The organism is Citrobacter sp. KTE151 (assembly GCF_000398845.1).
Lineage (GTDB): Bacteria > Pseudomonadota > Gammaproteobacteria > Enterobacterales > Enterobacteriaceae > Citrobacter > Citrobacter braakii.
The window spans coordinates 115,344-173,014 of record NZ_KB976064.1 but is presented as its reverse complement, the minus strand read 5'-3'; the positions used below and the strand labels follow the sequence as shown (position 1 = coordinate 173,014).

Here is a 57,671-nt window from a genome sequence, read left to right as displayed (position 1 = left end):
TGTCCGGCCTTGGGCAAACTCTGCTACTGACGCTTATCGGTACGCTGTTGAGTATTATCATCGGTGGTCTGCTGGCGCTGGCACGGCTTTCATCTTCCTGGCTGCTGAACGGTCTGGCATGGGGATACATCTGGCTGTTTCGTTCGTTACCGCTGATTGTGGTGCTCATCGTTTTGTACAACTTCTCCTATTTGTACGACACGCTGGCGATTGGTATTCCGTTTACTCCCATTCAATGGGGCAGTTTTGAGACCATCAATGTGCTCGGCCAGTTTTCCACCGCAGTGGTTGGCCTGACGCTGGTGCAAAGCGCCTATACCGCTGAAATTATTCGTGGTGGATTTTTAGGAGTTGACCACGGCCAGTACGAGGCAGCGGCAGCGCTGGGCTTACCCGCATGGCGACGTACGCTGCGAATTATTCTGCCGCAGGCGCTGCGCACCATTTTGCCTGCTGGCTTCAATGAAATCATCAGTCTGGCGAAAGGGACGGCGATGGTATACGTGCTGGCAATGCCAGAGCTGTTCTACACCATCCAGATGATCTACAACCGCACGCAGGAAGTGATCCCGCTGCTGATGGTGGGTGCGGTGTGGTATCTGGTGATCACCAGCGTCCTGTCGTTAATTCAGCACCTGGTGGAACGCGCGCTGGCCCGCAGCGAGCGACGTTCAGCAATCAATACCGCCCGGGTGAGTCGTGCAGAAAAACGCAACCGTCAACGTCCGCAGCAGGAGGCCGTCCATGTCCCACTCGCCTGAAGGCCATATTTCCATTACCGGCGTCAGCAAATACTTCGGTCGCCACAAAGCGCTGGATAATGTGTCGCTGGAGATCCCTCCCGGAACGGTAACGGTTATTCTTGGCCCGTCCGGTTCAGGAAAATCCACACTCTTGCGGACGATCAACCATCTGGAGCGCGTCGATGAAGGGTTTATTCAAATCGATGGCGATTACATTGGTTATCGTCGGCAGGGAGACAAGCTGTATGAGCTGAAAGAGGCGGAAATTTTGCGCCAGCGCGTTAACGTCGGCTATGTATTCCAGAATTTTAATCTGTTTCCGCACTTAACGGTGCTGGAGAATTTGATTGAAGCGCCCATTGCGCACGGTCTGGCATCGCGTAAAGCCGCCACCGAGCGGGCATTAACTCTGCTTGATGCCGTTGGCTTGCGTAATAAAGCCGATGCCTGGTCGCGTCATCTCTCCGGCGGTCAGCAGCAGCGTATCGCTATAGCCCGTGCGCTGGCGCTAAATCCACGCGTTATGCTGTTTGATGAACCCACTTCAGCGCTGGATCCTGAACTGGTAGGCGAAGTTCTGGATGTCATCAAAGCACTGGCGCAGTCGGGAACCACGCTGGTTGTGGTCACGCACGAGATTGGGTTCGCCCGGGAAGTGGCGGATCAGGTGGTGTTTATGGTCGATGGCAAAATCGTCGAACAGGGCAGCAGCGAGCAGGTGCTGAATCATCCACGCCACACGCGCACCCAGCAGTTCTTGTCGAAAGTGCTGTGAACTTCAAGGGAAAGATAGGCAGGTCTGCATAGACTGACGAATGCTGCTCTACACTTAGGGTTTTAACTTTGGGGGTTGCAGCATGATTAAGGTCTATGGGGTGCCGGGCTGGGGATCGGCCATCAGTGAAGTGATGCTCACACTGGCGGAGATCCCTTACAGCTTTATTGATGTTGATGGTTTTGACCGCGATGGGCCTTCGCGGGAGTTGCTTAAAAAAATGAATCCGTTGTGCCAGGTGCCCACACTGATATTGGAAAATGGTAACGTGATGACGGAAACGGCGGCGATCGCCCTGATGATCCTCGATCGTTGTCCTGAACTTGCACCACCCGTTGGGCACGCTGAGCGCCAGCAGTTTCAGCGTCTGTTGATATGGCTGGTGGCAAATGTCTATCCAACGTTTACCTATGCCGATTATCCACAACGCTGGGTACCAGACGCCGCGGCGCAGTTAAAAAAGAACTGTATTGAGTACCGCAAATCGCTTTATATGTGGCTGAACGACCAGCTAAGCGCTGAGCCGTACGCGTTTGGCGATCAGCTAACACTGCTGGACGTTTATATTGCCGTTATGCGCACCTGGGGGCCAGGGCATGACTGGTTTCAGGACAACACGCCCAATATCAGCGCCATCGCTGACGCGGTTTGCCAGCACCCGCGACTGCGTACTGTACTGAAAAATAATAAGATTATTTGAAAAAAAAACGCTGTTCCGCAGGAGTGCAAATCCCGGAACAGCGGGCGAACTATCGCCATAAGCTTACATTACGCGACGGACGGGCTCAGCGTAATACGATCCAGTGGCCCCACGATAAACAGATAAGAAATCAGGCCAATCAGCCCCATCGAACCGACGTACAGAATGGCGTAATCGAAGGACTGGGTATTCGCCAGAATGACGCCGATCACCAGCGGCGTGATAATACTCGCCATATTGCCGCACATATTGAATACGCCGCCAGCAATGCCGAGCACTTCTTTTGGGGAAGTATCGCTAAGTACGCACCATCCCAGATTGCCAAAGCCTTTGGCGAAAAATGCCAGACTCATCGCCGCGATAACCACAAATTCTGACGAGGTGTAGTTAGCGATAACGATGACACAGGAAAGTAACATTCCGCAGATAACGGGTAGCTTACGAGCAACCGTCAGGCTGTAGCCGCGCTTTAATAGCCAGTCTGAAAAAACGCCCCCTAACAATCCACCGATAAACCCGGCAATAGCAGGAATACTGGCGACAAACCCCACTTTAAGGATCGACATTCCTTTAGCCTGATACAGATAGGTAGGAAACCAGGTCAGGAAGAACCAGGTGATTGACGTCACGCAGAACTGCCCGATGTAAACGCCAATCATCATGCGGTTGACGCAGACGCTTTTTATTTGCGCAAAGGTAATCTTCTGTGGCTCTTTTTTATTTCCCAGCGACGGTTCGCCACCGCCTTCCCGGATATAGTCAATTTCCTGCTGGTTTACCTTCGGATGATGCATAGGATCTCTGATTTTTACCAGCCAGAAGATGCCTAGAATAACGCCAATCGCCCCGATGTAATAAAAAACAAAGTGCCAGCTGAGATTATGCAAAATTATCGTCATTAACGGTGTAATTACCCCTAACGAGATATATTGCGCGGCCTGGTAAACTGAGGTGACAAAGCCACGTTCATTATTAGGAAACCACTGCACGCTTAATCGGCTGTTGGCAGGAAAGGCCGGAGCCTCAATGGCACCCATCAGTAAACGTAAGATTATCAATACCACAAGTGGACTGGCATACAGATAAATGGTGCCCTGAAACATGGTCACCAGTGACCAGCCAATCAGGGCGCAGCCGTATACCAGACGAGAACCGTAGCGATCAAGTAGCCAGCCGCCAGGCAATTGCATAATGACATAAGAAATACCGAAGGCAGAAAAGGCCAGCCCCATTGCTTCGGGATCAAAACCTAATTCTTTGCTCATAATCGGAGCCACGACGGATAACGTCGCGCGATCGGCGTAATTAAATACGGTGGCAAGAAACAGAAATATCAAAATACCGTAACGCACTTTTGTGCGCTTTATTATTGTGTTCATCACCCACTCCTTTCATAAGGTTGAGAGCGTTTCTGTAGGGAAGAGGGCGGGTATTACTTACCCGCCAAATAAATTAAGGACGTTTACCAAACTCGCAGGTTAATTGCGTCCAGCGGCGTGTCTGCTCGCTGATGCTGAACCCCAGACCGTGACGGTCGGAAACCCACATCCGACCATCGCGCAGCTCAAGCTGTTCATTAAATAACGGGTTCAGCCATTCGAAATGTTCCAACCATGGCTCAAGCGGGTAAGCGGCGGACAGATGCAGGTGAACTTCCATGGCAAAGTGCGGAGCCAGTTTGCGACCGTGTTTCGCCGCCAGGTCCATAATTTTCAGAAACGGTGAAATTCCCCCCACACGCGGTGCATCGGGCTGCACAAAATCACTGGCATTACCGAGGATCAGCTGTTCATGTTCGCGGAAGCTGGTCAGCATTTCACCGGTAGCAATCGGGGTATCAAGCGCGGCGGCCAGTTGGGCGTGACCTTCCACATCGTAGGCATCCAGCGGCTCTTCAATCCAGATCAGATTGAACTGCTCCATTTTTCGTCCCATACGAATGGCGGTTTCTCGATCCCACTGCTGATTGGCATCGACCATCAGCGGGAAGTCATCGCCCAGCGCTTCACGCACCGCGGTTAAGCGGCGAATATCCTCGGCGCAGTTTGGCTGACCAACCTTGAGTTTGATGCCGCCAATGCCGTTTTCACGGGAAATAACGACGTTTTTGAGCACCTGATCCAGCGGCGTATGCAGGAATCCGCCGGAGGTGTTGTAACACTGCACGGAGTCCCGGTGTGCACCCAATAGTTTTGCCAGCGGCAACCCTGCACGCTTGGCCTTCATATCCCACAAGGCGATATCGATAGGGGAGATAGCCTGAACCGCCATGCCGCTGCGCCCTACGGAAGCTCCAGCCCACAGCAGCTTGGTGTAGATCTTGTCGATATCGTTTGGATCTTCGCCTAACAGGTTATCGGCAATTTCTTTGGCATGAGCATAGATCCCCTGGCCGCCAGCCCGTTTGGAGTAACTAAATCCAACGCCTTCAAACCCGTCGCGACTGCGGATCTCCGCGATAATAATGGCGACTTCGGTTAGGGGTTTCTGGCGACCGGTCAGCACTTTGGCATCGCTCACGGGTGTTGCCAGAGGAAGGAAAGCCAGGGATAGCTTAACCCACTCGATACGGTCGCCGGTTTCAGCCGCGGTTTTTGCATTGGCTGATTTGGCATACGTTACGGCATCGGAATTCGCACTTAATGACATTTTAATCTCTCCTGGTGATAACAAATGATTGCGCTAACATTTTTAGTGTTAGCGCAATCATTGCGCCAGCGAATTGAATGCGTTTTGAACAATCGCTCACAAATACTGAGACAAAAGGGCAGTAACTTGTAAACAGCATCACATTCCAATACTTTATGGGTAAATGCACAAGTCATTATGATGGCGCTATCATTTCAGATGACGCTAATTAACTAAGCTGCTGTTTTCTCAGCGTTATCGTAGAGGGGCGCTGGCAATAGCCGAAATCATGATGAATAATGCCAGGATAAATCAGCGATTTTTGACAAGGGCATCGACAGTGAAAAATCCCAGACCTCCGCGCGCACCCACGCTGGAAGATGTTGCCCGTACCGCGGGATTGTCGCCCATGACGGTGAGCAGGGCGTTGAATACCCCGCAACTGGTGCGCCCGAGAACAGTAGAAAAAGTGATGCAGGCGGTACGCGCCACTGGCTATATTCCCAACGCGCTGGCCGGGGGGCTGGCGTCGCGTCGCAGTAAGCTTATCGCTGTGGTTGTCCCACAAATTAACAACAATATGTTTGTCGATACCATTCAGTCATTGAGCGATGAACTGGCTGAACGCGGATACCACATCTTGCTCTGCGTGTCGGGTTATACGCCGCAAACAGAGGCTGAGCTGGTGGCGACGCTGCTTTCTCGTCGCCCGGATGGTGTAGTGCTCACCGGTATCCATCATACCGCCGAGCTGAAAAAGGTGATTCTTAATGCGGCCATCCCGGTCGTGGAAATATGGGATTTAACGCCAACGCCCATCGATATGCTGGTGGGGTTTTCGCATGAAAAAGTCGGGCAGGCGGTAGCAGACTATTTGCTGGAAAAAGGGTATCGCCGTCCTGGTTTGCTATGGACCGCCGATCGCCGGGCAGGCCAGCGTAAACAAGGACTGTGCGATGCGCTGAGCCGTCATGGTATTGCGGCTGGTGCACAGGTGGATGTCCCGCTTCCTGCCTCTCTGGCATTGGGGCGTAGCGGGTTGGCACAGCTATTGGCTGAACGCGCGTTTGATGTCATCGTCTGTAGCTCAGATACGTTAGCCCAGGGGGCGATCATGGAAGCCGAAAGCCGTGGTCTACGCGTGCCGCAGGAATTAGCGGTAATCGGTTTTGGCGATCTCGACTTTGCCGCCAGTAACCGACCTGCCATCACCACCGTCAGCGTCGACAGACGGGCTATTGGACAACGCGCCGCCTCTCTGCTTGCCGATCGTATCGAACAAATTCCGCGTGAAGACGATATTATTGATGTTGGATTTCACCTGGTGGAACGAGAATCCGCATAAGTTACCTGCATCCCAAAACAATAAGGAATCTGCTATGCCGCACGTCGATATCAAATGTTTTCCTCGCGACCTGAACGACGAACAAAAATCCGCGCTGGCGGCGGATATTACCGACGTCATTATTCGTCATTTGCAAAGCAAAGACAGTTCAGTGAGTGTGGCGCTTAATGAAATTGAGCCCGAGGCGTGGCAGGGCGTGTGGGATGCGGAGATTGTGCCGCAGATGGCCAGGTTGATTAAAAAACCCGGCTACAGCATGTAAGAAAAAACGGGCGGATTTTCCGCCCGTTTTGTCGTGCCATTATTCAGCTGCTGTTATGAGTTTTCCGCTGGAGACAAACGTTCCGGCCCCAAGGTGATGCAGGGTATTGAGCTTGCCATCATCAAACTGCCAGCGTCCTTCCGCGAAGGCTCGCTCATCAGCGGCAGCCGAGACCACTTCACCAAACAGCGTGTCATATTTTTCCTGTGCCGCAGTGGCAGGCAACAGGCGACACTCCATCCAGGCCAGACATTTTTCTTCAATCAGCGGTAAACCCAGTACCGGTCCCTGCACCACGGGAATGCCGTAGCAGTTGAATTTATCTTCCACACGACCGGAAACGCTGCCTACGGCCCAGGTCCAGTTGGCGGCGGCAACGCCCGGAATAACGATGCCGAATTTGCCGCTACGTTCAATGAGCTCCCGTGACCAGGCGGTCTTGTCGACAACAATCGCGATCCGCGGTGGTTCAAACTCCACGGGCATTGACCACGCTGCAGCCATCACATTTCGCCGCTCGGTATGCTCATCCCGGCTGGTGATTAATATCGTTGGGCCGTGATTTAGCAACCGACTGGCATGTTTTAATTCGATCGGACGAAAATGGCTCATGGATGCTCCTTGGCTGAGAGATAACACACCACAATAAACATAGATATTAACGGTATTAGCGATTTTGTCGCCTCGTCTGGAGGAACAACGCACAAAATCGACGGCGCAAAATTAAAAATGCGTTATAAGTACTGCATTAATTGAACAGGAACTCCGTATGACGCCTTTTTTAACCGCTTATTTTGCCCGTATTGGCTGGTCAGATTTGGCCAGGGTCAACATTGAAACCTTACGGGCGCTGCATTTACTGCACAACGCCGCCATACCTTTTGAAAACCTGGATGTATTGCTTCCAAGAGAGATGCAGCTTGATGATTTGTCTTTGGAGGAGAAGCTGGTGACGGCGCGTCGCGGCGGCTATTGTTTTGAACAGAACGGAGTATTTGAGCGGGCGCTACGCGAAATCGGTTTTACCGTACGCAGTCTGCTCGGACGTGTGGTACTGGCGAACCCGTCAAGCCTGCCACCACGCACGCATCGTCTGTTGCTGGTTGAGTTGCAGGGGAAGCAGTGGATCGCCGACGTTGGTTTCGGCGGGCAGACGCTGACGGCGCCGATTCGTCTGCAGGCGAATGTTGAGCAGAAGACACCACACGGCGAGTATCGGTTGATTCAGGAAGGTGAAGACTGGATCCTACAGTTCTGTCATCACGAACACTGGCAATCAATGTACCGTTTCGACCTGGTCGTACAGCATCAGAGCGATTATCTGATAGGCAACTTCTGGTCCGCTCACTGGCCGCAATCACATTTTCGCCATCATTTGCTGATGTGTCGTCATCTGCCCGACGGCGGGAAATTAACGTTAACCAATTTTCATTTCACCCATTATCAGGATGGACACGCGGTAGAACAGATTAATCTGCCTGACGTCCCCAGCCTGTATGCTTTGTTGCAGGAGCGGTTTGGCCTGGGCGTGGATGACGTGAAGCATGGGTTTACCCAGGATGAGCTGGCGACGGTAATGGCGGCGTTTGATACGCATCCGGACGCGGGGAAATAGGGGCATCGGGATTAGTGCCGGATTGGCGTAATCGCCTTAACAGTGCCTTTGGCCCGTCAGGGCTTGTTGCGTTACCGCTCATGACATCTAACAACGGGATTCTTCCGGCGATTGCCGTTTATGGTGGTGGTGTTCTGATCTGTTACGTTTCAGGGTTTATCATCACTGCATTGTTTGGCTGCAAAAACGTAGACCTGGATTGAGGGTATAACATGAAACTTGATATAGCTGCTTATGGTTGGATTGTTGATCAGATATATGGTGCATTGAAATAAAGCTAGTAAAGGGACTCCAACGGAGCCCCTTTATTTATTCAAATATGCCATTATAACCGCTACAATAAAGGAGATTGCTATGGGTATGCTAAAATAAAAAGTTACCACATAAATTCTTGTTAATTTTTTCGGTAATGATTTTATAAACTCCACATCGCAATCATTTGAACTAGCAAGGCATTTTTTATTGAATATCAAGGGGGATATAATAAAACTCATTTTTATATCATAACCAGAAATAAAGAATGGTGATGATTTATAAAATAATTCAGTGTTAAAAGGCAAATATCCAAATCTTTCTTTATACAAAGAACATATTACATAAAAATTCTTATTTCCAATAAACATTAATATATATAAAATTATAGTGCCAAGAACAACTACTCCAGTTAAAATTAATATAATTAATTCATTGCTAGTCATATATTCCCTCATTGTTTAATCATAATAGCAGAAGCTAATTAATTGCTTCTGCTTATATATTAATTAGTCATATTATATATTGATTCACCTAACAACGCCCCCCCTTCTTCGCCAGCCTTACTAACTCCAAAAGTGGTCAATGCTGGTACAACAATTTGGCAAGCTATAGCTCCCGCGCCTCCTGCTGGAGCACTTAATGCAGCCAATACAATTGAACAGACTGCTGTCGATGTTGATTTAATGGCAATTTTAAATACTACCGGAGCAGCTAATCCACCAGAAAATTTGCCAATTTCAGTGTAAGCTGTTTTTTCACAGTCTCTACCAATTGTACAGGCATCATAAATAGAAGTAGCACCATTCAATGCTGACAAACCGATACTAACTTTATTGAATGTTTTCATCAGCTTTGCCAGTTTTGCCGATTTTTCTATATAAGTTGCGTAACCTTCAATATCGTTAACGCCAGTTTGATTCCATTTATGGACAATTGAAGACGAAGATAATCTTAGTGCTTTTTTCATATCATCATATTGAGCAAGGCCAATGTGCTCCCTAAATATTTTTAAAAATATACCATCCAGCTTTTTGAATAATCTTCTTCGCTCTGCAAAAAATTGCTCGCTAATTAAAATGCCACGAGTTGCATAAGTGTTTTTATATGTGTCCTGAATTTGCTTTAACGTACTTTCAATTTCACCAAAATATTTTTCTGACATATCACTCAGAATACCGCCATAGTCAGAACCATATGAAGTAAACATGTCTATTACATGTCTGTTCTGATATAAAAATCTTGCTTCGTCTAATGTTAATGGTTCCAACGCATTATCAATTCTATCTCTAGCTCTCTCGATATGTTTGATTTGATCTGCATCCTGTTTTTTTGGATCTACAATAATTAAAATTGAACCAGGTTTTTTCTTTATATCTGGATTTAATTTTTTATATAGTTCGCGAGTTCCTTCTGGTGGATTAACGAAAATATACTGTTCATATGATGATGGTGTGGACCCGTAAGGTAATACGCAAAATCCCGCATCTACAGGCTCGCATGATGGTTCATCTTCTTCTACTGGACAGGATGATCCTGGTGCCATAGTAAGCGGTTTTGGTACGTTATGTGGTGTTACCGGCTCTATTCTATTTGTTACTGGTTTTGACGTGTTGATAGCCATGCTCTCATAATCATAAGTCATACCTGAATGCGAATGAATAAATCGACATTTACATGGGCACATACCAACACTGTGGGCCGTTCCGGCTGCCCGCCTGTCATGTATAAAATAACCTGGTTGACCACCTACTATTTGATAAAGTTTCTTATCTACACCACATATATATTGATCACCTTCACAAGCGGTTGGTTGTCCATGAATCGTATGTTCGATACAGCCAGAAATAATTTTCCCACCGCAAGTTGTTTTATCTCCAATGACTAAAAAAAATCCATATCCCATTTCGTGTTCCTTTTTTATTAATTTAAATTCTCAGGATACGATGACAGACTAATTCTCACATCGGTTATGTGATTCCCGTCTCATAAAATAAAAATGCCTGAATTTTTTTTGGGGGGATGATTCAGGCTTTCAATAATTAATTTAATTAAATTTTCTTTATGAATGTGTTCTATTGTTTTTTCGTTCTCTATAATGAGATTGATCTTATCAATCCCATTATTTGATAATAGTATCTGTAACGCTTTCTCCCATTTCAACGTGGTTTCACGTTTTTCAATAATATAATCGTATTTGTCATAATGTTTTTACCCATACTTTTATTAGTATGTTGACTTACTATATCCTTTTCATTTTCTGCAAAATGAAGCATCCCGGCTAATGTTTTAAATGTTCTTGTTATATCGCGCATCGAAAAAACAGATTCCAAATATTTTTTCGCAAAAATATTAACAGACTCAGACCAATAAGAAGAACTTAGCCCTATTGTTGGCTTTAAAGCGCGTTTGAGTTTATCAACTTTGACTTAGCATTATAGATTTTGAGCTGTTTTTCATAATTTTTATTAGGGAAATAAAAATCACTATCAGGATACCGTTTAGCTTGTTCCTCCAGTATTTTTTAGCTGATTCATAAATGTACATGACATTATCTCTGTTCAACTTTGTAAATTATTTTGATATCACGAATTTGTTATTTTTAGATTCATATAAAATTTTTATAGTCAATGATTTTGAACGTTGTAGGCCTTATCCGGCCTACGGGAACAATTAAAAATCTATCGCCCATTCTGCGTGAAACAGGATCACCGCCGAACCGGTAATGGTGACTTTTTCTGGCTGGTTATCACGGATAGTTACCGTCACATCAACAATACCGTCGCGCCCGAGCGCACGGCCCTGATGTCCCTGAACACGTAACGTTTTCCCATCATGCGCCATCAGCCCATGGTGAACCAACCACGCGCCCATTGGACCGTTGGCATTGCCGGTAACCGGGTCTTCCACAATCCCAATTGCAGGCGAAAACATGCGGCCATCGGTGGCGTTTTCGCCCGGGCGGATTTGAAAAGGAAAGAAGCCGTTACAGCCAATTTGTTGGCTGATGGCTGTCAAAGCCTGCAAATCAGGGGAAAGGGCGTCGAGGTCCACCTCGGGCTTGAGCGGAATCATCACTTTCGAATGCCCGGTGGTAGCAACCTGAATCGGCAAGCCTGCCAGCATATCGTCTTCGCTCAGGTGTAGGGCCTCGATAATCGCACTACGAATAACCCCTTCCAGCGGAGGTTCAAATCCGGGTACGCCTTGTTCAAGGCTAATACGATAGTCATTCCCGGTAGCTTCGATATCCACCCGATGACGACCAGCCAGCGAGGTTTGCCAGACTGTACTGTTGCCCAAGCCAAGCACGTTTGCCCGCACATAATGTGCAGCGACGGTAGCATGCCCACAGATAGGAACTTCGACCGTCGGCGTGAAATAGCGGATGCGAACATCGCTGTCGTCGCTGGTCAGCAGGAAAGCGGTTTCCGAATGACGCAGCTCGCGAGCAATGAGTTGCATCTGCGCTTCGCTCAGTCCGTCAGCATGCAAAACCACACCTGCTGAATTGCCGCGAAAGGGTACCGAGGTAAAGGCATCGACGTGGTAAACCTGTGGTTTCATTAACGTTCTCCCTGGAATGGAGAAGCATCATAACGTGCAAAATGCCGGATGGCGATGACCGCTATCTTATCCGGCCTACGGTGCCTGGTTGTAGGCCGGATAAGGCGTGTCGTCACCCGACATTTCAATGCGGATTTATCGGCGTGAACGCACTATTTGATAGCGGCGGGTAAAGTACTCAAACGGCGCGCTCCACACGTGAACCAGGCGTGTGAACGGGAACAGCAGGAAGATAGTCATCCCCAAAACCAGATGCACACGGAAAATCAACGCCACGCCATCCAGATGCGCAGACGCGCCGCCCTGGAAAGTCACCACCGACTGCGCCCAACCTACCAGTTTCAGCATTTCACTGCCGTCAGGATGCTGCGCAGAGAATGGGATGGTGGTTAAGCCGAGGATACACTGAATCAGCAGAACGCAGAGGATCAGGATATCGGCAGTGGAGGAGGTTGCACGAATGCGCGGATTGGTCAAACGACGTACCAGCAAGCCAGCGCCACCGACCAGCGTCAGCACGCCACAGAGCCCACCGGCGATCATCGCCATCTGCTGCTTCACCGCAATCGGCAGGAACCAGGCATACATCCAGTGCGGGGTTAACATGCCAAACAAGTGCCCGAAAAAGATCCCCAGAATGCCGATGTGGAACAGGTTTGACCATAACACCATGCCGCGTTTGTCCAGCATCTGGCTGGAAGAGGCCCGCCAGGTGTATTGCCCGTAGTCATAGCGTAGCCAACTGCCGAGGATAAACACCGTGCCGCACAGGTACGGGTAGATATCGTAAAAAAAGACGTTCAGGTACTGTATCATTTCGGGCCTCCCGCGCTGACGTCGACATACTGAGGTGCCACGTCCTGGCTAAAGCGTCGTTGATAGTTTTGTAACGGTGAACTGTCACAGGCGGTGGCGTTATCCTCGATAAACTTCACCTGTTCCTCTTCCCAGACGGCATCCAGCGCCTGTCGGGTATCGTCGCGGGTTTCCGTGCCAACCTGCTTAGTGACACTGTCACTTGAAAGAGGGCTTCCGGCAAGCAGTAGCAGGGCGTCAAACAGTTGATACCACGGCGTATCACGCTGTTTCAAACGCCCACCCAGCAGCGCCAGAATCGGTGCGACGTTCTGCAATCCTTCTTTGGCCTCCGCTTCCGGCAATACGCTTAAGTACTCCAGATACAGCGGCAGATGATCCGGCAGTTCGCGGCAGTCGAGCTGCAGTCCGACCTTTTCGTACTGCGCCAACAGATCAACCATCGCCTGGCCCCGATCGCGAGACTCGGCGTGCACGTGCTCAAACAGCAGCAGAGAGGTGGCCCGGCCCCGGTCAAATATCTCACACCATTCGGCTTGTTTATCCAGTAATGGCGCATTGAGCAGCCCCTGGCTAAATTCGGTAAGCATTGGGGCATCGCTGGCCACAAGCGCCAGCGCCTCGTCTTTACACTCCCACAGCAACTCGTCGGGATATTCCATCAGCAGGCCGATAACCTTCAGGATTTGCATTATTCACCCTCCGCTTTATCGCGCACTTCGGTGATGTCGATGGCGTCAATACGACTGCTGTTAAACAGGTTGAATTTGGTATCTGAACCATGGCAGCCGTCGCCAAAGGTAAATCCGCAACCGTTTTTCTCCGGGAACGCATCACGCGCCATTTCACGGTGGCTGGTCGGGATCACGAAGCGGTCTTCATAGTTGGCGATGGCCAGATAGCGATACATCTCTTCAACCTGCTCAACGGTCAGACCCACTTCCTCAATCGCGCGGGTGTCCGTAACGCCTTCTACGGTTTGCGAACGCATATAATGGCGCATGGCCATCATTCGTTTTAGCGCGCGCAGCACCGGACCGGTATCGCCCGCGCTAAGCATGTTGGCAAGGTACTGAACCGGAATTCGCAGTGATTCAACCGCTGGCAGAATGTTGCCATTGTGCGGCAGTCCCCCCGCGTCAGCGACCGACTGAATCGGCGACAACGGCGGTACATACCAGACCATCGGCAGGGTGCGGTATTCCGGGTGCAGCGGCAGTGCCAGCTTCCAGTCCATCGCCATCTTGTAAACGGGCGAACGTTGGGCCGCTTCGATGACGTTGTGCGGAATACCTTGTTTTAACGCCTCTTCAATGACCGCCGGGTCGTGCGGATTGAGGAAAACATCGCACTGACGCTCGTAGAGATCGGTCTCATGCTTGGTGCTGGCTGCTTCTTCTATGCGGTCGGCGTCGTACAGCAATACGCCAAGATAGCGGATGCGTCCCACGCAGGTTTCCGAACATACCGTCGGCTGGCCGGACTCAATACGCGGGTAGCAGAAAATGCACTTCTCTGATTTACCGCTCTTCCAGTTAAAGTAGATTTTTTTGTACGGACAACCGCTGATGCACAAGCGCCAGCCGCGACATTTATCCTGGTCGATCAACACGATGCCGTCTTCTTCACGCTTATAGATGGCACCGCTCGGGCAGGTGGCGACACAGCTTGGGTTCAGGCAGTGTTCGCACAAGCGCGGTAAATACATCATGAAGGTGTTTTCGAATTGCCCGTACATCTCCTTTTGCATTTTCTCAAAGTTACGGTCGCGGGCACGTTTTGAGAACTCACCGCCGAGCAACTCTTCCCAGTTAGGGCCCCAGATAATCTTGTCCATCCGTTTGCCATCTATCAGCGAACGCGGACGTGCGGTGGGCTGATTCTTGCTTTCCGGCGCGCTATGCAGATGCTGATAATCGTAGGTAAAGGGTTCGTAATAATCATCGATTTGCGGGATCACCGGGTTAGCAAAAATTTTGGTGATAACGCCCATCTTGCCGCCCAGGCGCGGCCTTATCTTCCCGTTAACATCGCGAACCCAGCCGCCTTGCCACTCTTCCTGATCTTCCCAGTTTTTCGGATAACCAATGCCTGGCTTGGTCTCAACGTTGTTAAACCACGCATATTCCATCCCTTCGCGCCCGGTCCAGACGTTTTTACAGGTGACGGAGCAGGTGTGGCAGCCGATGCACTTATCCAGATTAAGAACCATGCCTACCTGTGAGCGTATTTTCATTTTTTCGCCTCCTGTACCTGATCGCGACCTTCATCATCCAGCCAGTTAATATTTTTCATTTTTCTAATCATGATGAACTCATCGCGGTTAGAGCCGACCGTGCCGTAATAGTTGAAGCTGTATGCCAGTTGCGCATAGCCGCCGATCATGTGCGTGGGTTTCGGGCAGACGCGGGTGACTGAGTTATGGATCCCGCCGCGCATACCGGTGACTTCCGAGCCAGGGATATTCATGATTCGCTCCTGAGCGTGATACATCATGGTCATTCCCGGCGGCACGCGCTGACTCACCACAGCACGCGCGGTGAGCGCGCCGTTGGCGTTAAAGGCTTCAATCCAGTCGTTATCCTCAATGCCCAGCTCTTTAGCATCGGTTTCACTGATCCAGACAATGGGGCCGCCGCGCGACAGCGTCAGCATCAGCAGGTTTTCGCTGTAGGTAGAGTGGATCCCCCATTTCTGATGCGGAGTCAGGAAGTTGAGCGCTTTTTCCGGGAAGCCGTTAGGCGGAACTTCGCGCATATTGCTGACGCTTCGGGTATCGATAGGCGGACGATATGCCACCAGACTTTCACCAAACGCTCGCATCCACGCGTGATCCTGGTACAACTGTTGGCGACCGGACAGGGTACGCCACGGGATCAGCTCGTGGACGTTGGTATAGCCTGCGTTATAGGAGACATGTTCACTTTCCAGCCCGGACCAGGTGGGGCTGGAGATGATTTTGCGCGGCTGCGCCTGAATATCGCGAAAACGGATTTTCTCGTCTTCTTTGTTCAACGCCAGATGCGTATGGTCGCGTCCGGTCATCGCTCCCAGCGCTTCCCAGGCTTTCACCGCCACCTGACCGTTCGTTTCCGGTGCCAGGGCGAGGATCACCTCAGACGCATCCAGCGCGGTGTCTATCAGTGGTCGGCCTTTCGCCGGACCTTCGCGTTTGGTGTAGTTCAGCTTGCCGAGGAAATCGACCTCCGCCTGGGTATTCCACGTAATACCTTTCCCGCCGTTACCGAGCTTGTCCATTAGCGGACCGAGCGAAGTGAAGCGTTCGTAGGTGGCGGGATAGTCACGTTCCACGACGGCAATATTGGGCGCCGTTTTCCCCGGGAGGAGATCGCATTCGCCTTTACGCCAGTCCTGAATGTCAAACGGCTGCGCCAGCTCTGCCGGGGAGTCGTGTTGCAGCGGTTGTAATACCACATCCGTTTCTTGCCCAAGGTGCCCGACGCAAACCTCAGAGAAGACTTTGGCGATGCCTTTATAAATTTCCCAGTCGCTCTTCGATTCCCACGCAGGATCGACCGCCGCCGACAGCGGGTGAATAAACGGATGCATATCCGAGGTGTTCATATCGTCTTTTTCATACCAGGTGGCGGTCGGCAAAACGACATCGGAGAACAGGCAGGTACTCGACATACGGAAATCGAGCGTTACCAGCAGATCAAGCTTGCCCTCTATCGCCGCGGACTGCCATTCCACCTCTTCAGGTTTGATACCTTCGCTTGAACCGAGCGCTTCCCCCTGGATCCCGCTTTCGGTACCCAGCAGATACTTGAGCATGTATTCATGCCCTTTACCGGAGGAGCCGAGCAGGTTAGAGCGCCAGACGAAGAGATTACGCGGATGGTTGTTACCACTATCCGGCTGCTCGCAGGCAAAACGAATTTCACCCGATTTCAGCGCCTGTGCAGTGTATTGCGCAGGCGACACTCCCGCTTGTTCTGCCTTTGCTTTGACGCTCAGAGGGTTGAGGTTGAGCTGCGGCGCGGACGGCAGCCAGCCCATTCTTTCTGCCCGCACGTTAAAGTCGATCAAATGTCCGCTAAACTTCGACGCGTCAGCCAGCGGAGAGAGGAGTTCCTGAGCGGTGAGTTTTTCATAACGCCACTGGCTGGAGTGATTGTAGAAAAACGAGGTGCTGTTCATCTGACGCGGCGGGCGGTTCCAGTCCAGCGCAAAGGCCAGCGGCAACCAGCCAGTTTGCGGACGCAGTTTCTCCTGACCCACATAGTGCGCCCAGCCGCCGCCGCTTTGTCCCACACAACCGCAGAACACGAGGATGTTAATCATTCCACGGTAGTTCATATCCATGTGATACCAGTGGTTGACGCCAGCCCCGAGGATAATCATCGAACGGCCATGCGTTTTGTGCGCCGTATCGGCAAACTCACGGGCGATTTGTTCGATATGACGACGAGGGACACCGGTAATTTGCTCTCCCCAGGCCGGGGTGTAGGCTTTCACTTCGCTGTAATCTTGCGCGCTATGAGCGTCATCCAGACCACGGTCGAGGCCGTAATTCGCCAGCACCAGATCATAGACGCTTACCACCGGGCAACGGCTGCCATCGGCGAGGGTAAGATGTTTTACCGGCAGTTGACGAATCAGCACGGGTTCCTGTTTCACGCTGCGAAAATGTGGGTTTTCGTTGCCGCCAAAGTAGGGGAATGCCACGCCGGTCACTTCATCATGCTGACCGAGCAACGAGAGGGAAAGTTCTGTTTCAGCGCCAGCCGCCAGTGGCTCCAGGTTCCATTTACCTTTCTCGCCCCAGCGAAAACCGATAGACCCGTTCGGGACCACCAGTTCGCCAGCAGTGTTAAAGGCCACGGTTTTCCACTCCGGATTGTTACTTTCGCCCAGACCATCGACAAGGTCTGAGGCGCGCATCATGCGACCTGGCACGTAGCTGCCATCTTCCCGGGCATCCAGCAAAACCAGCATCGGCATATCGGTATAGCGACGACAGTAATTGATGAAGTAATCGCTGGGATTGTCGAGGTGGAATTCTTTCAGGATAACGTGGCCCATCGCCATCGCCAACGCGCTGTCTGTTCCTTGCTTGGGGGCCAGCCACTGGTCGCACAGTTTAGCGACTTCCGAGTAATCCGGCGTAATGGCAATCGTCTTGGTGCCTTTGTAGCGTACTTCAGTAAAAAAGTGCGCATCCGGGGTACGGGTCTGCGGCACGTTTGACCCCCAGGCGATGATGTAGCTGGAGTTATACCAGTCGGCGGATTCTGGAACATCGGTCTGTTCGCCCCAGGTCATCGGTGATGCAGGCGGTAAGTCGCAGTACCAGTCATAGAAGCTCAGGCAGGTTCCGCCCAGTAGCGAAAGATAACGTGTGCCTGCGGCATAGGAGACCATCGACATAGCAGGGATCGGGGAGAACCCGGCCACGCGATCCGGGCCATAGGTTTTCACCGTCCAGACGTTGGCGGCGGCAATGAGCTGATTAAGCTCTTTCCAGTTGGAACGGATAAAACCACCGCGCCCGCGTACCTGCTTGTAGCTCTGGCATTTTTGCGGGTCGTTCATAATGGATTCCCAGGCCAGCACCGGATCGGGCTGGCGGGACAGGGCGTCGCGCCACAGTTCGATCAGACGTTTACGCACCAGGGGATATTTCAGACGGTTGGCGCTGTAAAGATACCAGGAGTAGCTGGCACCGCGCGGGCAGCCACGGGGTTCATGATTTGGCAGGTCAGGGCGAGTTCGCGGGTAGTCGGTTTGCTGCGTTTCCCAGGTCACCAGTCCGTTTTTGACGTAGATTTTCCAACTGCATGAGCCGGTACAGTTAACGCCGTGGGTAGAACGCACAATTTTGTCGAACTGCCAGCGCTGACGATAGCTGTCTTCCCAGTCCCGGTTGGTGTGCATCACTTGCCCGTGCCCATCGGCAAACGTATCGCCCTTTTGTTTAAAGTAGCGAAAGCGATCGAACAGTTTACTCATGACATAACTCCTGCTTTGAGAATATTGCCGACGGTGAATCGAACGGTAGGCCGGATGGCGGTTAACGCCTTATCCGGCCTATCGAACTGTCCGATCCTGCGGTATCCATTTTGTTATTTTTTTTGTGATTTACGGCCATAGACCAGCCAGGTCACCAGCACGCAGACGATGTAAAACACGAGGAATATTTTCATTGCGCCCACCGGAGAACCGGTCAGCGCCAGCGATGAACCAAACGCTTTGGGGATGAAAAAGCCCCCCACAGCGCCAATAGCAGAGATGAATCCCAGGGCGGCAGCGGTATCGGTTACCGCCTCACGTTGGGCCTGTTCTTCAGTACCACCGTGCAGCTTGACCCGGTATATGGTGATTTTGCGAAAGATCACCGCGATCATCTGGAAGGTTGAGCCGCTTCCCAGACCCGCAGTCAGGAACAAGCCCATAAACACCAGGTAGAAGGCGACAAAGTTTCCTTCGCCTAACCCTGGCAGGGTGAGAAACAGCAGGGCGCTAAACAACGCCATAAAGATGAAGTTAATTAACGTGACGCGCACACCGCCGAATTTGTCAGAGATCACCCCACCTGCCGATCGCGCAAGAGCGCCGATGAAGGGGCCGAAGAACGCCAGTTGCAGGATATTCACGTCCGGGAACTGAGTTTTCGCCAGCATGGCAAAGCCTGCCGAAAAGCCGATAAATGAACCGAAGGTGGCGAGATACAGCAGGCTTAATAACCACAGATGAAAACGTTTGAGGACCGGCAACTGGGAAGCAATTGAGGCCTTCGAACTGGCAATATCGTTCATTCCCATGCCTGCTGCTAAGGTGGCTATCAGCAGTAACGGAACCCAAATCCATGCGGCATTGGCCAGCGACAATAACGAGCCGTCGGCTTGCGGTACGCCCTGTACGCCCAAAAAGGTAAAGATAGGCAGAAAGATCACCAGCGGCGCGATCAACTGCATCACGCTGACGCCAAGGTTGCCGAGACCACCGTTAACGCCTAATGCGCTGCCTTGTTTCGCTTTGGGGAAGAAAAAGCTGATATTACCCATGCTGGAGGCAAAGTTTGCGCCAGCAAAACCACACATCAGCGCAATGATAATAAATACGCCAAACGGAGTAGCGTTATTTTGCACGGCAAAACCGAGCCAGACGCAGGGAATAACCAGAATAATCGTGCTAAAAATGGTCCACCGGCGCCCACCAAATATAGGTACCATAAAGGAGTAGGGAACGCGTAATATTGCGCCAGAAAGAGAAGGCAATGCCGTTAATAAAAACAGTTGGTCAGTGGTGAAATTAAACCCAATTTTATTCAGATTGACTGCCACGGCGCTGAACAACATCCAGACGCAGAACGCCAGCAACAGACAACTTACTGATATCCAGAGGTTTCTGCGTGCAATATGCTTACCTTTGTTTTCCCAAAAGGCGGGGTTCTCCGGTTTCCAGTCAGTTAAAAGATAACGATTATTTTTCTCATTTGATGCTGACATATTATTCTCCATGCCCATGCCGTTCATGAAAAAGAAATAAACGCACACAGCGCCGCGCGAGTTCTTTTTAGAAACTATTGAAAAGTTTTGGGAATATTGACTGAAAGAATAGATAAAAAAGCGCAATAACGCGGCGTGATGAGGGAATTACATGTTGCTTAAGTGTTACCAATTGTAAAATTAAAAGATGTATTATTAATTCATCTATAACATCAATTAACTAACTCTAACGTAATCATACGATCCAAATGGCGTTCGAATGCAGGGTCGGCCATTTCCTCAATGCCTAAGACATAGATGCCATCCAGACCGCAAACCAATGCGATTAAGCGCCAGGCCACCTCGGCCGCATCCGGTATTGCTGAAAATTCACCTGCACTCTGTCCTTGAGTGATGATAGCGGCGGTTTCTTCATGCCACATCCGCATGGTTAGCAGGTAGGCGCTTTTGATTTCCGGATCTTTATCCGCCAGGACCTGCGCTTCGCGCCACAGTTTAATGTAGGGTTCGAACCCGCCATCTTCGCTGCCCAACATAGCATGCAGTCGTTCGCGGAAGCTGGCGTTATCACTGACCTGTTCGGCATCCAGAAGGGTCCGTATCAGTTGCACAAACGCGAGGGATTTTAACTCACCCGCAGAGGTAAAGTGATGGTGTACCTGCCCGGTGGACACCTGAGCTTCCGTGGCAATACGCCGCACCGTCATAGCAGTAAATCCTTCCTCAAGCGCGACACGCATGGCCGCTTGCAGAATAACTTCCCGACGTTCGTCCCGATTCAGATAGCTCATCTTTCCTCCTGTACCCGTATAGCACGCAGTCTAACAAAAAGTTGGACATACGTTCAAATTTCCGTAGGCTCGCTAAAGCTGGACACGTGTCCAGTTTCAGTTTCGTTAGGGAGTTTTATGTTTCGTCAGTGGTTAACGTTAGTCATTATTGTACTGGTCTACATCCCTGTTGCGATTGATGCAACGGTGCTGCACGTTGCCGCGCCCACGCTGAGTATGACGCTGGGTGCCAGTGGTAACGAGCTGCTGTGGATCATTGATATTTATTCTCTGGTAATGGCCGGAATGGTATTGCCAATGGGCGCGCTGGGCGATCGTATTGGCTTTAAACGTCTGCTGCTGTTAGGGGGCGGATTATTTGGTCTCGCATCGCTGGCCGCTGCCTTTGCCCACAGCGCGGGTTGGCTGATTGCCACTCGGGCTGTATTGGCGATTGGGGCGGCGATGATTGTTCCGGCAACGCTTGCGGGTATTCGCGCCACATTCGCTGAGCAACGGCATCGCAATATGGCGCTCGGTGTCTGGGCTGCCGTGGGTTCCGGCGGTGCGGCATTTGGCCCACTGGTTGGTGGAATGCTGCTGGAGCACTTCTACTGGGGATCCGTATTCTTAATTAATGTACCGATTGTCCTGGTGGTGATGGCCTTAACCGCACGTTTAGTGCCGCGCCAGGCCGGACGTCGCGATCAGTCGTTAAATTTCGGTCATGCGATAATGCTGATTGTCGCCATTCTGCTGCTGGTTTACAGCGCTAAAACCGCGCTGAAAGGGCATACGGCGACCGCTGCCATTGCGTTGACGCTGTTAACCGGCGCGTTACTGTTGTGGCAGTTTGTCCGCATTCAGCTCGCTGCTTCCCGCCCGATGATTGATATGCGGCTGTTCACGCATCGTATCATCTTAAGCGGCGTTGTGATGGCGATGACCGCCATGATAACTCTGGTGGGTTTCGAGTTACTGATGGCTCAGGAGCTACAGTTTGTTCATGGTTTAACACCGTATCAGGCGGGATTGTTTATGCTGCCGGTGATGCTGGCAAGCGGCTTCAGCGGACCCATTGCCGGTATGCTGGTGTCACGCCTGGGATTACGTTGTGTGGCAACGGCGGGTATGGCGCTTAGCGCCGTCAGTTTTTACGGCCTGGCGATGACGGATTTCAGTACTCAGCAGATTCAAGCCTGGATATTAATGGCTTTGCTCGGTTTCAGCGCCGCCAGTGCGCTGCTGGCCTCAACGGCGGCTATCATGGCGGCAGCCCCGGCAGAAAAAGCCGCAGCCGCGGGCGCCATCGAGACAATGGCTTATGAACTGGGGGCCGGGCTTGGGATCGCTATCTTTGGTTTGTTGTTGAGCCGCAGCTTTTCAGCCTCGATTCTGCCGCCTGTCGGACTTAACCCACAGGAGATAGAACGAGCCTCATCGTCAATGGGGGAGGCGGTGCAACTGGCGCACTCGCTCCCGTTGTCGCTGAGTGAGGCGTTGCTGTCGGCTGCTAAAGAAGCCTTTACCTGGTCGCACAGCGTGGCCTTAAGCAGCGCCGGCAGCATGCTTATCGTATTAGCGGTAGGAATGTGGTTCAGTCTGGCAAAGGTACAGCGTCAATAACTAATGGGCTAAATGACAGGGGTAATCCATCTCTTCGACTTCTTTCCCACTCAGTCGAGCGTATTGCCCCGTCAGCCTCCAGAACGCAGGCTGTGTTTCCGTATAGATCTCTGCCGCTAAAACCAGGCGGCGGCGATCCACCTCATTCAGCTCCAGCAGCGTCCACGGCACAAAATAACGATCGCTGCCCGTTAGGGTAAACCACAGCGGGCACCCGCATCCGGAACAGAAGAAACGTTCACCACGATTTGAAGATGGGAAGTGCGAAGGTTCTGCTGAATCTGGCGACATCAGCGGCTGAGCGCTGGCTTCCAGATACATAGCGATGCCACCTGACCACTTCTGGCACAGCGTACAATGACAGGCATAGACATCCAGCATTTCGACGTCGACGGTAAAATGACTCTGCCCGCAAAGACAACGACCAGTGAATGTCTGCACGGCATACTCCTTATGACCGAGTCTACATTAAGAGAAAAAGCCAGCCCTGGAAGGACTGGCTTTGTATTCAGACTACAACAAAATTAGAACTGGTAGTTCAGACCAACAGCAACGATGTTGTCGGTTGATACTTTTGCTGCAGTGGTGAAGTTATTGTCATCCAGCAGGTTGATTTTGTAATCAACGAAGGTAGACATGTTTTTGTTGAAGTAGTAGGTAGCACCCAAGTCTACGTATTCAACCAGATCCTGGTCGCCGTAACCATTGATGTCCTTACCTTTGGATTTCAGGTAAGCAATGGACGGACGCAGACCGAAGTCGAACTGGTACTGAGCAACTGCTTCAAAGTTCTGTGCTTTGTCTGCAATACCTGTAATACCAGTACCGCCATAGGTGGTCATGTTACGGGTTTCAGAGTAGGTCGTTGCCAGGTAGATGTTGTTCGCATCGTATTTCAGACCAGCAGCCCATACTTCAGCGTTCTTACCGGAAGCCATGAAAGCGTTGTTACCTACAGCCTGACGGTCGGTACGGTCAGATTTCGCATAGGTCGCACCTACGCCGAAGCCTTCGTACTCATAGGTAGTAGACAGACCGAAGCCGTCGCCGTTAGCTTCTTTCAGGTTGCCACGGTCGTTTTTGCCCTGGTACTGAGCAGCAAAGTTCAGACCTTCGACCAGACCGAAGAAGTCGGTGTTACGGTAGGTTGCAACGCCAGTAGTACGGCCAGTCATGAAGACGTCAGTCTGGGTCCAGGTATCGCCACCGAACTCTGGCAGAACGTCGGTCCATGCGCCGATGTCGTATGCTACGCCGTAGTTACGACCGTAGTCGAAAGAACCGTATTCAGCGAATTTCAGGCCAGCGAATGCCAGACGGGTTTTGTCTGCTTCGGAACCCTGATCTTCAGAACGGTTGCCTTTGAATTCATATTCCCACTGACCAAAACCAACCAGTTGGTCGTTGATCTGAGTTTCGCCTTTGAAGCCCAGACGCGCGTAAGTTTTGTCGCCATCGCTGCTGGTATCGTCAGAGAAGTAGTGCTGAGCGTGAACTTTACCGTACAGGTCCAGTTTGTTACCGTCTTTGTTATATACCTCAGCTGCGTTTACCGCACCTGCCGCCAACAGGCTAGTCACTGCCACTGCAACTAATTTAAGTTTCATTCTAAATAATCCTTATAATTATTTCTTGGTGTGTTTCCTAAACCATTGCTAAACGAAGGGGTTCGTCAATGGCAAACCATTTTTAAATGACGCAGTGGTATAAGTTCAATAATAAGTTTCATAATATTGCGAAATATTTGAAGTTGTGTGATCCAGATCTACATAATATAGCTGATTGTATTAATCTTAATATGTGACAGATCGGAATGGGTATATTTACATGGGGGACTATTGTGCAGGCTATGATTTAAATGGCGTTAGTTTCGTAGGTGTAATATATACATGTGAAGAGATATAGATGACCGAGTATTACTTTCGGGCGTTAATTAATTTCCATATATTTAACATTTAATTAAACAAATATAAACATAAACCGCAGTGGAATGAACAATTATTATTCATTAAATTGTCTAAAGTATAGCCGGATTTTATTTGTTTGTGATAAAACCCGACTTTTTTTCAGGCACGGCGCGTTGCCAGCCAGCAAAGCAGAGACCCCGCGCAGACCATTAGAGCTCCTTGCCAGAAGGATAGTGACAGCGGGGAGCTGAGCAACACCGCCGCCAGCGCAGAGGAGAGCACTGGAGTAAAATAAGACCCGACGGCCATAACGGTCACGTTGCCATGCAAAATGCCAATATTCCACGCGGCATAGGCAAATCCTAACGTTAATGCTGCAGTGAACATTTTAATCGTCACCGAAGTGCTGAAAACCATTTCCGGTTGAGGCGTAATAAAATAGTAAACCCACAAACTTGCCGCCGTTAGTAAAACGAACACGGTGATGCCGTTAAAACCTTTTGCATATTTATTAGTCACCGTGCAATACGTTGCCCAGATAAAAGCGCCGAGAAAGGCGAGGAAATAGCTAAGCGGGCTGCTGGCAACATTACTGATAATTTCTCCAGGATTGAGGCCGTTTTCGCCCCCCAACACCCAACAAACCCCGGTCAATGCGATGATTAATCCGGGAATCACCAACCAGGTTGTTTTTTGGCCATTAAATAAGATGGCGAATAATATTGTCAGACTTGGCCAGAGATAATTGACCATACCGACTTCAATAGCCTGGTGACGAGTGGCGGCATAGCCGAGGGCCAGCGCTAAGCATATTTCATAGCTAACAAAAAGCACGCTGCCGGCGATTAAATATCGCACAGGAATTTTTCTGATATTTGGGAAGCCGACGGTAAATATCAGCAACAGGCCGCTTAATGTAAAAATCATCGCCGCGCCGCCTGCCGGCCCCAGTCCTTCGCTTACCCCACGAATAAGCCCGACCATCGTGCTCCAGAGCACGATGGCAATAAGCCCAATTAACGTTGCTTTTTGTTTTGTCATGCTGATTGTCTGTCCATGGTACTGGCAAAAATTAAGCTGAAATGTATAGCACCTTTACACCGTAGCGCGCTAATTAATTCCCTTTTATCTACTCCCTTATGGGTGCAAAGGTTAAGCGAAGTGCACTATTTAGTAGCGGAACCGTTTCGTTATTGATTTGACGCAAAAAAAATATGGATATAGCTGATAGTTTCGTCGCGAAGTTGTACATGTCATCTTTCAATCATGCCGCGCTGGCGCAATTTGAGAGATTTCCTGTACGAACCCCTGCAAAAAAGAGGAAAGCAATGGACGTCAGCCGCAGACAATTTTTTAAAATCTGCGCGGGCGGTATGGCGGGAACAACAGTAGCCGCTCTGGGTTTTGCACCCAAAATGGCACTGGCTCAGGCGCGAAACTATAAGCTGTTGCGCGCCAAAGAGATCCGAAACACCTGCACATACTGTTCCGTAGGTTGCGGGCTATTAATGTATAGCCTGGGAGATGGAGCAAAAAACGCCAAAGAGTCGATTTACCATATTGAAGGGGATCCGGATCATCCGGTGAGCCGTGGGGCATTATGCCCTAAGGGCGCAGGATTACTGGATTACGTGCACAGTGAAAACCGTCTGCGTTACCCGGAATATCGCGCTCCAGGCTCCGACAAATGGCAGCGTATCAGCTGGGATGAGGCTTTCACCCGTATCGCGAAGTTGATGAAAACTGACCGCGACGCCAACTTTATTGAGAAGAATGAGCAGGGCGTAACGGTAAATCGCTGGCTTTCTACCGGGATGCTGTGCGCATCTGCGGCAAGTAATGAAACCGGCATGCTGACGCAAAAATTTGTGCGCTCACTCGGCATGCTGGCAGTAGACAACCAGGCGCGCGTCTGACACGGACCAACGGTAGCAAGTCTTGCTCCAACATTTGGTCGCGGTGCGATGACCAACCACTGGGTTGATATTAAAAACGCCAACGTCGTGATGGTGATGGGCGGTAACGCCGCTGAAGCACATCCGGTGGGATTCCGCTGGGCGATGGAAGCTAAAAACAACAATGATGCCACGCTAATTGTTGTTGACCCCCGTTTTACACGTACAGCCTCGGTAGCGGATATTTACGCGCCAATTCGTTCCGGCACGGACATTACGTTCCTGTCCGGCGTCTTGCTGTATCTGATTGAAAACAACAAAATCAACGCTGAATACGTTAAGCATTACACCAACGCCAGCCTGCTGGTGCGGGATGATTTTGCTTTTGAAGACGGCCTGTTCAGCGGTTACGACGCGAAAAAACGCCAATACGATAAATCGTCCTGGAACTACCAGTTCGATGAAAACGGCTACGCGAAACGCGATGAAACGTTAAGCCATCCCCGCTGTGTCTGGAATCTGCTAAAACAGCACGTTTCCCGCTACACGCCGGATGTGGTGGAAAACATCTGCGGTACGCCAAAAGAAGACTTCCTGAAAGTTTGCGAAGTGCTGGCTTCCACCAGCGCAGCGGATCGCACCACCACGTTCCTGTATGCGCTGGGCTGGACACAGCATACCGTCGGGGCGCAGAACATCCGTACCATGGCGATGATCCAGTTGCTGCTCGGCAACATGGGGATGGCAGGTGGCGGGGTCAACGCTTTACGCGGTCACTCCAACATTCAGGGTTTAACCGACTTAGGGCTGCTCTCTACCAGTCTGCCAGGCTACCTGACGCTGCCGTCAGAGAAACAGGCCGATCTGCAAACCTATCTGGCCGCTAACACGCCAAAAGCGACGTTGGCCGATCAGGTGAACTACTGGGGCAACTACCCGAAATTCTTCGTCAGCCTGATGAAATCTTTCTACGGCAATGCGGCGCAGAAAGAAAACGACTGGGGCTTTGAGTGGCTGCCGAAGTGGGATCAGTCCTACGACGTCATCAAATACTTCAACATGATGGATAGCGGGAAAGTGACCGGCTACATCTGTCAGGGCTTTAACCCGGTCGCGTCCTTCCCGGACAAAAACAAAGTGGTGCAGTGCCTGAGCAAACTGAAGTATCTGGTGATTATCGATCCGCTGGTAACTGAAACCTCAACGTTCTGGCAGAACCACGGCGAATCAAACGACGTTGATCCGGCTTCTATTCAGACCGAAGTCTTCCGTTTGCCATCCACCTGCTTTGCAGAAGAGGACGGCTCCATCGCCAACTCCGGTCGCTGGCTGCAGTGGCACTGGAAAGGTCAGGATGCACCGGGTGAAGCCCGCAACGACGGCGAAATTCTGGCCGGTATTTATCACCGTCTGCGCGACATGTATCGCACTGAAGGCGGTAAAGCCGTAGAACCCGTGCTGAAAATGAGCTGGAACTATAAGCAGCCGGACGAACCGCACTCCGAAGAAGTGGCAAAAGAGAACAACGGCTATGCGCTGGAAGATCTCTATGATGCCAACGGTGTGCTGGTTGCGAAGAAAGGCCAGTTACTCAGCAGCTTTGCGCTTCTGCGCGATGATGGGTCTACGTCATCGTCCTGCTGGATTTATACCGGTAGCTGGACCGAGCAGGGCAACCAGATGGCCAATCGCGATAACGCCGACCCGTCAGGTCTCGGTAATACGCTGGGCTGGGCCTGGGCATGGCCGTTAAACCGTCGCGTGCTGTATAACCGCGCTTCGGCGGACCCGCAAGGTAAGCCATGGGATCCAAAACGCATGCTGATCCAGTGGAACGGCACGAAGTGGACGGGGAACGATATCCCGGACTTCAACACCGCAGCACCGGGCAGTGGCACCAATCCGTTTATTATGCAGCCGGAAGGGCTGGGTCGTCTGTTCGCTATCGATAAGATGGCGGAAGGTCCGTTCCCGGAACACTACGAGCCGATGGAAACGCCGCTGGGTACGAACCCGCTGCATCCGAACGTGATCTCCAACCCGGCAGCGCGTCTGTACGAAGCGGATAAGCTACGCATGGGCACGAAACAGGACTTCCCGTACGTCGGGACGACCTATCGTCTGACCGAACATTTCCATACCTGGACCAAGCACGCTTTGCTGAATGCGATTGCCCAGCCAGAGCAGTTTGTGGAAATCAGCGAAACGCTGGCGGCAGCGAAGGGGATCTCCAACGGCGATCACGTCAAAGTCAGCAGCAAGCGTGGATTTATTCGCGCAGTTGCCGTGGTTACCCGTCGTCTGCGTACTCTGCACGTCAACGGTCAGCAGGTTGAAACGGTTGGGATCCCGATCCACTGGGGCTTTGAAGGAGTCGCGCGTAAAGGCTATATCGCCAACACCCTGACGCCGAATGTCGGTGATGCAAACTCGCAAACGCCGGAATACAAAGCGTTTTTAGTTAACATCGAGAAGGCGTAAGGGAGGCGAACATATGTCTATGGAAACGCAGGACATCATCAAACGGTCCGCAACAAACGCCATCACGCCGCCGCCTCAGGCCCGTGATTACAAAGCTGAGGTCGCAAAGCTGATCGACGTTTCCACCTGCATAGGCTGTAAGGCCTGTCAGGTGGCATGCTCAGAGTGGAATGATATCCGCGATGAAGTCGGCCACTGCGTCGGGGTGTATGACAACCCTGCCGATCTTAGCGCCAAGTCCTGGACGGTGATGCGGTTTACCGAAACCGAACAGAACGGCAAGCTCGAGTGGTTGATTCGTAAAGACGGCTGTATGCACTGTGAAGATCCGGGCTGTCTGAAGGCATGCCCGTCTGCCGGGGCTATCATCCAGTACGCCAACGGGATTGTTGATTTTCAGTCAGAGCACTGCATTGGCTGCGGCTACTGTATTGCCGGGTGTCCATTTAATATTCCGCGCCTCAATAAAGAGGATAACCGCGTATATAAATGTACGCTGTGTGTGGACCGCGTCAGCGTCGGGCAGGAGCCTGCCTGCGTGAAGACCTGTCCGACCGGGGCAATCCATTTCGGCACCAAGCAGGAAATGCTGGAAATGGGCGAACAGCGTGTGGCAAAACTGAAAGCACGCGGTTATGAACATGCCGGTCTCTACAACCCGGAAGGTGTGGGTGGCACGCACGTGATGTACGTTCTGCATCATGCCAACCAGCCGGAGCTGTATCACGGCCTGCCGAAAGAACCGCAGATCGATACCTCTATCAATCTGTGGAAAGGGGCGCTGAAACCGCTGGCCGCTGCCGGATTTATCGCCACCTTCGCCGGACTGATTTACCACTACATTGGTATCGGTCCGAATAAGGAAGTGGACGACGACGAGGAGGATCATCATGAGTAAGTCGAAAATGATTGTGCGCACGAAGTTTATCGACCGCGCCTGTCACTGGACAGTGGTGATCTGCTTCTTCCTGGTGGCGTTGTCGGGGATTTCGTTTTTCTTCCCGACTCTGCAATGGCTGACGCAGACCTTCGGTACGCCGCAGATGGGGCGCATTTTGCACCCGTTCTTCGGACTGCTGATCTTCGTGGCACTGATGTTCATGTTTGTACGCTTTGTTCACCACAACATCCCGGATAAAAAAGATATCCCGTGGCTGAAAAACATTGTGGAAGTGCTGAAAGGCAATGAACACAAAGTGGCGGACGTGGGTAAGTACAATGCCGGACAGAAAATGATGTTCTGGTCGATCATGAGCATGATTTTCGTGCTGCTGATCACCGGCATCATTATCTGGCGTCCGTACTTTGCGCAGTTCTTCCCGATGCAGGTCGTGCGCTATAGCCTGCTTATCCATGCGGCTGCGGGGATTATCCTGATGCACGCCATCCTCATCCACATGTATATGGCATTCTGGGTGAAAGGATCGATTAAAGGCATGGTCGAAGGGAAAGTGAGCCGCCGCTGGGCGAAGAAACATCACCCACGCTGGTATCGCGAAGTTGAACGACAAGAAGCGAAAAAAGAGAGCGAGGAAGGGGTTAACTAACTCCTGACGAGCCCTGATCGTAATGGCGCTACACCAGTAGCGCCATTTTTTTGCCAAAAAAACGTCATGTTTCGATAAGCCGGATGACGGGCCTACACGCGCATTTTGCTGATGTAGGCTGCCATCCGGCAATACGGTTTACTCCAGTTGTGAGTTCAGGCGCTCAATCTCCTCACGCCATTGCGCCTGTAACAGCGGCTTTTGATGTTTCGGCTTGCGGGCAAGATCGTCAGCCAGACGCTGCTCCAGCTCAAGAAGTTGTTCCAGCAATCCATCGCTGTCACCGCTTATTTCGGCTCTCGCATCGACCACCGTTTTGGGAACGGTTATCTCCGAGGATGTTTCCCGAATACGCGCATTGACCGCGTCCAGATCGTGCCATTCACTGAGTTCGCCGTTGTCGATCAACCAAAACCGGTTACAGCTTTGGCTAATAAGCTGACGGTCGTGACTGACCAACAACACGCCGCCGTTATAGCTTTGCAGCGTTTCTGCTAACGCCTCTTTACCTTCCAGATCCAGATGGTTGGTCGGTTCATCGAGCATCAGCAGGCTGTAGCGCGCAAGCGTTAGCCCAACAAACAGCAGCCGGGAGCGCTCACCGCCGCTTAGGGAACTGATCCGCTGCGCGTGACGAACCCACGGAAAACCCGCGCTAATCAGCGCCATTTTGCGGATATCAGGCTGCGGAGCAAACGGCTCCAGCGCGTCAAATAACGAATCGTTATCTGCGAGTTGGTGCAGCGTCTGGTCGTAATAGCCCAACGTAACGCGCGGGTGCAACACCAGTGAAGGTGATGCCAGTTGTGAGTGAAACTGTTGCCAGATAAGCCTTAACAACGATGATTTCCCACAACCGTTGCGCCCGACAATCGCCACGCGATCGCCGCTTTTTAACCGGAGACCGGCAATGGAAAACAGCGTATCGGCGTCGGGAGCAGGGGCCACGGACAGATTAGTCATCTCCAGCAAACGATCCGCACGCAGGGCATCTCCCTGCAATGTTAGTGTCCACTGACTTCCTGACGTCACTTCAGTCTGTACCTCTTTCAGGCGCTGTACCTGTTTTTCCATCTGCTTGGCCTTGCGGGAAAGATCTTCGTTGTCGTAGACCCGCCCCCAGGTAGCCAGCCGTTTGGCGCTGGCGGTCACCCGGTCTATCTCCTTTTGCTCAGCCTTATGGCGCAGAGCATCGCTGATGTCTCTTTCTGCCAGAGCCTGACGCGCCGCGCTACAGGGCAGATCGAAGGCATGGAGAGTTCGATCGCGCAGGATCCAGGTTCCGTGAGTCACCGCGTCTAACAGCTGCGGGTCGTGGGAAACCACCACAAAACTGCCAGACCAGTTTTGTAAGAACTGTTCCAGCCACAGTAATGTTGGCAGATCCAGGTGGTTACCCGGCTCATCCAGCAGCAGCAGGTCAGGGTTTCGCATCAGCGCCCGCGCCAATAACAGACGCGTGTGTTGGCCGCCGCTCAGCGTGTGTGCTGTCAGAGATAAATTCTCCGGCGTGAACCCCATTTCGGCGAGCAGTGCTTCAACTCGCCACTGCTGACCTGCGCGTTCATGCTCGGGCAGTTGAGCCAGAACGGCTTCCTGCAGCGTGAGTGGCAATATTTCGTCAGGCAGATGTTGTTCTACACGGGCGAGATGGCAGTGATTTGCCTGCGCGATAACCCCACTGGTCGGCGAAATTGTGCCGTCGAGCAGTTTTAACAGCGTGCTTTTGCCGCAGCCGTTGTAGCCGATAAGCCCGATGCGGTCGCCTTTTTTCAGGGTAAAGGAAAGATCGTCGAATAGCGTGCCGAATGCCGTATCAACGTGTAAGGATTGTGCGGTTAGTAATGTGCTCATTGTTGCTTACTCAAGAGTTACAGGCGTAAAAACGCCTCGTCAAACATCGCTGACGATAACCCGGTAAGCCCGAGAGAAGGGGATTTAGAAGTTAGCTTCGCTCAAGCAGAAGTTATCGCAGCACGATACCGATAACGCTTGAGCACTGGCGATCGCCAAAAGCATGTGAAACGATAAAACGTTCACAGTACAGCATAAGTATCCTCCTTATTATTTTCCAAATGTTAATAGATGGTGAAAGTGTAATCGTAAGTCACGCAGTCGCGCAAGTTCTGAGCGCCCGGCAGCAGAGTGCCGCCGGGCAAACCGTCAGATAGAGGTACGACGGTAGTCGCGGTATTCTGCCTGCCAGAAATTATCGTCAATCGCCTGTTGCAGCGCTTCGGCGGAAGTTTTCACCGCCACGCCTTGCTGCTGGGCCATTTTACCGACGGCAAACGCGATGGCGCGGGAAACGGTCTGAATATCTTTCAGCTCAGGTAACACCAGTCCTTCGCCGTTGAGCACCAGCGGTGAATACTGCGCCAGCGTTTCACTGGCCGACATCAGCATTTCATCGGTGATACGCGATGCACCAGAAGCAATTACCCCCAGACCAATACCCGGGAAGATATAGGCGTTGTTACATTGGGCAATGGGATAGATTTTCTCTTTCCACAGTACCGGTGCGAACGGGCTACCGGTCGCAACCAGCGCGTTACCCTCGGTCCAGGCGATAATATCCTGTGGCGTGGCTTCTACGCGGGAAGTTGGGTTAGACAGCGGCATGACGATCGGACGCGGGCAATGTTTATGCATTTCGCGAATGATCTCTTCGGTAAACAGGCCGGTCTGTCCGGAAACACCAATCAGGATGTCCGGCTTAACGTTGCGTACCACATCGAGTAACGACAGCACATCTTCTTGCGTATCCCAGTGCTGCAGATTTTCGCGTTTTTGCACCAGTTTGGTCTGGAAAGAGAGCAGGTTCGGCATCTTATCGGTTAACAGGCCGAAGCGATCGACCATAAACACGCGTTGACGCGCCGCTTCTTCGCTTAAACCTTCACGCTGGATTTGCGCGATGATCTGCTCGGCAATTCCGCAACCGGCGGAACCTGCCCCGAGGAAGACAATGTTCTGTTCGCTTAACTGGCTACCGGCCGCACGGCTGGCCGCAATCAGCGTGCCAACGGTTACCGCAGCGGTACCCTGAATATCGTCGTTAAACGAGCAAATTTCATCGCGATAGCGGGTCAACAGCGGCATGGCGTTTTTCTGTGCGAAGTCTTCAAACTGCAACAGCACGTCCGGCCAGCGATGCTTCACGGCCTGGATGAATTCATCGACAAATTCGTAGTATTCATCATCGGTGATACGCGGATTACGCCAGCCCATATACAGCGGATCGTTGAGCAGTTGCTGGTTGTTGGTTCCGACGTCCAGTACCACCGGCAGGGTGTAGGCCGGGCTGATCCCACCACACGCGGTATACAGCGACAGTTTACCGATTGGAATACCCATCCCGCCGATCCCCTGATCGCCAAGACCCAAAATACGTTCCCCATCGGTGACAACGATGACCTTGATATTGTGGTTAGGAACGTTTTGCAGGATATCGTCCATATTGTGGCGGTTCTGATAAGAGATAAACACGCCGCGCGCGCGACGATAAATCTCGGAGAAACGCTCACAGGCCGCGCCAACCGTTGGGGTATAGATAACTGGCATCATCTCATCAAGGTGATTATGCACCAGTCGGTAAAACAGGGTTTCGTTGGTGTCCTGGATGTTGCGCAGGTAAATATGTTTATCGATTTCGGTTTTGAATCCCTGATATTGGATCCAGGCGCGTTCAGCCTGTTCTTCAATCGTCTCGACCACTTCCGGCAGTAACCCCAGCAGGTTGAAGTTACGGCGTTCTTCCGCACTGAAAGCACTCCCTTTATTCAGTAAAGGGAATTCAAGCAGAACCGGGCCAGCGTAGGGGATGTAAAGGGAACGCAGTTTTTTAGTTTCGTTTTCCATGTCACTCACTCTTTTTTGAATAACCGTCCCTGGCACTCTTTATGATCGTATGTGGCCTGTCCGCCAGGGAAACGGCCGAAGTATAAAGCATTGTGAATGGGTTAAGGGGTTTTATAAGCAAAAACACCACTGCGGTTGCAATGGTGTTTATCTCGTTATTCAGTCAGACGTGCGAAAGGCTATTTGGCGTCAGCGCGGCGCTTTCTTCCGGTAGGATTATTGACCACGTTGGTTTTGTCACCTTCGGTCACGACTTTGCGTTGATTTGAGATTTTGTGGTCCAGTCCGAGAATATGACGGGCCTGACGGTTCGATTTCATTCTAACTCCTTAATCCTGTTACTGGTTTCAAGGGCGAGTCCGTATGAGAACGGACGAAATACAACCTGATAGAAAGCCGATGTTAAAAATAGCGGCTTTCTGGATGGTCGGTCATTTCAGCTGAAAGGTCAATGCTTAAGCGGCAAATGAGAACTATCCCGTATGTGCCATGCTTTTTCTCAGCCGTCCTATACTTGTAACTCCAACGACAACACAGGAGAGCGGTAATGACTATCCATAAGAAAGGTCAGGCACACTGGGAAGGCGACATTAAGCGCGGTAAAGGTACCGTGTCGACCGAAAGTGGGGTGTTGAATCAGCAACCGTATGGGTTTAATACCCGATTTGAAGGGGCGAAAGGCACCAATCCTGAAGAGTTGATTGGCGCGGCGCATGCAGCCTGCTTCTCAATGGCGCTTTCGCTCATGCTGGGCGAAGCGGGTTTTACCCCAGATGCCATTGATACCACTGCCGATGTTTCTCTGGATAAAGTGGATGCCGGATTTGCTATCACCAAAGTCGCGCTACACAGTCAGGTGAGCGTCCCCGGGATAGATTCCGCCACGTTTGACGGCATCATCCAGAAAGCAAAAGCCGGCTGCCCGGTATCACAGGTACTGAACGCGGAAATCACGCTGGATTATCAGTTAAAATCGTAAAGATGGTGTGCCGGATGCGACGGGGTCTTATCCGGCACCAGATGTCTTTATTGCGCCACCCAGCCGCCATCCATATTCCACGCCACGCCACGCACCTGCGACGCCCCGTCTGAGCACAAAAATAGCGCAAGCTCACCCAACTGTTGCGGCGTGACGAATTCGCGCGACGGCTGTTTTTCCGCCAGCAGGGCGTCACGCGCGGCGTCAGGCTCAGCGCCTTCGGCAATACGTTTATCGATTTGCTGCTGGACCAACGGCGTAAGCACCCAACCGGGGCACAGCGCATTGCAGGTGATACCCGTCTGCGCGGTCTCCAGCGCAATGGTTTTGGTTAATCCCACCACGCCGTGCTTCGCCGCCACATAGGCGGATTTCTCTTTTGAGGCCACCAGACCATGAACAGAAGCGATATTGATGATGCGTCCCCAGTTACGCTTACGCATGCCGGGAAGCGCCAGGCGCGTGGTGTGAAAGACAGAAGAGAGGTTAATGGCGATAATCGCGTTCCATTTATCAACCGGGAAGGTCTCCACCGGTGAAACATGCTGGATCCCGGCATTGTTGACCAGAATATCCACACCGCCAAATTCGCTATCGGCATAGCGCATCATGTCGGCAATTTGCGCTTCATCGCTCAGGTCCGCGCCATGATAGCCTGGCGTTTTGCCATATTGTGCAATGGCATCTTTGGCGGCTTCCACATCACCAAATCCGTTAAGGATCAGGGTAGCGCCCGCTTGCGCCAGCACCTGTGCGATGCCTAATCCAATACCGCTGGTAGAGCCGGTAACCAGAGCGGTTTTTCCCGTTAAGTTCATGATGATTCTCCTTAAACAATTCCGGTGGTGTAGAAGACGCCGATAACAAACAGCACGGCCAGACTTTTAATTACGGTAATGGCGAATATCCCGCCGTACGCCTGACGATGGCTAAGACCGGTTATGGCCAGCAGGGTAATGACCGCACCGTTATGCGGCAGAGTATCCATACCACCGCTGGCCATTGACGCCACGCGGTGGAAGACCTCGAGGGGAATATTGGCGGCATGGGCGGCGGCAATAAAAGTGTCAGACATGGCGGCGAGGGCAATACTCATCCCGCCAGATGCCGAGCCGGTGATCCCGGCAAGCGTGGTGATGCTGATAGCCTCATTGAGCAGCGGGTCGGGAATGGCCGCCAGCGCTTTTGACAGCACAAGGAAACCTGGCAGGGCGGCGATCACTGCGCCAAAACCGTATTCTGATGCGGTGTTCATGGCCGCGAGGATCGCGCCGCCAACCGCCGTTCGGCTCCCTTCCGCCAGGCGACCTTTAATGTTGCGATAGCCGAAGAGTACCACCAGCAGGATCCCAGAAATCAGCGCCGCTTCTACCGCCCAGATAGCGGTGATTTTACCGACTTCGGTGGTAATCGGTTTGGCAAGGCCCGGAAGTTCCAGTTGATGCGTAGCGCCATACCATTGCGGGATCCAGTGGGTAAATAGTAGGTTAAAAACGCCAACCAGGATCAGCGGAGAGATAGCAATTATCGGGTTCGGCAGGTTAATGTTATCCGGCGTTTCCGGCTCGTTTAACAGTTCAGTGCCGTACCCTTCATTCTTTGCCTGCGCTTTACGACGCTGGCGCTCGAGATAAACCAGACCGACAACGATGATAAACAGAGAGCCGATCAAACCCAGCCAGGGCGCGGCCCAGGCGTTAGTTCCAAAGAAGCTAGTCGGAATAATGTTCTGGATCTGCGGCGTGCCTGGCAGAGCGTCCATGGTGAAGGAAAACGCGCCCAGCGCAACGGTGGCCGGGATCAGGCGCTTCGGAATATTACTCTGACGGAACAGCTCCGCCGCAAACGGATACACCGCAAATGCCACCACGAACAGCGATACGCCGCCGTAGGTCAACAGTGCACACACCAGCACAATCACAGGGATGGCGTGACGACGCCCGAGAATGTTGATGGCGGCGGCAACGATGGAGCGAGAAAAACCCGATAACTCGATTAACTTGCCAAACACAGCGCCCAGTAAGAACACCGGGAAGTAAAGCTTCACAAAACCGACCATTTTCTCCATAAACAGGCCGGTGAAGGCAGGGCCGACGGCGCTGGGTTCGGTGAGCAATACAGCACCTAATGCCGCGATGGGGGCAAACAGGATGACGCTATATCCGCGATAGGCTGCCAGCATCAGCAGGCCCAACGCTGCCAGGGCGATTAATACACTCATCATGACTCCTCAATATCATTGTTATAGTGGGGTACAGAAAGAGAAGTTACGGTTTCAGGGCAAAGCGCAGCTGATGCTCTCTGCGTTGCTGGATATATTCCTTGCGCGAATCATCCCAGCGATAAAATCCCTGACCGCTGCGCAAACCGGTATCACCGTTAGCCACCTTGTCAGCGACCAGAGACATCATGTCGCTCCCGGTCGCCAGCTCCGGTAGCAGATGCCGACAAATGTCCTGTACCGTAGAAAGTCCGGTCATATCCGCCGCCTCCAGCGGACCGACCATCGCATAGCGACGACCGAGCGAGGCGCGCATTACCTGATCCACCACCTCTGCGCTGGCGATCCCGCTTTTTACGATATGCAACGCTTCACGCAGCAGAGCGAACTGCAGGCGATTACCGACAAACCCCGGCGCGGCGCGGTCGAGCACAACGGCTTCCAGTTGCATCGAAAGCAGCAGCTGTTGCAGTTCCTGCAGATATTCCGGCTTCGTGGCCGTGCCGGGTACAATCTCAACCAGTGGAATAAAATGCGGCGGGTGCCAGAAATGGGCGATTAACAACCGCTCAGGATGGGCGAGCTTTTCTGCCAGCGCATCCGGCGGCAGGCCGCTGGTGTTACTGGCAATGACGGCCTCTGGCGCGATCAGTGCTTCCAGTTGTGCATACAACGCGTGCTTGAGTTCGAGTCGCTCCGGGATGGCTTCGATCAGTAACCCGCACGCGGCAATATCGTGCAGCGAGGTAGTACCATGCAGACGACTCACAGCCTGTTCTTTGTCGTTTTTAGGAAACTGTTCGGTGGCAATCAGTTCATCCAGAATACCGCTGGCAACTGCGCCAATGTCTGCAATACGGTTGCTATCGGTGTCGTACAGCCAGACATCGTGACCATAACGGACGAAGTGGGTGGCAATACCGACACCCATTAACCCCGCGCCCAGTACGCAGATATGCTTACTTTTCATGAGATACCTCCTGCGGGCGCTCAACCGCCAGCGCCACCCCCTGACCGCCGCCTACGCACAGCGTAGCCAGCCCTTTGGCGGCGTTACGGCGGGCCATTTCGTGCAGCAAAGTCACCAGAATTCGGCAACCTGACGCCCCAATGGGATGGCCCAGCGCAATCGCGCCGCCGTTTACGTTCACCCGATTGCTGTCCCAGTTCAGGGATTCGCCAACCGCCAGCGCTTGCGCGGCAAAGGCTTCGTTGGCTTCAATGAGATCGACATCATTCAACGTCCAGCCAGCTCGCTTCAGGCACTGAAGTGATGCCTCTACCGGCCCAATACCCATAATCGCAGGGTCGACGCCGGAGACAGCGTAGCCCGCCACTCTGGCAAGAACCGGCAGATTGAGTTCTGCTGCTTTGGCGGCGCTCATCAACATCACCGCGGCGGCGCCATCGTTGATTGAAGAGGCATTCCCTGCGGTCACCGTGCCGTTACCTGGGCGAAACGCTGGTTTGAGCTGCGCCAGCTTTTCAGCCTGCGTATCCGGACGAGGCTGTTCGTCATGATCCACGACACGCGGCGGTTTTTTGCCCTGCGGGACGCTGACTGGCGTGATTTCCGCGCTAAAACGACCGGCTTCAATGGCGGCGGCCGCTTTTTGCTGTGAGCGCAGGGCAAAGGCGTCCTGCTGCTCGCGACCGATCACGAACTTATCCGCCAGATTTTCCGCGGTAATCCCCATGTGATAGTCGTTAAACGCATCCCACAGACCGTCATGCACCACGCTGTCTTTCATGCTGGCATGACCGAGCCGCAGTCCCGCCCGGGCGCCGTCAAGGAAATAGGGCGCATTGCTCATGCTCTCCTGCCCACCGGCAATCACAATTTGCGCATCGCCGCAGCGAATCGCCTGGACCGCCTGATGCACCGCCTTCATGCCCGAGCCGCACACCAGATTAAGGGTTAACGCGGGCGTGGTGACCGGCAGTCCTGCGCGTAACGCCGTTTGCCTGGCAGGGTTCTGGCCGCTGCCAGCCGTCAGAACCTGGCCGAAGATCACTTCATCAATTTGCTCAGGTGCCACGGCGGTTTTTTCCAGCAGCGAACGGATCACCACTGAACCTAGTTCAACCGCGGAAAGCGGCGCCAGCGCGCCATGAAAACTGCCAATTGGGGTGCGCGTTGCCGCGACAATAACAACATCCTGCATGGTCAGCTCCTCAGCTAAAGTGCATTTCGGGGACATTTTCGGGAACGATCAGCTTGCCGGCGGTTCTGGCGACAATCTCATCCACGCTGATGCCCGGCGCTCGCTCGCGCAGAATGAACGCCCCATCGGCAATCTCCAGCAGCGCCAGATCGGTAAGCACGCGTTTAATACAGGCCACGCCGGTCAGCGGCAGGGTGCAGGCGGGAAGCAGTTTCGACTCGCCGCTTTTAGAGGCATGCGTCATCACCACGATGATGTTGTCGGCTCCGGCAACCAAATCCATCGCGCCGCCCATGCCTTTCACCATTTTTCCGGGGATCATCCATGAGGCGATATTGCCGTTAACATCCACTTCAAACGCGCCGAGCACCGTCAGGTCGACGTGACCGCCGCGGATCATGGCGAAGGATTGCGCCGAGTCGAAGATTGCCGCGCCTTTGCGCGCCGTCACGGTCTGTTTCCCGGCGTTGATCATGTCAGCATCAATTTCGTCTTCCGTGGGAAACGGGCCCATACCCAGCAAGCCGTTTTCCGATTGCAGCATTACGTCCATGCCTTCAGGAATGTAGTTCGCCACCAGAGTAGGAATACCAATCCCAAGGTTGACGTAATAACCGTCTCGCAGCTCGCGGGCGACACGCATCGCCATTTGTTCACGCGTTAACATGGTCAGGCTCCTTTCTGGCGCAGGGTGCGTTGTTCAATACGTTTTTCAAACTGCCCCTGGATAATGCGGTTAACGTAAATTCCGGGGGTGTGAATTGCGGCGGGGTCCAGCTCTCCGGGAGGGACAATTTCTTCAACTTCCACGACGGTAATACGCCCAGCGGCGGCCATCAGCGGATTAAAATTCTGTGCGGTGTGGCGATAAATAACGTTGCCGTACCAGTCGGCTTTCCAGCCTTTAACCAACGCAAAATCACCGGTTATCGCCTGCTCTAAGATGTAAGGGCGTCCGGCAAACTCGCGAACTTCTTTCCCTTGCGCGACCGGGGTTCCGTATCCGGTCGCGGTAAAGAATGCCGGGATCCCCGCGCCGCCCGCGCGCAACTGCTCAGCCAGCGTGCCTTGCGGCGTCAGGATAGCTTCCAGTTCACCGCTGAGAACCTGCTGCTCAAACAGGGCGTTTTCACCTACATAAGATGCGACCACTTTGCGTACCTGGCGCGTTTCCAGCAGAACGCCAAGGCCAAAACCATCCACGCCGCAGTTGTTTGACACAACCGTAAGCCCCTGAACCTCCCGACGGCGTACTTCGGCAATCAGGTTCTCAGGGATCCCGCATAAGCCAAAACCGCCCGCCAGCAGCGTCATGTTATCGGTCAGTCCTTCCAGCGCCTCTTGATAGGTGGCAACCCGTTTATCCAGTCCAGCCATACACTTGCCCCTCCTGTTGTCCTTGCCGACATCATTGGGGGTGAAAAATGATTTGTTAATTTTAAATTTGTGACTCACTCATTGGGTTTTTTTATCAATTTAATGTTAATTAAAGGTATTCAACAAGTTAAAGGAATGCGAAATGGGAATGAGCATCAAACAGTTACGCGCGTTTTTAGCGGTAGCTCACACTCTGAATTTTGCTCATGCCAGTGAAAGACTGAATATGTCGCAACCCGCTTTAAGCCTGGCGATTAAAGGACTGGAGGATTCACTGGGCGGGGCGTTACTGTTGAGAACCACCCGTAAAGTGACCCTGACGCAGGAGGGAGAAACGCTGCTCAACATGGGGCGACAGCTGCTGGCGGACTGGGAGAATACGGAAGAGGCAATGCGCCAACGCTTTACGCTGCAGCGCGGGAAAATTTCTATTGCCGCCATGCCCTCATTCGCCGCTAACGTCCTGCCATCGGTACTGAAAACGTTTCGTGATTCCTACTCCGGGATCAACGTAACGGTACATGACGTCATTAACGAACAAGTGATTGAGATGGTCAGTGAAGGGCGGGTGGAGATGGGCATTGCTTTTGAGCCGGACTCTTCAGGGCATCTGCATTTCACCCCGCTCGGCGTGGATCGTTTTATCGCGATTGTTCCGCCGACATGCAAACTGGCGGGCCGGGATCGTATTGCGTGGCGCGAATTGCTGACGCTGGATTTTATCACCCTGCAACGTCCTTCCGCCGTGCGCCTGATGCTGGAAGAACAGCTGGTGCAAAGTGGGCATACGCTGGAGGTGGCGCTGGAGAGCCATCAACTGGTGACGGTTGGTCGCCTGGTGGCGAGCGGACTGGGCGGCAGCGCCGTGCCCGCATTGTGCCGTACGCAAATGACAGAGCTGGGCGCAACCTGTATCGATCTGGATACGCCGGTGATCCAGCGTCGGATCGGCGTTTTGCGTTCGGCGCATCATAAGTTATCTACCGCTTCTGAAGTGCTGGTGGATTCACTGAAAAAGGCGTATTGCACCTGACTCTCACGCAATACGCCAACCGTTCAGCTCATGCAACCGCCCGCCAGCAGCGAACTTCACCTCCGCTATCACTTTTCAGCAATGCCTGTTTCTTCTCACAGCCGCTGGTTGCCAGTGGGCACCTGTCACGGAAAAAACAACCCTGGGGCAGCGTTCGATTCCCCGGTAGTTCGGTTTTCCGTAACACCAAATCCTCCGCCAGCGGTGCTCCCGTTTTAGGGACCGAATCCAGCAATAATCGCGTGTAGGGATGGGCGGGCTGCGTGAGTACCTGCTGCGCATCGCCCAGCTCAACAATTTGCCCGAGGTACATCACCGCCACGCGGTCGCTCATATGGCGGACCACCGACACGTTGTGCGAGATCAGCACGTAGGTCAGGTTTCTGCGCGCCTGCAATGACACCAGCAGATTGAGAATTTGCGCCTGCACGGAGATATCCAGCGCCGAAGTAGGTTCATCGAGCACAATCACGTCCGGCTCTGATGACAACGCCCGGGCGATGGCAATACGCTGGCGCTGTCCACCGGAAAACGCATGCGGCAGGCGGTCGAGATATTCAGGACGAATTCCCACTTGTCGCGCCAAATCTTCAGCAAGCATTCGGCGCTCACGTTCTGCAGGACGTTTTTGGATCCACACCGGTTCGGTGATAATCCGCCATACCGGTAAGCGCGGATCCAGCGATGAAAGGGGATCCTGAAAGACCATTTGCATACCGGTATGCTGCTTGTCACCACGGCGCGTATAGTTGCCCTGACTGGGTTTCAGCATCCCCATCAGCAGTTGCGCCAGCGTACTTTTTCCACAACCGGACTCACCAACAATCCCCAGCGTTTCCCCCTGACGGATCTCTAAATCCAGACCATTGAGCGCATGCACCCGTTCCGTTACCTTGCCGAGCCAGTTTTTACGCGCAGGGAAGTTGACATGAACATTCTGCAGCGCCAGTAAAAAATCAGACATGTGTTGTCTCCAGTTGCGGATACCAGCAGGCAGATTGTTGATCCCCGCCTCCCTGACTGCGTAACGCAGGTGTTTCTTCACAACGGGGGCCAGCGGCAAAGCAGCGCTCGCGAAACGCGCATCCCGTCGGTAAGCAGGTTAAGTTCGGCACGGTGCCGGGAATGGCAGGCAGCAATGCGCGCGGCTCGCCGTGTTCCGGCGCGCATTTCAGCAGACCAATGGAATAGGGATGCGTCGGGCGTTGAATAACGGTTTGCGTTGGGCCACTCTCAATCACGCTTCCGGCATACATGACGTACAACCGGTCGCATAACTGTGAAACCACTGCCATATCATGGCTGATAAATAACACGGCTGTCCCGCTGGCTCGCGCTTTTAACTTCAGCAAACGCAGCACCTGCAGTTGCACCGTGACGTCCAGAGCGGTGGTCGGTTCATCGGCAATAATAAGCTCCGGTTCACACGAAAAGGCCAGCGCTATCATTACGCGCTGGCGCATCCCGCCGGAAAGCTCAAACGGGAAACGCTTCATGACTTCCGCCGCGTCCGGGATTTGCATCTCCTGGAGTAAAGCGATGGCTTTCTGACGGGCATCCGTGCGGCTTAACGCCTGATGATGGCGGATAACCTCCACCATTTGCTGACCGATGCGTCGGGTCGGATTCAGCGCCGTCATGGGTTCCTGAAAGATCATCGCTACGCGTGCGCCGCGCCATTGGCGCATTTGCTTCTCGCTGGCATTGAGCACATCTTCACCCAGCAGCGAAACGCGCCCCTGGTGGATATGATAACTGCCTTCCGGCAGCAGACGCATGGTGAGCATGGCCGTCACGGACTTACCGGAACCGGACTCGCCAACCACGCCAACGATTTCTCCGCGATTAATATGCAGCGATACATGCTTAAGCGCATGCACGTCAGCTTTATAGCCGGGAAAACTCAAATGCAAATCTTCGATTTCCAGCACGGGTTGTGTCATGACTGTTTTCCTCCGGCTTTCGGGTCAAGCAGATCGCGAATACCATCGCCAAAGAGATTAAAGCCCACGGCGGTAATCAGAATGGCGGCGCCGGGGAAAGCGCAATACCACCACTGGTCAAGCACATAATTACGGCCTATTGCGACCATCGCTCCCCATTCAGCGCTGGGTTGCTGTGCGCCCAGACCGATAAATCCGAGCGTGGCGGCCATCAGGATCGCACTGCCGATATCCAGCGACGCTTGCACAATTAGCGGGGGCAGAGAGTTACGTAAAATGTGCCAGCTAATCAGATGCCAGCGTGATGCGCCGTAGGTCCGCGCCGCCTGCACATAGGTAAACTGGCGCACTACTAACGTTTGACCGCGTGCGAGGCGCACATAAAACGGAATACGTACGATAGCAATCGCCAGCATGGCGTTAAACAGGCTTGGACCCAACGCGGCGGCCAGCGCCATCGTCAGCACCAGCGAGGGAATGGACAGCATAATGTCCATTATTCGCATAATAATTGCATCGGCGCGTCCGCCCATGACGCCAGACAAACAGCCCAGCAGCGAACCTAATCCCCCGGCGATACCCACCACGACCAGCCCCGCAACGACCGATTGTTGGCTACCCACCAGAACGCGGCTGAACAGATCGCGGCCGACTTCATCGGTACCAAACCAGTGAGCGGCTGACGGGGGCAGCAGGCGTGCACTCAAATTGATGGCATTAGGGTCGTGAGGGGTTATCCACGGCGACAGCACCATCAGCAGCAGTATCATCACAATGATGACCCCGCCAACCAGCGTCAACGGGCTGCTTTTCATCATCCAGAACAGTTTAGCCCAGTCTGTGCGACGGCGTGTTGTCTGAGGCGCGGCTGGCGTTTCTTGTGTGAGCATCATTGTGCGTCTCCGCGTCCAATTCGTGGATCGATCCACAAGTAGAGTAAATCCACCACCAGGTTAACCAGCACATAGGCGAAAGAGACCACCACGGCAAATCCCATTACCGCCGGGAAGTCGAGCGCCTGAATCGACGTCACCACCCAGGCACCCATTCCCGGCCAGGCGAAGACCGTTTCAGTCAGCACCGCACCGTAGAGCAGATCGCCCAATGCCAGGCCGAGAACGGTTATCGAGGGGATAAGCGCATTTGGCAACGCGTAACACAGCACGATGTACCAGCCCGGCAACCCGCTGGCGCGAGCGGTGCGAATGTAATCTTCACTCAGTTGCTCCAGCATGGCGGAGCGAATCTGGCGGGCAACGATCCCCAGGTGCACAAAGGCCAGCGTCAGTGATGGCAGGATCAGGTGCTGAAGCGCATTGAAAAAGACTTCGCCATTGCCTTCCAGCAGTGCATCAATCAGATAGAACCCGGTGACGTGAGTTGGCGGATCCAGCCAGTCGTCTAAACGTCCACCGCCGGGTAAAATTTGCAGATGACCATAAAACAGCACGATAACCCCCAGCCCCAGCCAGAATGCTGGCGTGGAGATACCGGTGATCGCCATCAGGCGAACGAGGTGATCAAGCCAGCGGTTGCGCCAGACCGCAGATAAAATGCCCAAAGGAATACCGATAACCAGCGCCAGCAACAAGGAGCAGAAAGCCAGCTCAAGGGTGGCCGGGAAGAAGATGCGCAGCTCATCCAGCACCGGACGTCCGGTGCGAATAGAAGTGCCTAAATCACCGTGAAAAATGTCGCTGACATAGCGAAAAAATTGGACATACAGCGGCTGGTTCAGCCCCAACTGTTGGCGGATATTTTCGACAATTTCATCGCTGGCGCGATCGCCCGCCAATAGCCGCGCGGGGTCGCCAGGTATCAGGTGCGAAATAATAAAAGTGATTACGCAAACACCGATAACCACCAGAATAAGTCCCCAGCATCGCTGGCGTAAAATGCTCCAGAACGTCATTAGCTTCCCCTTGCGGAGCCAGAGCGGCTCCGCATTAACGTGGCTTATTTACTCATGGTGGAGATATTGAAGACCTGTTCCAGCATGGGGTTGAATACAAATCCTTTGACGTCTTTGTTCATCGCCAACTGATAGTTTTTCTGGAATAAATAGACGTAGGCGGCTTCATCAATCACGATAGTTTGCGCCTGCTGGTAGTCATTGGTTCTGGCAACCTGATCGGTCGTGGCAAGCGCGCTACGCAGCAGCTTATCGACCTCACCGTTTTCATAGAACGAACGGTTACCCGGCAAGCCTTTCTTATCTGACTCAAACCAGTAGTTCATAAACATGTACGGATCGGCGAAATCTGGGCTCCAGTTGCCAATGGCAATGTCGTAATCTCCTTTGCCCACGCGGTCACGCATGGTGGCGTTAGCCAGTTTTTCCAGCTTCACCTTAATGCCCAGTTTGCCAAGGCTTGCTTGGGTCGCGAGCGCGATAGGTTCCCAGTTGGGGTCATTATCCGAGTACAGGAAGCTCAGGCTGTCAGGTTTGGTGGCAACTTTCTCCCACGCCGCTTTCGCTTTGGCTTCATCGAAACTGTACTGCATGGCCTTGTCGTCAAAACCCCACATGCCTTCAGGGATCGGACCCCGCATTTGCTTACCGTTGCCGCTCAGGATCCCGTTTACCATGCCTTTATAATCGGTGGCCCACGAGATGGCGCGGCGTAAATCCACCTGATTGAGCGGCGCTTTACTGTTATTCAGATACAGATAGGTCACGCGCAACGAGGGATAATCCGCCACGTTAACTTTGCCTTCCTGTTTTAAGGCGGCAAGCTGGTCAACCGGAAGCGCATCGGCAATGTCGATATCACCCCGCGACAATTGCAGACGGCGAGAGGCGCTTTCACCGATGATTTTTACCGAAACCCGCTTAAACGCCGGTTTTGCACCGGCATAATATGGGTTAGGAACCAGTACCAACTGCTGTCCCTTTTGCCAGCTTTTGAGCATAAAGGGACCGGAGCCTGCCGTGTTCTGCGCCAGGAATCCGCGGGCATCGTCTGCGGCATGCTCTTTTAAGACGGCCGGGTTAATAATTGAGGCCCCGTCATTGGCCAGCGTATACAGGAACGGCGCAAATGGCTGGCTGAGGGTAAACTTCACCGTATTGTTATCGATAGCCTCAACCTTCAGATCTTTCGGGAACGCTTCTGCAGGCCCCTGGCCGATTTTGAGCAGGCGTTCAAAAGATTGCTTTACCGCATCAGCCGTCACCGGCGTTCCGTCGGCGAATTTGGCATCGTTTTTCAGGATAAACGTCCACTCTTTCTGGTCGTCAGAGGCCTTCCAGCCGCTGGCCAAATCGCCTTCAACTTCCGTGGAGCCTTTACCGCCATCTGTTTTGTACTGAACCAGCCGCTGATAAGAGGGATAGGTGACCGTCCAGTCGTTGTTATCGATGGTCACGGCGGGATCGAGCGTCTGCGGATCGGCAGCTTTGCCGATCACCAGCATATCTTTGGGAACGGCGGCCTGCGCAGCGGGCAGGGCAAACGCCAGCGCAACGGCTATCAGAGCGGGGCGAAAAAACGCGTTTAACGCAGGTGTAGTCTTCATAACCAGGCTCCAGAATTAAAGGGAATGTTGTGTTGTTATGTGTGTGACAGTGTAACAATTTATCTGATCGTCAAGCAGCGGATAGCGGGCGGCATCAGGTAATTCAAAATGCCACCACTCGCTGGTGATACCGACAAAACCACCGCCGAACATAATGGCATTGAGCAGCAGGCGGTTGCGCTGCGCAGCCGGAGGAACAGAAGGGTGCCAGGCATGGGAACGGTCGTGCATCTCATCAAAGCCCGCGCCCATATCGAGAAGATTGCCACGATCGTCCATTAGCGTAACGTCAATGGCCGTCCCGCGGCTGTGATTAGATCCTATCGCCACATCAACAACATACTGAGGATCTGGACACGCATTCCACAGCACCGCCTGCGCCTGCTGCGGGCGATACGCGTCGTATACCACAAGTTTCAGGCCCGCCAGTTGCGCAATACTGATGCTTTTCGCCAGCGCAGTGACCGCCTCGGTGTGCAACAGGCAACGAGCTTCCCGGTAGATAGGGGCGCCGGTAATGTTGTCTGCCGTAGCGTATTTAAGATCGATATGTAGCGACGGGAATATCACCGACAGATCGACCAGTTCTGGGGTTTCTGACATAGCACGTTTCCTGTTTATTGTTCGAATTGACCAAATTGTTGTTGTAACTGGCGATTGGTTTGCAGGCGTTCTGCGAGGGAGTCACCCAGTTGTGCCACCACCGCAGAGAGTAATAAGTTGAACAGACAGCTCACCGGAGCCAGTGAGTCCCAGAAATGTCCGGTGTCAGTTTTCACCTGAAGTAAGTCAATGGAATAGTCTCTGGCCCACGGGCACCACACATCGGTGATTAGCGCCAGCGGAATGCAGCGTTCTGTGGCAACGCGGCAATATTGTCGCGAGATAGCGGAATAGGCGCGCATATCGGTGATCACCACGTAAGGCTGGGTGAATCCTGAATTCAGCGACTCGACCCAACTGCCGGAAAGCCCTTCGGAGTAGCTGACTTTAGGCCGCAGGTATTCCAGGTGACTGAAAAAGGCGTTAGCGATCCCGCGGGTGGACTGGATCCCAAGGATATACACGGCTTCCGCATGCGCCAGCCGCTGCGCTATGCGTAAAAACGTTTCGCCTTGCGCGAGTTGATAGACATAGGTAATGGCGTCGATTTCCAGTAACAGCGACTGCTGCGCGCGATCTGGCAGGCTTTGTTGCTGGTGCCAGGAGTCCAGCCGCTCGTTCATCCCCCAGGGTTGATAGGCGACGATGGGTAGCTCCCGCAGGCTGGCTTTTGCATCTTCCAGATTGCGAAAACCCAGTTTACGCAGATAGCGTCCAACGGTAATGCCGCTGGTTCCGGTCGCTTTAGCAATACCATCCGCGGTTTCAAAAGGGATCTGCACAGCATGGGCTAACAGCCACCCGGCCACGCGCTTTTCGCTGGGCGTCAGTTGGCTAAAGGTCTGCTCTATGCGGGTAAATAACTCCGGTTTCGCTGTCATTACCTTCTCGCTGTTAATTGTTTGTCAGAGTACGGCTCACTGTTAGCAAATTAACAATGCAGGACGCGTGCCATGTTGGTAACAGCGGCACGCTGACCATGTTTGTTAAAAATCAGCCCATATCCGTTAACTAATGATCAACATTTGTGCAGCGTAGTTCAGTTTTGGTGCAGCGACAGGGGAAGAGGGGTATGAATCTGCTGATTTCGTCGGAACGATCACATTGTGGCCACGTTTTACGCCCAGACATCAGAATCAGTAATGTGAAATATAAATTTCAGCCATATCAATGGTGGCAATCTTTATTCTTATGACGTTAGGGGTATTATTTTTTGCGAACTACATTAACGGTTTGAAGCGCAAGTGTAGATATTATTTATATTATAAATGGAGTACTACAATGAATAAATTCTCCCTTTCTACAGCAGGTATTCTGGTCGCAGCGCTGTTAACCAGTGTCAGCGTCAATGCAGCAACTGATAACGCTAAAACTGAAGTGACTCCAAAAGGCATGAATTGCCAGGAGTTTATTGATTTGAACCCGCAAACTATGGCCCCAGTGGCTTTCTGGGTGCTCAATGAAGACGAAGATTTCAAGGGTGGCGATTACGTAGACTATAACGAAACCGTGACTACAGCAGTTCCTCTGACCGTTGAACTTTGTAAAAAACATCCGCAGAGCGAATTAAGTAAAATAAAAGACGAAATCAAAAAAGAATTATCCAAATAAGATTAAGTCATTATTAAAACCCAGCCAAAGTGCTGGGTTTTGCTATTTGTGACAATGTCACGTATTTATTTTTTGATACTTAAGAAAACTTTATAAAGATATAAACGCCTGTGCCGATACTGGATAAAAGTTAGCCTTTTGCAGAAGGAGTTTGTATGGCCTGGTATCCTACTCGTATTTCAACGCGTTTAACCATCGGCGGCATTCTGCTGCTTGCAGTCACGACCCTTGTTATTGTGGTGATTATGCTCTGGCGTGGCCAACCGCGCGTCGTTGAAATCAACACCGCCCTGATCGAAGAAACAGGGCAAGGTTTAACCCGTCAGTTGAGTACCGTATTGTCCCGAATTGAAGGTGAGACCGTTAGCTTGTCACGACTGGCTGAGGTGCTGCCAAATGATGAATCTCTTTATCAAAGCGTCGTTCCGCATCTGATTGGTGAAGATAAAGATTCGATTATTACCGGTGGCGGCATCTGGCCAGAACCCGACGCTTTCACCGCAGGTGTGGAGAAAAGAAGCTTTTTCTGGGCGCGTAATGCTGAAGGTAAACTGGTGTATTCCAACGACTATAACGTCGAAGGGTCAAGCGGATACCACAATGAAAACTGGTATCAGCATGCTAAAGGACATTCACAAAACAGTTGCTTATGGTCTGATGTCTACCAGGACGCCAGTTCAGGCGTCAACATGGTGACGTGCAGCGTACCTTATCAACTGGCGGGCAAGTTTGCCGGTGTCGCCACCACCGATATTCGCCTGGATAACGTCGCCACTTTCATGCAGCAGCAGGGAAACAGTACCGGTGGTTACGCGTTTGTGGTGGACAAGCAGGGACAAATCCTCTATTTCCCGCAGGCCGATCTGGCGAAATATAAAACCATTAACGATCTGGCGCAAAGCGCGCAATGGCTTATCCCGGTGGAAAACGGTCTGAAATCTCTGCGCCCAGCGGACGGGGTGAAAACGATTACGCTTGCAAATGATAACGTCCTGAATTCGGCTTCACGGGTGATGCTGTTCCCGATGGCGGATACCGGTTGGGTTGTTGGTCTTGCAACGCCTGAATCGCGTATCGTCGGCCTTGCCAAAGTGATGATGCAGGACGTGCTGGAAGTGTTGATCCCGATCATGACCCTGTTGCTGGTGGGATCCTGGCTGGTGGTTCGCCGACTGATTTCGCGTCTTGATGATACCCGTCAGGCTCTCGATGACATTGCGCAGGGAGAAGGCGATCTTACCCGTCGCCTGGATGTGCGTGGCAAAGATGAGATTTCCGCTATCGCCGAAGCGTTTAACCTGTTCGTCGATAAAATCTCAGCCATTCTGATCACTGTCAGAAGCAGTAGCGTAGTGGTGGCGAATAACGCTGTCAGCCTGGCAGACAGTAATATGGAACTTTCATCTCGCGTGACGCAACAGGCCGCTGCGCTGGAAGAGAGTTCGGCGGCAATGGAACAGTTAAATGCGACCGTTCATCAAAATGCCAGTAATACACAACTGGCGGATGAACTCTCCGATAGCACCGCGCAAACAGCCAACCGCTGCGGCGATGTTATGCAGGGTGTTATCTCTACAATGGATAACGTCAGTGCCTCATCCGGCAGAATGGTGGAAATTGTCGCGGTTATCGACAGCATTGCGTTCCAGACCAATATTCTCGCCCTGAATGCCGCGGTTGAAGCCGCCAGAGCAGGTGATGCCGGGAGAGGGTTTGCCGTTGTGGCCTCCGAAGTGCGCACGCTGGCTCAGCGCAGTGCCACTGCCGCGCAGGAAATAAAAGCATTGATTGATGAATCCGTTTCTCATGTAGGTAGCGGAAGTCAGCAAATTCACAATGCGGGCGAACGTCTGGGAGAACTGGTCAGTAATGTACGTCAGGTACGTCAGTTAATGGGGGAAATACGCGTTGCGGGTGAAGAACAACGCAAGGGCGTTTCCGAAGTTACGCTGGCCGTTACCGAAATGGACAGCACCGTTCAGCAAAACGCCTCGTTAATAGATGATGCCGCCGCGCGAACGCAGGCGCTGAAAGAGGAGGCGGAACAGCTGGCGATGCTGGTCTCATCATTCAGATTGCCTGAGCCTTCAGTTGCCTGATGGATCGGTTAAGAGCGTCCGTATAACCGGACGCTCTTGCGTTATAAATCCAATACGGACAACCATTAACGCCCCCAACGACTGCGAATATAGGTCACGGCTTCCTGCGTTTGCGGCTGATTAAGGTAATCTTCGCGAAACAAAATTGTGCCGTTAATGTGCGGTTCAGATTCGTTCAGATCGAGCTGTTTTTTCAGCTCCGGCACACCGCCTTTGACCGTCCAGTCAGGTTCTTTTCGCGACGGCTCACCGACTTTGTACAACGCCACCCCAATATACAGGCGGGTGTTGGTTGATTTGACGACATCTGCCCACCATTTCGCCAACACATCGTAACGCGCCGCATCGCGGGCAAAAGGCCAGTACAGCTGCGGGGCGATGTAGTCCAGCAAGCCTTGTTGCACCCAGCGGCGGGTGTCCGCATACGATTCATCATAGGCTGCCGCGCCGCGCGTGTCGGAGCCCGCCGGATCGTGCGAACGGTTGCGCCACACGCCCGCAGGGCTGACGCCAAATTCAACTTCAGGTTTGAGTTTCTTGATGGTTCGTGAAACCTGAGCGATCAGGCGTTGCGTGTTATCGCGCCGCCAGTCAGCTTTGGAGACAAATCCCTGGCCGTATCTTCTGAAGGTCTGGCTGTCGTTGAGCGCAGAGCCGGGAGACTCGGTATAGAAGTAATCATCGAATTGCACGCCGTCAACCGGGTAATTCTCAACCACTTCAGCCACGATGCTGGTTATCCAGTCACGCACTTCGGGAATACCGGGATCTAACACAAAACGCTCGCCCGAGGTACGGATCCAGTCCCGATGCAGGACATAAACGCTGGAAGGCGTCTGTGACAGCGTGTTGTTTAATTCGGTAACCGTTGCCGGTTTAGTGTTCACGGACACGCGGTAGGGGTTAAACCAGGCATGGACTTTCATTCCGCGTTTATGCGCTTCATCGAGCATAAACCGTAACGGATCGTAACCCGGATCCTGACCAATCTTACCGGTCAGGGTATCTGACCATGGCAAGATTGTAGAATGCCACAACGCAGTGGCATCGGGCTTCACCTGGAAAAAAACGGTGTTAATACCAAGACGTTTCAGGTTATCCAGCTTGTCCGTCAGCGCCTTTTGCTGCTGGCTGATACGAACGGCAGGCGAGCTGATGTTGACGGATGAAATCGGCGGCCAGTCAAGACGCGAAACCGTTGCCAGCCAGATACCGCGCACCGGCTCCTTGCTCTGCTGTGGTTTGCCCACCGGGGGCAGTGGGGTGATTTTTGAACCGGGCGGCTGTGAAGAACAACTGCCAAGTAGCAACATACTGCCTACGAGCAGCGCGAACCATGTCATGTTGGTTCGCGGCAGCCTGGCTCGGGAACGGGCGAGAATATTCGCCAGTTTTTTCTGATAATTTGCTGAAATAAAACCGGATGCTGACATCAGATTTTGCTCTTAATTCTTCTTGTTGCGGCTGTTAGCCCAGGGATCGAACGCCGGTTCGGTGGTGTTATTTGAGGCCAGATCATGCAGTGAATCCAGGTACAGCGCTTCAACTTCTGCCCGCGCCCAGGGCGTGCGGCGCAGAAACTTCAGACTGGATTTAACGCTCGGCTCATTTTTAAAGCAGTTGATATTAATGCGTTGCGCCAGCTCAGCCCAACCATAACGATCAACCAGTGCATTAACCTGCATTTCAAGCGTTACGCCATGTAAAGGGTCTTTAGAAATATGAGCATTCATATGAAGTCCAGTTCAGTGGTTCCAGATTTTGTCAGTAGTGCAACGGGAAGAAGGTTACAAGAAAGCGGGGCGACCAGCAATGGCATCTGTTCCTCGGGCTTTCATGATTAAGAAGTAAACACCAGCCAGACATTGCTGAAGAAAAGATCTGGATTAGATGCGTTCATTAATCTTAAGTAGGTATTTATACCTGGATTGTTACTTCAGTTTCTCTTTATTTATGTATTATTGCTGTCATTCGACTATTAAAATTAAAAAAACAAAAGATCTAAAAAAACGAAAATAACATATCCATAATGTTAACCATTGATAAAATTAAAGTAACATTTAGTAAAACATGGATATTTTGTTTTTCATGGACGAGAGTTTACATATCATGATATAATATTGCGGAAAAATTTGCAGGCTATTAATCTGCATGTAATGTAAATGAATTTCTGAGGAGACTATTCCAGTGGGACGTAAATGGGCAAATATTGTTGCTAAAAAAACTGCTAAAGACGGTGCAACGTCTAATATATATGCAAAATTCGGTGTAGAAATCTATGCTGCTGCCAAACAAGGTGAACCAGACCCAGAATCAAACTCAGCTTTAAAATTCGTTATTGAACGTGCGAAACAAGCACAGGTTCCTAAACACGTTATTGATAAAGCAATTGATAAAGCCAAAGGCGGCAGCGATGAAACGTTCGTGCAAGGGCGTTACGAAGGCTTTGGTCCAAGTGGTTCACTGATTATCGCTGAAACATTGACGTCAAATGTTAACCGTACGATTGCTAATGTCCGCTCAATTTTCAATAAAAAAGGCGGGAATATCGGAGCGGCAGGTGCTGTCAGCTATATGTTTGACAATACCGGGGTGATTGTATTTGCAGGAACAGATCCTGACCATATTTTTGAAATTTTGCTTAATGCTGATGTAGATGTTCGCGATGTAACCGAAGAAGAGGGAAACATCGTTATTTATACTGAATCTACAGACCTTCATAAAGGAATTGCAGCCCTGAAAGCCGCTGGGATTACTGAATTCTCAACAACAGAATTAGAAATGATTGCTCAATCAGAAGTTGAACTTTCACCAGAAGATTTAGAAATCTTTGCAGGACTCGTTGATGCCCTTGAAGATGACGATGATGTTCAAAAAGTCTATCACAACGTTGCAAACCTCTAATTATAAATAAAGGAATCTGTTATTGCGGCAGATCTTTAACTTATAAAGTTGTTACAAAAATATCTAGCCCGATACATTGATTATAAAAAAAGAAAAAATTTACGGTAGAAAATCAAAATGACTGTCTGCTTTTGCTCAAGGCAGACAGTCATGTCCAGCAGTTTTCAGTCAGGATTAGCAGGGGGAGCTTTTTCCAGGAATGAAAAATACCGCTTCCTGGCTTCCTGACTCGAAGGCGACAACAGCTCTGACCTTATCGTTTTTCATCACTGTGTACCAACCGGAACCGCTAAACTGAGAATGGCTAAAGAGGAATCTGCATTCGGGGTCATCTGACGAAAACTTTTTACCGTAGCAGATAAGGGAAGGGTAAGGATTTGATGGAACGGCGTCAGCTAAGGGGTATGAACTAAGCATTCATCAAATACCAAATTGCATTTAACATAATATACATTATGCGCACTGATGTTGAGTAAGGTAGAATCTGAAGCTTTATGGTAATCCTTGTGCTGCTCGATAATGATGACCAAACCTCTTTTCAAATGCCGTTACCAGCGCTAACCAATTTCGTTCTGTGCCATATCACTCACTGAACATCAAAACTGATAACTGTAGTTCACGCTGGCAAACCACAGACATGCCAATCTGTCTTCCTGGCATATTTCTGCCCTTATTCTTCATTTTCATATAATCTTCTAAATGAAATGGCTCACCGGCAAGGACTTATGCGGTCCTTTCTGCCTTTTTCTCTCATACTGGAGATTCATTCATGGCTGACTGGAACCCTTCGCTTTATCTGCAATATGAAACTGAACGTTCAAGACCCGCAGCGGAATTACTCAACAGAGTGGCGTTAGAGAGTGTTCGTTCAGTTGTTGATCTTGGCTGTGGTCCGGGAAACAGCACGGCATTACTGCATCAGCGCTGGCCTTCGGCTGTAATAACCGGGGTTGATTCCTCACCCGCCATGCTGAATGAAGCGCGCAACGCATTACCGCAATGCCATTTTATTGAAGCGGATATCAGTCAGTTCCAGCCCGAGCATCCTGTGGATCTGCTTTACGCAAATGCGTCTTTACAATGGGTACCCGATCACTATGAACTATTGCCGAACCTGGTATCGTTGCTGGGTCGCAATGGCGTTCTGGCCGTGCAAATGCCGGATAACTGGCTGGAACCCACGCATGTTCTGATGCGCGAAGTGGCTTATGAACAGGGTTTCCCGGACCGGGGCCGTGCGCCACTTCCTGGCGTACATGCCTACTATGATATTTTGACCGAAACTGGCTGTGAGGTGGATATCTGGCGCACCACGTATTATCACATTATGGATTCTCATCAAGCAATTATCGACTGGGTAAGTTCTACAGGCCTGCGCCCCTGGTTGCAGGATTTGAGAGAAAGCGAGCAATGTCAGTATCTGGCGCGCTACCACGAACTACTTCAGGAGCAATATCCACTGCAGGAAAATGGCAAAATTTTACTGGCATTTCCCCGATTGTTTATTGTTGCGCAACGCAATAATTAAGCATTTATCATCAGATAGATCACAGGAATAGAGGATCGCCTATGAGCGCCCTCGCCTTTTTAACATAAGGATCTAGTGACAATGCGAGGCATCTGCTAGTGTCTTGCCACGTGTTTCCGACGGGAGTTGTTATGTCTAAAGTCTACATTGGTGGGTGTCTTTGTGGTTCGATCCGCTTCACGGCCAGCAGTCCTAATAATTCCCATACCTGTTCCTGCGATATATGCCGGAAACATACGGGCGCACCGACCGTCGTCTGGATTGAGTTTGATGCAGAAAATGTAGAATGGACGGGAAAAGCCGGAAAACCGACAACCTGGCGCTCGTCAGAAACGAGTTGTCGAGCCTTTTGCCCACAGTGCGGCAGTTCCGTGGGCGCTATTGATGACGCCCCGGTAATTGCACTTTTAGCCGGGGCTTTTGATGATCCTAACGATGAAGACCTGGCGCCAGAGTTTCATTCGTTTTCCGATATGCAGCCAGCCTGGTGGCAAAACGAACGTAACTAAGTTAGTTGGTAATGCTTATCAGGCATGTGTTTTGCTGGCACATTTGTTTCATCGTTCATCTGCAGCAAATCGATTTCGATCGCATTGCAAATCGCATCCAGCGGCAGGTCATTGTTCTCTGTCCCAAACGGATCTTCAAGCTCTTCTGCAAGCGTGTCGAGCGAGATAAATGTATAGGAAATAAGCACAGAGATAAACGGTGTCATGTAGTGCAGATCCACCACTAACGCGAATGGCAGCATGATACAAAACAGGTATACCGTGCGATGAAGGATCAAAGTATAAGCAAACGGGACCGGGGTATTCGCAATCCGCTCACAACCAGCCAGTACCGCAGACATATCGTTTAATCTATTGTTTAAACTATGAAATAATATGTCTGACAGTTGACCATTACGCCTGCGCACGGCCAACCACTCTCCCATCAACAACAAAATGCGGTTTGCTGGAGATTGTGAGGCAAATACCGTCTGCAGATCTTTCTCGCTGAGGTACTTCGCCAACGGCTCTGCCTGTGGCTTTCGACGTAAAGTCATGCGTAAACAGTGGGCAAACGCGATTTGCAGACGAACAAACTGCCCTAATTCGGCGTCGTCCGGTAAGGTGGTTTTTACCTCACGCAGTAGCGATCGGGAAGCAATCATCAACTGCCCCCACAGGTGTCGGGCCTCAACGTAACGTGAATAACAGGCGTTATTGCGAAAACCTAAAAAGATTGCAATCGCCACGCCGAGAATGCTGAATGGCGCCAGCGTGAATTTGATTCCCAGCATCGTATACCACGGAAGCATGATAATAACGGCGATGGAGAGCAGGAAGTTCAGCAGCAGTCGTGAAAAGATTTTAGATAATACTGACCCATGCCAAACGAATATCAGGCGTAGCCAGTGTTGTTGGGGGCGAACGATCATGGTTTTC

General features: G+C 51.9%; 51 protein-coding genes and 2 pseudogenes (1 of these 53 only partly in view). 18 read left to right on the top strand and 35 right to left on the bottom strand.

Features of this window, described 5'->3' with window-relative positions; genetic code table 11:
• The 3 genes from WC7_RS13800 to WC7_RS13810 all read left to right on the top strand — a co-directional run.
• On the top strand, positions 1-761 hold the 3' portion of the coding sequence (locus tag WC7_RS13800; RefSeq protein ID WP_016153130.1) for an amino acid ABC transporter permease. The gene continues 166 nt to the left of window position 1, outside the view; the window shows 761 of its 927 coding nt (coding positions 167-927); its start codon lies off the left edge, out of view; the stop codon is at positions 759-761.
• Positions 745-1,518, top strand: coding sequence for an amino acid ABC transporter ATP-binding protein (locus tag WC7_RS13805; RefSeq protein WP_016153129.1), 774 nt, complete (start codon positions 745-747; stop codon positions 1,516-1,518). Before WC7_RS13800 ends, WC7_RS13805 begins: the two co-directional genes overlap by 17 nt.
• Before the next feature lie 82 nt (positions 1,519-1,600).
• On the top strand, positions 1,601-2,218 hold the full coding sequence (locus WC7_RS13810) for a glutathione S-transferase family protein (protein ID WP_016153128.1): 618 nt from the start codon (positions 1,601-1,603) through the stop codon (positions 2,216-2,218).
• A gap of 68 nt (positions 2,219-2,286) precedes the next feature.
• On the opposite strand, the gene WC7_RS13815 is transcribed toward WC7_RS13810, so the two are convergent.
• Positions 2,287-3,597: an MFS transporter gene (locus tag WC7_RS13815; protein ID WP_016153127.1), complete on the bottom strand. Its 1,311-nt coding sequence runs from the start codon at positions 3,595-3,597 to the stop codon at positions 2,287-2,289.
• A 73-nt stretch (positions 3,598-3,670) separates the two neighbouring features.
• A complete protein-coding gene (locus tag WC7_RS13820; protein WP_016153126.1) occupies positions 3,671-4,867 on the bottom strand; it encodes an L-talarate/galactarate dehydratase in 1,197 nt (398 codons plus the stop codon).
• Positions 4,868-5,138: 271 nt separating this feature from the next.
• Between WC7_RS13820 and WC7_RS13825 the strand changes: the two genes are divergently transcribed.
• Together WC7_RS13825 and pptA are read left to right on the top strand one after the other, a co-directional pair.
• Positions 5,139-6,191, top strand: coding sequence for a LacI family DNA-binding transcriptional regulator (locus WC7_RS13825; protein ID WP_233628821.1), 1,053 nt, complete (start codon positions 5,139-5,141; stop codon positions 6,189-6,191).
• 34 nt (positions 6,192-6,225) lie between these two features.
• On the top strand, positions 6,226-6,453 hold the full coding sequence (pptA, locus tag WC7_RS13830) for a tautomerase PptA (protein WP_016153124.1): 228 nt from the start codon (positions 6,226-6,228) through the stop codon (positions 6,451-6,453).
• A gap of 39 nt (positions 6,454-6,492) precedes the next feature.
• On the opposite strand, the gene WC7_RS13835 is transcribed toward pptA, so the two are convergent.
• Positions 6,493-7,065, bottom strand: a complete 573-nt coding sequence (locus WC7_RS13835; protein WP_016153123.1) for a flavin reductase family protein — start codon at positions 7,063-7,065, stop codon at positions 6,493-6,495.
• A gap of 157 nt (positions 7,066-7,222) precedes the next feature.
• Here WC7_RS13835 and nhoA point away from each other — a divergent pair, with 157 nt between their 5' ends.
• Positions 7,223-8,068, top strand: coding sequence for an N-hydroxyarylamine O-acetyltransferase (gene nhoA / locus WC7_RS13840; protein ID WP_016153122.1), 846 nt, complete (start codon positions 7,223-7,225; stop codon positions 8,066-8,068).
• A 35-nt stretch (positions 8,069-8,103) separates the two neighbouring features.
• A pseudogene (gene murP / locus WC7_RS0124530) lies at positions 8,104-8,271 on the top strand (PTS N-acetylmuramic acid transporter subunit IIBC); the annotation flags it as partial.
• A gap of 102 nt (positions 8,272-8,373) precedes the next feature.
• Here the strand turns inward: murP and WC7_RS26685 are convergent.
• The 9 genes from WC7_RS26685 to WC7_RS13880 all read right to left on the bottom strand — a co-directional run bounded on the left by WC7_RS26685 (position 8,374) and on the right by WC7_RS13880 (position 20,966).
• The gene (locus tag WC7_RS26685; protein WP_016153121.1) at positions 8,374-8,766 is read right to left on the bottom strand and encodes a hypothetical protein; all 393 of its coding nucleotides are present in this window, start codon (positions 8,764-8,766) and stop codon (positions 8,374-8,376) included.
• Between the two features lie 59 nt (positions 8,767-8,825).
• Positions 8,826-10,226 carry a PAAR domain-containing protein gene (locus WC7_RS13845; RefSeq protein WP_016153120.1) on the bottom strand — a complete coding sequence of 467 codons (1,401 nt, stop codon included), beginning with the start codon at positions 10,224-10,226 and terminating at the stop codon, positions 8,826-8,828.
• 767 nt (positions 10,227-10,993) lie between these two features.
• Entirely contained in the window at positions 10,994-11,887 is an 894-nt protein-coding gene (locus WC7_RS13850; RefSeq protein ID WP_016153118.1) for a PhzF family isomerase, read from the bottom strand.
• A 135-nt stretch (positions 11,888-12,022) separates the two neighbouring features.
• The gene (gene narI / locus WC7_RS13855) at positions 12,023-12,703 is read right to left on the bottom strand and encodes a respiratory nitrate reductase subunit gamma (RefSeq protein ID WP_003833047.1); all 681 of its coding nucleotides are present in this window, start codon (positions 12,701-12,703) and stop codon (positions 12,023-12,025) included.
• Positions 12,700-13,395 carry a nitrate reductase molybdenum cofactor assembly chaperone gene (narW, locus tag WC7_RS13860; RefSeq protein WP_016153117.1) on the bottom strand — a complete coding sequence of 232 codons (696 nt, stop codon included), beginning with the start codon at positions 13,393-13,395 and terminating at the stop codon, positions 12,700-12,702. Before narW ends, narI begins: the two co-directional genes overlap by 4 nt.
• The gene (gene narH / locus WC7_RS13865) at positions 13,395-14,939 is read right to left on the bottom strand and encodes a nitrate reductase subunit beta (protein ID WP_016153116.1); all 1,545 of its coding nucleotides are present in this window, start codon (positions 14,937-14,939) and stop codon (positions 13,395-13,397) included. Before narH ends, narW begins: the two co-directional genes overlap by 1 nt.
• Positions 14,936-18,676, bottom strand: coding sequence for a nitrate reductase subunit alpha (locus tag WC7_RS13870; RefSeq protein WP_016153115.1), 3,741 nt, complete (start codon positions 18,674-18,676; stop codon positions 14,936-14,938). The genes narH and WC7_RS13870 overlap by 4 nt, the downstream gene beginning before the upstream one ends.
• Before the next feature lie 113 nt (positions 18,677-18,789).
• Complete coding sequence (locus WC7_RS13875; RefSeq protein ID WP_016153114.1) at positions 18,790-20,175, bottom strand: NarK family nitrate/nitrite MFS transporter; 1,386 nt, start codon at positions 20,173-20,175, stop codon at positions 18,790-18,792.
• Positions 20,176-20,387: 212 nt separating this feature from the next.
• Entirely contained in the window at positions 20,388-20,966 is a 579-nt protein-coding gene (locus WC7_RS13880; RefSeq protein ID WP_016153113.1) for a TetR family transcriptional regulator, read from the bottom strand.
• 117 nt (positions 20,967-21,083) lie between these two features.
• Here WC7_RS13880 and WC7_RS13885 point away from each other — a divergent pair, with 117 nt between their 5' ends.
• Positions 21,084-22,571, top strand: coding sequence for an MFS transporter (locus WC7_RS13885; protein WP_016153112.1), 1,488 nt, complete (start codon positions 21,084-21,086; stop codon positions 22,569-22,571).
• Here WC7_RS13885 and WC7_RS13890 read toward each other — a convergent pair whose 3' ends face one another.
• From WC7_RS13890 to yddG, 3 genes are all read right to left on the bottom strand, one after another.
• A complete protein-coding gene (locus WC7_RS13890; RefSeq protein WP_087121860.1) occupies positions 22,572-22,952 on the bottom strand; it encodes a GFA family protein in 381 nt (126 codons plus the stop codon).
• Positions 22,953-23,095: 143 nt separating this feature from the next.
• Positions 23,096-24,178 (bottom strand): porin OmpD, encoded by a 1,083-nt coding sequence (gene ompD, locus WC7_RS13895; RefSeq protein WP_016153110.1) that lies wholly within the window; start codon positions 24,176-24,178, stop codon positions 23,096-23,098.
• 459 nt (positions 24,179-24,637) lie between these two features.
• Complete coding sequence (gene yddG, locus WC7_RS13900) at positions 24,638-25,519, bottom strand: aromatic amino acid efflux DMT transporter YddG (protein ID WP_016153109.1); 882 nt, start codon at positions 25,517-25,519, stop codon at positions 24,638-24,640.
• A gap of 287 nt (positions 25,520-25,806) precedes the next feature.
• On the opposite strand from yddG, the gene fdnG reads away from it, so the two are divergent.
• Genes fdnG through fdnI form a run of 3 tightly spaced genes read left to right on the top strand, consistent with a single transcriptional unit; the run spans position 25,807 to position 30,401 of the window.
• Positions 25,807-28,854: a formate dehydrogenase-N subunit alpha gene (fdnG, locus tag WC7_RS13910; RefSeq protein ID WP_094169740.1), complete on the top strand. Its 3,048-nt coding sequence runs from the start codon at positions 25,807-25,809 to the stop codon at positions 28,852-28,854.
• Positions 28,855-28,867: 13 nt separating this feature from the next.
• Positions 28,868-29,752: a formate dehydrogenase N subunit beta gene (gene fdnH, locus WC7_RS13915; protein WP_016153107.1), complete on the top strand. Its 885-nt coding sequence runs from the start codon at positions 28,868-28,870 to the stop codon at positions 29,750-29,752.
• On the top strand, positions 29,745-30,401 hold the full coding sequence (gene fdnI, locus WC7_RS13920) for a formate dehydrogenase-N subunit gamma (RefSeq protein WP_016153106.1): 657 nt from the start codon (positions 29,745-29,747) through the stop codon (positions 30,399-30,401). Before fdnH ends, fdnI begins: the two co-directional genes overlap by 8 nt.
• A 138-nt stretch (positions 30,402-30,539) precedes the next feature.
• Here fdnI and WC7_RS13925 read toward each other — a convergent pair whose 3' ends face one another.
• From WC7_RS13925 to sra, 3 genes are all read right to left on the bottom strand, one after another.
• A complete protein-coding gene (locus tag WC7_RS13925; protein WP_016153105.1) occupies positions 30,540-32,255 on the bottom strand; it encodes an ABC-F family ATP-binding cassette domain-containing protein in 1,716 nt (571 codons plus the stop codon).
• A 309-nt stretch (positions 32,256-32,564) separates the two neighbouring features.
• Positions 32,565-34,262, bottom strand: coding sequence for a malate dehydrogenase (maeA, locus tag WC7_RS13930; RefSeq protein WP_016153104.1), 1,698 nt, complete (start codon positions 34,260-34,262; stop codon positions 32,565-32,567).
• Between the two features lie 179 nt (positions 34,263-34,441).
• A complete protein-coding gene (sra, locus tag WC7_RS13935) occupies positions 34,442-34,582 on the bottom strand; it encodes a stationary-phase-induced ribosome-associated protein (RefSeq protein ID WP_016153103.1) in 141 nt (46 codons plus the stop codon).
• 227 nt (positions 34,583-34,809) lie between these two features.
• Here sra and WC7_RS13940 point away from each other — a divergent pair, with 227 nt between their 5' ends.
• Entirely contained in the window at positions 34,810-35,241 is a 432-nt protein-coding gene (locus tag WC7_RS13940) for an OsmC family protein (protein WP_016153102.1), read from the top strand.
• A gap of 47 nt (positions 35,242-35,288) precedes the next feature.
• Here WC7_RS13940 and WC7_RS13945 read toward each other — a convergent pair whose 3' ends face one another.
• From WC7_RS13945 to WC7_RS13970, 6 genes are read right to left on the bottom strand one after another with little or no spacing between them, the layout of a single operon-like run.
• A complete protein-coding gene (locus WC7_RS13945; protein WP_016153101.1) occupies positions 35,289-36,059 on the bottom strand; it encodes a 3-hydroxybutyrate dehydrogenase in 771 nt (256 codons plus the stop codon).
• Positions 36,060-36,070: 11 nt separating this feature from the next.
• Positions 36,071-37,465: a GntP family permease gene (locus WC7_RS13950; RefSeq protein ID WP_196615732.1), complete on the bottom strand. Its 1,395-nt coding sequence runs from the start codon at positions 37,463-37,465 to the stop codon at positions 36,071-36,073.
• 43 nt (positions 37,466-37,508) lie between these two features.
• Positions 37,509-38,432, bottom strand: a complete 924-nt coding sequence (locus tag WC7_RS13955; RefSeq protein WP_016153099.1) for a 3-hydroxyacyl-CoA dehydrogenase family protein — start codon at positions 38,430-38,432, stop codon at positions 37,509-37,511.
• Positions 38,422-39,627, bottom strand: a complete 1,206-nt coding sequence (locus tag WC7_RS13960) for an acetyl-CoA C-acetyltransferase (RefSeq protein WP_016153098.1) — start codon at positions 39,625-39,627, stop codon at positions 38,422-38,424. Before WC7_RS13960 ends, WC7_RS13955 begins: the two co-directional genes overlap by 11 nt.
• A 10-nt stretch (positions 39,628-39,637) precedes the next feature.
• Positions 39,638-40,294, bottom strand: coding sequence for a CoA transferase subunit B (locus tag WC7_RS13965; protein WP_016153097.1), 657 nt, complete (start codon positions 40,292-40,294; stop codon positions 39,638-39,640).
• A gap of 2 nt (positions 40,295-40,296) precedes the next feature.
• Positions 40,297-41,004: a CoA transferase subunit A gene (locus tag WC7_RS13970; RefSeq protein WP_016153096.1), complete on the bottom strand. Its 708-nt coding sequence runs from the start codon at positions 41,002-41,004 to the stop codon at positions 40,297-40,299.
• Between the two features lie 142 nt (positions 41,005-41,146).
• Between WC7_RS13970 and WC7_RS13975 the strand changes: the two genes are divergently transcribed.
• Positions 41,147-42,037: a LysR family transcriptional regulator gene (locus WC7_RS13975; protein WP_016153095.1), complete on the top strand. Its 891-nt coding sequence runs from the start codon at positions 41,147-41,149 to the stop codon at positions 42,035-42,037.
• A gap of 28 nt (positions 42,038-42,065) precedes the next feature.
• Here the strand turns inward: WC7_RS13975 and WC7_RS13980 are convergent, their stop codons facing one another.
• From WC7_RS13980 to WC7_RS14010, 7 genes are read right to left on the bottom strand one after another with little or no spacing between them, the layout of a single operon-like run.
• Entirely contained in the window at positions 42,066-43,001 is a 936-nt protein-coding gene (locus WC7_RS13980) for an ABC transporter ATP-binding protein (protein ID WP_016153094.1), read from the bottom strand.
• Positions 42,994-43,980 (bottom strand): ABC transporter ATP-binding protein, encoded by a 987-nt coding sequence (locus WC7_RS13985; protein WP_016153093.1) that lies wholly within the window; start codon positions 43,978-43,980, stop codon positions 42,994-42,996. The genes WC7_RS13980 and WC7_RS13985 overlap by 8 nt, the downstream gene beginning before the upstream one ends.
• Positions 43,977-44,873 carry a D,D-dipeptide ABC transporter permease gene (gene ddpC, locus WC7_RS13990; protein WP_016153092.1) on the bottom strand — a complete coding sequence of 299 codons (897 nt, stop codon included), beginning with the start codon at positions 44,871-44,873 and terminating at the stop codon, positions 43,977-43,979. Before ddpC ends, WC7_RS13985 begins: the two co-directional genes overlap by 4 nt.
• Positions 44,870-45,892 (bottom strand): ABC transporter permease, encoded by a 1,023-nt coding sequence (locus WC7_RS13995; protein ID WP_016153091.1) that lies wholly within the window; start codon positions 45,890-45,892, stop codon positions 44,870-44,872. Before WC7_RS13995 ends, ddpC begins: the two co-directional genes overlap by 4 nt.
• Positions 45,893-45,936: 44 nt before the next feature.
• The gene (locus tag WC7_RS14000; RefSeq protein ID WP_016153090.1) at positions 45,937-47,499 is read right to left on the bottom strand and encodes an ABC transporter substrate-binding protein; all 1,563 of its coding nucleotides are present in this window, start codon (positions 47,497-47,499) and stop codon (positions 45,937-45,939) included.
• 15 nt (positions 47,500-47,514) lie between these two features.
• Entirely contained in the window at positions 47,515-48,102 is a 588-nt protein-coding gene (gene ddpX / locus WC7_RS14005; protein WP_016153089.1) for a D-alanyl-D-alanine dipeptidase, read from the bottom strand.
• 14 nt (positions 48,103-48,116) lie between these two features.
• The gene (locus WC7_RS14010; RefSeq protein ID WP_016153088.1) at positions 48,117-48,983 is read right to left on the bottom strand and encodes a MurR/RpiR family transcriptional regulator; all 867 of its coding nucleotides are present in this window, start codon (positions 48,981-48,983) and stop codon (positions 48,117-48,119) included.
• 400 nt (positions 48,984-49,383) lie between these two features.
• Here WC7_RS14010 and hdeB point away from each other — a divergent pair, with 400 nt between their 5' ends.
• Entirely contained in the window at positions 49,384-49,713 is a 330-nt protein-coding gene (gene hdeB / locus WC7_RS14015) for an acid-activated periplasmic chaperone HdeB (protein ID WP_003019999.1), read from the top strand.
• A gap of 155 nt (positions 49,714-49,868) precedes the next feature.
• Positions 49,869-51,812, top strand: a complete 1,944-nt coding sequence (locus WC7_RS14020; protein ID WP_016153087.1) for a methyl-accepting chemotaxis protein — start codon at positions 49,869-49,871, stop codon at positions 51,810-51,812.
• 65 nt (positions 51,813-51,877) lie between these two features.
• Here WC7_RS14020 and WC7_RS14025 read toward each other — a convergent pair whose 3' ends face one another.
• The gene (locus WC7_RS14025; protein WP_016153086.1) at positions 51,878-53,245 is read right to left on the bottom strand and encodes a glycoside hydrolase family 10-like protein; all 1,368 of its coding nucleotides are present in this window, start codon (positions 53,243-53,245) and stop codon (positions 51,878-51,880) included.
• 12 nt (positions 53,246-53,257) lie between these two features.
• A complete protein-coding gene (locus WC7_RS14030; RefSeq protein ID WP_016153085.1) occupies positions 53,258-53,545 on the bottom strand; it encodes a VF530 family protein in 288 nt (95 codons plus the stop codon).
• A 454-nt stretch (positions 53,546-53,999) separates the two neighbouring features.
• On the opposite strand from WC7_RS14030, the gene WC7_RS14035 reads away from it, so the two are divergent.
• A complete protein-coding gene (locus WC7_RS14035; RefSeq protein ID WP_016153084.1) occupies positions 54,000-54,716 on the top strand; it encodes a YebC/PmpR family DNA-binding transcriptional regulator in 717 nt (238 codons plus the stop codon).
• A 180-nt stretch (positions 54,717-54,896) separates the two neighbouring features.
• On the opposite strand, the pseudogene WC7_RS27330 reads toward WC7_RS14035, so the two are convergent.
• Positions 54,897-55,028 (bottom strand): annotated as a pseudogene (locus WC7_RS27330) (alpha/beta hydrolase); the annotation flags it as partial.
• A 457-nt stretch (positions 55,029-55,485) separates the two neighbouring features.
• Here WC7_RS27330 and tam point away from each other — a divergent pair.
• Both tam and WC7_RS14045 read left to right on the top strand, forming a co-directional pair.
• Entirely contained in the window at positions 55,486-56,244 is a 759-nt protein-coding gene (gene tam, locus WC7_RS14040; protein ID WP_016153083.1) for a trans-aconitate 2-methyltransferase, read from the top strand.
• A gap of 131 nt (positions 56,245-56,375) precedes the next feature.
• Positions 56,376-56,753, top strand: coding sequence for a GFA family protein (locus tag WC7_RS14045; RefSeq protein ID WP_016153082.1), 378 nt, complete (start codon positions 56,376-56,378; stop codon positions 56,751-56,753).
• On the opposite strand, the gene WC7_RS14050 is transcribed toward WC7_RS14045, so the two are convergent.
• Positions 56,750-57,664 (bottom strand): bestrophin family protein, encoded by a 915-nt coding sequence (locus WC7_RS14050; protein ID WP_016153081.1) that lies wholly within the window; start codon positions 57,662-57,664, stop codon positions 56,750-56,752. The two genes, WC7_RS14045 and WC7_RS14050, sit on opposite strands and share 4 nt — an antisense overlap.
• Between the last annotated feature and the right edge of the window lie 7 nt (positions 57,665-57,671).

Bases quoted from the DNA above. Each gene is read 5' to 3' on its own strand.
- WC7_RS13805 (WP_016153129.1), top strand. From the start codon at position 745: ATGTCCCACTCGCCTGAAGGCCATATTTCCATTACCGGCGTCAGCAAA.
- WC7_RS13810 (WP_016153128.1), top strand. From the start codon at position 1,601: ATGATTAAGGTCTATGGGGTGCCGGGCTGGGGATCGGCCATCAGTGAA.
- WC7_RS13815 (WP_016153127.1), bottom strand. From the start codon at position 3,597: ATGAACACAATAATAAAGCGCACAAAAGTGCGTTACGGTATTTTGATA.
- WC7_RS13820 (WP_016153126.1), bottom strand. From the start codon at position 4,867: ATGTCATTAAGTGCGAATTCCGATGCCGTAACGTATGCCAAATCAGCC.
- WC7_RS13825 (WP_233628821.1), top strand. From the start codon at position 5,139: ATGAATAATGCCAGGATAAATCAGCGATTTTTGACAAGGGCATCGACA.
- pptA (WP_016153124.1), top strand. From the start codon at position 6,226: ATGCCGCACGTCGATATCAAATGTTTTCCTCGCGACCTGAACGACGAA.
- WC7_RS13835 (WP_016153123.1), bottom strand. From the start codon at position 7,065: ATGAGCCATTTTCGTCCGATCGAATTAAAACATGCCAGTCGGTTGCTA.
- nhoA (WP_016153122.1), top strand. From the start codon at position 7,223: ATGACGCCTTTTTTAACCGCTTATTTTGCCCGTATTGGCTGGTCAGAT.
- WC7_RS26685 (WP_016153121.1), bottom strand. From the start codon at position 8,766: ATGACTAGCAATGAATTAATTATATTAATTTTAACTGGAGTAGTTGTT.
- WC7_RS13845 (WP_016153120.1), bottom strand. From the start codon at position 10,226: ATGGGATATGGATTTTTTTTAGTCATTGGAGATAAAACAACTTGCGGT.
- WC7_RS13850 (WP_016153118.1), bottom strand. From the start codon at position 11,887: ATGAAACCACAGGTTTACCACGTCGATGCCTTTACCTCGGTACCCTTT.
- narI (WP_003833047.1), bottom strand. From the start codon at position 12,703: ATGATACAGTACCTGAACGTCTTTTTTTACGATATCTACCCGTACCTG.
- narW (WP_016153117.1), bottom strand. From the start codon at position 13,395: ATGCAAATCCTGAAGGTTATCGGCCTGCTGATGGAATATCCCGACGAG.
- narH (WP_016153116.1), bottom strand. From the start codon at position 14,939: ATGAAAATACGCTCACAGGTAGGCATGGTTCTTAATCTGGATAAGTGC.
- WC7_RS13870 (WP_016153115.1), bottom strand. From the start codon at position 18,676: ATGAGTAAACTGTTCGATCGCTTTCGCTACTTTAAACAAAAGGGCGAT.
- WC7_RS13875 (WP_016153114.1), bottom strand. From the start codon at position 20,175: ATGTCAGCATCAAATGAGAAAAATAATCGTTATCTTTTAACTGACTGG.
- WC7_RS13880 (WP_016153113.1), bottom strand. From the start codon at position 20,966: ATGAGCTATCTGAATCGGGACGAACGTCGGGAAGTTATTCTGCAAGCG.
- WC7_RS13885 (WP_016153112.1), top strand. From the start codon at position 21,084: ATGTTTCGTCAGTGGTTAACGTTAGTCATTATTGTACTGGTCTACATC.
- WC7_RS13890 (WP_087121860.1), bottom strand. From the start codon at position 22,952: ATGCTGGATGTCTATGCCTGTCATTGTACGCTGTGCCAGAAGTGGTCA.
- ompD (WP_016153110.1), bottom strand. From the start codon at position 24,178: ATGAAACTTAAATTAGTTGCAGTGGCAGTGACTAGCCTGTTGGCGGCA.
- yddG (WP_016153109.1), bottom strand. From the start codon at position 25,519: ATGACAAAACAAAAAGCAACGTTAATTGGGCTTATTGCCATCGTGCTC.
- fdnH (WP_016153107.1), top strand. From the start codon at position 28,868: ATGTCTATGGAAACGCAGGACATCATCAAACGGTCCGCAACAAACGCC.
- fdnI (WP_016153106.1), top strand. From the start codon at position 29,745: ATGAGTAAGTCGAAAATGATTGTGCGCACGAAGTTTATCGACCGCGCC.
- WC7_RS13925 (WP_016153105.1), bottom strand. From the start codon at position 32,255: ATGAGCACATTACTAACCGCACAATCCTTACACGTTGATACGGCATTC.
- maeA (WP_016153104.1), bottom strand. From the start codon at position 34,262: ATGGAAAACGAAACTAAAAAACTGCGTTCCCTTTACATCCCCTACGCT.
- sra (WP_016153103.1), bottom strand. From the start codon at position 34,582: ATGAAATCGAACCGTCAGGCCCGTCATATTCTCGGACTGGACCACAAA.
- WC7_RS13940 (WP_016153102.1), top strand. From the start codon at position 34,810: ATGACTATCCATAAGAAAGGTCAGGCACACTGGGAAGGCGACATTAAG.
- WC7_RS13945 (WP_016153101.1), bottom strand. From the start codon at position 36,059: ATGAACTTAACGGGAAAAACCGCTCTGGTTACCGGCTCTACCAGCGGT.
- WC7_RS13950 (WP_196615732.1), bottom strand. From the start codon at position 37,465: ATGATGAGTGTATTAATCGCCCTGGCAGCGTTGGGCCTGCTGATGCTG.
- WC7_RS13955 (WP_016153099.1), bottom strand. From the start codon at position 38,432: ATGAAAAGTAAGCATATCTGCGTACTGGGCGCGGGGTTAATGGGTGTC.
- WC7_RS13960 (WP_016153098.1), bottom strand. From the start codon at position 39,627: ATGCAGGATGTTGTTATTGTCGCGGCAACGCGCACCCCAATTGGCAGT.
- WC7_RS13965 (WP_016153097.1), bottom strand. From the start codon at position 40,294: ATGTTAACGCGTGAACAAATGGCGATGCGTGTCGCCCGCGAGCTGCGA.
- WC7_RS13970 (WP_016153096.1), bottom strand. From the start codon at position 41,004: ATGGCTGGACTGGATAAACGGGTTGCCACCTATCAAGAGGCGCTGGAA.
- WC7_RS13975 (WP_016153095.1), top strand. From the start codon at position 41,147: ATGGGAATGAGCATCAAACAGTTACGCGCGTTTTTAGCGGTAGCTCAC.
- WC7_RS13980 (WP_016153094.1), bottom strand. From the start codon at position 43,001: ATGTCTGATTTTTTACTGGCGCTGCAGAATGTTCATGTCAACTTCCCT.
- WC7_RS13985 (WP_016153093.1), bottom strand. From the start codon at position 43,980: ATGACACAACCCGTGCTGGAAATCGAAGATTTGCATTTGAGTTTTCCC.
- ddpC (WP_016153092.1), bottom strand. From the start codon at position 44,873: ATGATGCTCACACAAGAAACGCCAGCCGCGCCTCAGACAACACGCCGT.
- WC7_RS13995 (WP_016153091.1), bottom strand. From the start codon at position 45,892: ATGACGTTCTGGAGCATTTTACGCCAGCGATGCTGGGGACTTATTCTG.
- WC7_RS14000 (WP_016153090.1), bottom strand. From the start codon at position 47,499: ATGAAGACTACACCTGCGTTAAACGCGTTTTTTCGCCCCGCTCTGATA.
- ddpX (WP_016153089.1), bottom strand. From the start codon at position 48,102: ATGTCAGAAACCCCAGAACTGGTCGATCTGTCGGTGATATTCCCGTCG.
- WC7_RS14010 (WP_016153088.1), bottom strand. From the start codon at position 48,983: ATGACAGCGAAACCGGAGTTATTTACCCGCATAGAGCAGACCTTTAGC.
- hdeB (WP_003019999.1), top strand. From the start codon at position 49,384: ATGAATAAATTCTCCCTTTCTACAGCAGGTATTCTGGTCGCAGCGCTG.
- WC7_RS14020 (WP_016153087.1), top strand. From the start codon at position 49,869: ATGGCCTGGTATCCTACTCGTATTTCAACGCGTTTAACCATCGGCGGC.
- WC7_RS14025 (WP_016153086.1), bottom strand. From the start codon at position 53,245: ATGTCAGCATCCGGTTTTATTTCAGCAAATTATCAGAAAAAACTGGCG.
- WC7_RS14030 (WP_016153085.1), bottom strand. From the start codon at position 53,545: ATGAATGCTCATATTTCTAAAGACCCTTTACATGGCGTAACGCTTGAA.
- tam (WP_016153083.1), top strand. From the start codon at position 55,486: ATGGCTGACTGGAACCCTTCGCTTTATCTGCAATATGAAACTGAACGT.
- WC7_RS14045 (WP_016153082.1), top strand. From the start codon at position 56,376: ATGTCTAAAGTCTACATTGGTGGGTGTCTTTGTGGTTCGATCCGCTTC.
- WC7_RS14050 (WP_016153081.1), bottom strand. From the start codon at position 57,664: ATGATCGTTCGCCCCCAACAACACTGGCTACGCCTGATATTCGTTTGG.